The sequence below is a fragment of the Pseudoalteromonas sp. Of11M-6 genome, from assembly GCF_022347905.1.
Classification (GTDB): domain Bacteria; phylum Pseudomonadota; class Gammaproteobacteria; order Enterobacterales; family Alteromonadaceae; genus Pseudoalteromonas.
The window spans coordinates 1-57,671 of sequence record NZ_JAKRFW010000027.1; the positions used below are offsets into that span (position 1 = coordinate 1).

The 57,671-nt window shown below is 44.6% G+C and carries 50 protein-coding genes (1 of these 50 running past the window's edge); 27 read left to right on the forward strand and 23 right to left on the reverse strand.

The window, feature by feature from the left end; translation table 11 throughout:
- Window positions 1-21: 21 nt before the first annotated feature.
- From MHN32_RS23870 to MHN32_RS13900, 6 genes are all read right to left on the reverse strand, one after another.
- Window positions 22-975 carry a tyrosine-type recombinase/integrase gene (locus tag MHN32_RS23870; RefSeq protein WP_138583737.1) on the reverse strand — a complete coding sequence of 318 codons (954 nt, stop codon included), beginning with the start codon at window positions 973-975 and terminating at the stop codon, window positions 22-24.
- Between the two features lie 159 nt (window positions 976-1,134).
- Complete coding sequence (locus MHN32_RS13880; protein ID WP_102056381.1) at window positions 1,135-1,653, reverse strand: ester cyclase; 519 nt, start codon at window positions 1,651-1,653, stop codon at window positions 1,135-1,137.
- A 12-nt stretch (window positions 1,654-1,665) separates the two neighbouring features.
- A complete protein-coding gene (locus MHN32_RS13885; protein ID WP_239422091.1) occupies window positions 1,666-2,604 on the reverse strand; it encodes a polysaccharide deacetylase family protein in 939 nt (312 codons plus the stop codon).
- Window positions 2,605-2,606: 2 nt separating this feature from the next.
- Complete coding sequence (locus MHN32_RS13890) at window positions 2,607-3,158, reverse strand: YbhB/YbcL family Raf kinase inhibitor-like protein (protein WP_239422093.1); 552 nt, start codon at window positions 3,156-3,158, stop codon at window positions 2,607-2,609.
- Window positions 3,155-4,276, reverse strand: a complete 1,122-nt coding sequence (locus tag MHN32_RS13895; protein ID WP_102056384.1) for an alkene reductase — start codon at window positions 4,274-4,276, stop codon at window positions 3,155-3,157. Before MHN32_RS13895 ends, MHN32_RS13890 begins: the two co-directional genes overlap by 4 nt.
- A gap of 13 nt (window positions 4,277-4,289) precedes the next feature.
- On the reverse strand, window positions 4,290-4,709 hold the full coding sequence (locus MHN32_RS13900) for a lactoylglutathione lyase (protein ID WP_227387299.1): 420 nt from the start codon (window positions 4,707-4,709) through the stop codon (window positions 4,290-4,292).
- Window positions 4,710-4,821: 112 nt separating this feature from the next.
- Here MHN32_RS13900 and MHN32_RS13905 point away from each other — a divergent pair, with 112 nt between their 5' ends.
- A complete protein-coding gene (locus MHN32_RS13905) occupies window positions 4,822-5,748 on the forward strand; it encodes a LysR family transcriptional regulator (RefSeq protein ID WP_239422095.1) in 927 nt (308 codons plus the stop codon).
- Window positions 5,749-5,844: 96 nt separating this feature from the next.
- On the forward strand, window positions 5,845-6,462 hold the full coding sequence (locus MHN32_RS13910; RefSeq protein WP_239422096.1) for an HAD family phosphatase: 618 nt from the start codon (window positions 5,845-5,847) through the stop codon (window positions 6,460-6,462).
- A 46-nt stretch (window positions 6,463-6,508) separates the two neighbouring features.
- Here the strand turns inward: MHN32_RS13910 and MHN32_RS13915 are convergent, their stop codons facing one another.
- Entirely contained in the window at window positions 6,509-6,721 is a 213-nt protein-coding gene (locus MHN32_RS13915; protein WP_010604115.1) for a hypothetical protein, read from the reverse strand.
- A gap of 32 nt (window positions 6,722-6,753) precedes the next feature.
- Window positions 6,754-6,936: a hypothetical protein gene (locus MHN32_RS13920; RefSeq protein WP_010604114.1), complete on the reverse strand. Its 183-nt coding sequence runs from the start codon at window positions 6,934-6,936 to the stop codon at window positions 6,754-6,756.
- 311 nt (window positions 6,937-7,247) lie between these two features.
- Between MHN32_RS13920 and ggt the strand changes: the two genes are divergently transcribed.
- The gene (gene ggt / locus MHN32_RS13925) at window positions 7,248-8,990 is read left to right on the forward strand and encodes a gamma-glutamyltransferase (protein ID WP_239422098.1); all 1,743 of its coding nucleotides are present in this window, start codon (window positions 7,248-7,250) and stop codon (window positions 8,988-8,990) included.
- A gap of 161 nt (window positions 8,991-9,151) precedes the next feature.
- Here ggt and MHN32_RS13930 read toward each other — a convergent pair whose 3' ends face one another.
- Window positions 9,152-9,625 (reverse strand): hypothetical protein, encoded by a 474-nt coding sequence (locus MHN32_RS13930; protein ID WP_174168474.1) that lies wholly within the window; start codon window positions 9,623-9,625, stop codon window positions 9,152-9,154.
- A gap of 6 nt (window positions 9,626-9,631) precedes the next feature.
- Complete coding sequence (locus MHN32_RS13935; protein WP_239422100.1) at window positions 9,632-10,786, reverse strand: PepSY-associated TM helix domain-containing protein; 1,155 nt, start codon at window positions 10,784-10,786, stop codon at window positions 9,632-9,634.
- A gap of 327 nt (window positions 10,787-11,113) precedes the next feature.
- On the opposite strand from MHN32_RS13935, the gene MHN32_RS13940 reads away from it, so the two are divergent.
- The 3 genes from MHN32_RS13940 to MHN32_RS13950 all read left to right on the forward strand — a co-directional run bounded on the left by MHN32_RS13940 (window position 11,114) and on the right by MHN32_RS13950 (window position 14,476).
- Window positions 11,114-13,240: a TonB-dependent siderophore receptor gene (locus tag MHN32_RS13940; protein WP_239422102.1), complete on the forward strand. Its 2,127-nt coding sequence runs from the start codon at window positions 11,114-11,116 to the stop codon at window positions 13,238-13,240.
- A gap of 109 nt (window positions 13,241-13,349) precedes the next feature.
- Window positions 13,350-13,931: a hypothetical protein gene (locus tag MHN32_RS13945; RefSeq protein ID WP_239422104.1), complete on the forward strand. Its 582-nt coding sequence runs from the start codon at window positions 13,350-13,352 to the stop codon at window positions 13,929-13,931.
- A 14-nt stretch (window positions 13,932-13,945) separates the two neighbouring features.
- Window positions 13,946-14,476 (forward strand): hypothetical protein, encoded by a 531-nt coding sequence (locus tag MHN32_RS13950; protein WP_239422106.1) that lies wholly within the window; start codon window positions 13,946-13,948, stop codon window positions 14,474-14,476.
- 30 nt (window positions 14,477-14,506) lie between these two features.
- Here the strand turns inward: MHN32_RS13950 and MHN32_RS13955 are convergent, their stop codons facing one another.
- Window positions 14,507-15,085 carry a TetR/AcrR family transcriptional regulator gene (locus tag MHN32_RS13955; protein WP_239422107.1) on the reverse strand — a complete coding sequence of 193 codons (579 nt, stop codon included), beginning with the start codon at window positions 15,083-15,085 and terminating at the stop codon, window positions 14,507-14,509.
- Window positions 15,086-15,192: 107 nt separating this feature from the next.
- Between MHN32_RS13955 and MHN32_RS13960 the strand changes: the two genes are divergently transcribed.
- On the forward strand, window positions 15,193-16,392 hold the full coding sequence (locus tag MHN32_RS13960) for an MFS transporter (RefSeq protein WP_239422109.1): 1,200 nt from the start codon (window positions 15,193-15,195) through the stop codon (window positions 16,390-16,392).
- 17 nt (window positions 16,393-16,409) lie between these two features.
- Here the strand turns inward: MHN32_RS13960 and MHN32_RS13965 are convergent, their stop codons facing one another.
- The 3 genes from MHN32_RS13965 to MHN32_RS13975 form a co-directional block, all read right to left on the reverse strand.
- Window positions 16,410-17,855 carry a metallophosphoesterase gene (locus MHN32_RS13965; protein ID WP_239422110.1) on the reverse strand — a complete coding sequence of 482 codons (1,446 nt, stop codon included), beginning with the start codon at window positions 17,853-17,855 and terminating at the stop codon, window positions 16,410-16,412.
- An 89-nt stretch (window positions 17,856-17,944) separates the two neighbouring features.
- Window positions 17,945-19,933 carry a hypothetical protein gene (locus MHN32_RS13970; protein ID WP_239422112.1) on the reverse strand — a complete coding sequence of 663 codons (1,989 nt, stop codon included), beginning with the start codon at window positions 19,931-19,933 and terminating at the stop codon, window positions 17,945-17,947.
- 50 nt (window positions 19,934-19,983) lie between these two features.
- Complete coding sequence (locus MHN32_RS13975; protein WP_239422114.1) at window positions 19,984-21,585, reverse strand: hypothetical protein; 1,602 nt, start codon at window positions 21,583-21,585, stop codon at window positions 19,984-19,986.
- 368 nt (window positions 21,586-21,953) lie between these two features.
- On the opposite strand from MHN32_RS13975, the gene MHN32_RS13980 reads away from it, so the two are divergent.
- Entirely contained in the window at window positions 21,954-22,427 is a 474-nt protein-coding gene (locus tag MHN32_RS13980; protein WP_237117237.1) for a hypothetical protein, read from the forward strand.
- Between the two features lie 31 nt (window positions 22,428-22,458).
- On the opposite strand, the gene MHN32_RS13985 is transcribed toward MHN32_RS13980, so the two are convergent.
- Window positions 22,459-24,075, reverse strand: a complete 1,617-nt coding sequence (locus MHN32_RS13985) for a tetratricopeptide repeat protein (RefSeq protein WP_239422116.1) — start codon at window positions 24,073-24,075, stop codon at window positions 22,459-22,461.
- 250 nt (window positions 24,076-24,325) lie between these two features.
- On the opposite strand from MHN32_RS13985, the gene MHN32_RS13990 reads away from it, so the two are divergent.
- Window positions 24,326-25,057, forward strand: a complete 732-nt coding sequence (locus MHN32_RS13990) for an Ig-like domain-containing protein (RefSeq protein ID WP_239422118.1) — start codon at window positions 24,326-24,328, stop codon at window positions 25,055-25,057.
- A gap of 46 nt (window positions 25,058-25,103) precedes the next feature.
- Here MHN32_RS13990 and MHN32_RS13995 read toward each other — a convergent pair whose 3' ends face one another.
- Window positions 25,104-25,994, reverse strand: coding sequence for a DMT family transporter (locus MHN32_RS13995; RefSeq protein ID WP_227387285.1), 891 nt, complete (start codon window positions 25,992-25,994; stop codon window positions 25,104-25,106).
- Window positions 25,995-26,171: 177 nt separating this feature from the next.
- On the opposite strand from MHN32_RS13995, the gene metA reads away from it, so the two are divergent.
- The 17 genes from metA (at window position 26,172) to MHN32_RS14080 (ending at window position 49,206) form a co-directional block, all read left to right on the forward strand.
- Entirely contained in the window at window positions 26,172-27,119 is a 948-nt protein-coding gene (gene metA / locus MHN32_RS14000) for a homoserine O-succinyltransferase (RefSeq protein ID WP_102056401.1), read from the forward strand.
- Window positions 27,109-28,188 (forward strand): homocysteine S-methyltransferase family protein, encoded by a 1,080-nt coding sequence (locus tag MHN32_RS14005; protein ID WP_010604097.1) that lies wholly within the window; start codon window positions 27,109-27,111, stop codon window positions 28,186-28,188. The genes metA and MHN32_RS14005 overlap by 11 nt, the downstream gene beginning before the upstream one ends.
- A gap of 9 nt (window positions 28,189-28,197) precedes the next feature.
- Window positions 28,198-30,825 carry a methionine synthase gene (gene metH / locus MHN32_RS14010; RefSeq protein ID WP_239422120.1) on the forward strand — a complete coding sequence of 876 codons (2,628 nt, stop codon included), beginning with the start codon at window positions 28,198-28,200 and terminating at the stop codon, window positions 30,823-30,825.
- Window positions 30,826-31,035: 210 nt separating this feature from the next.
- Complete coding sequence (locus MHN32_RS14015; protein ID WP_102056404.1) at window positions 31,036-31,920, forward strand: hypothetical protein; 885 nt, start codon at window positions 31,036-31,038, stop codon at window positions 31,918-31,920.
- Window positions 31,920-33,788, forward strand: coding sequence for a GGDEF domain-containing protein (locus tag MHN32_RS14020; RefSeq protein WP_239422121.1), 1,869 nt, complete (start codon window positions 31,920-31,922; stop codon window positions 33,786-33,788). Before MHN32_RS14015 ends, MHN32_RS14020 begins: the two co-directional genes overlap by 1 nt.
- A 76-nt stretch (window positions 33,789-33,864) precedes the next feature.
- Window positions 33,865-36,375 carry an ATP-dependent helicase HrpB gene (hrpB, locus tag MHN32_RS14025; RefSeq protein WP_239422123.1) on the forward strand — a complete coding sequence of 837 codons (2,511 nt, stop codon included), beginning with the start codon at window positions 33,865-33,867 and terminating at the stop codon, window positions 36,373-36,375.
- 76 nt (window positions 36,376-36,451) lie between these two features.
- A complete protein-coding gene (locus MHN32_RS14030; protein ID WP_102056407.1) occupies window positions 36,452-37,255 on the forward strand; it encodes an MBL fold metallo-hydrolase in 804 nt (267 codons plus the stop codon).
- 64 nt (window positions 37,256-37,319) lie between these two features.
- Complete coding sequence (locus tag MHN32_RS14035; RefSeq protein WP_239422125.1) at window positions 37,320-38,420, forward strand: hypothetical protein; 1,101 nt, start codon at window positions 37,320-37,322, stop codon at window positions 38,418-38,420.
- 318 nt (window positions 38,421-38,738) lie between these two features.
- Window positions 38,739-38,966 carry a DUF1496 domain-containing protein gene (locus MHN32_RS14040; protein WP_010604090.1) on the forward strand — a complete coding sequence of 76 codons (228 nt, stop codon included), beginning with the start codon at window positions 38,739-38,741 and terminating at the stop codon, window positions 38,964-38,966.
- Between the two features lie 324 nt (window positions 38,967-39,290).
- Window positions 39,291-40,484 carry an HlyD family efflux transporter periplasmic adaptor subunit gene (locus tag MHN32_RS14045; protein WP_239422127.1) on the forward strand — a complete coding sequence of 398 codons (1,194 nt, stop codon included), beginning with the start codon at window positions 39,291-39,293 and terminating at the stop codon, window positions 40,482-40,484.
- An 11-nt stretch (window positions 40,485-40,495) separates the two neighbouring features.
- Window positions 40,496-41,218, forward strand: a complete 723-nt coding sequence (locus tag MHN32_RS14050; RefSeq protein ID WP_102056410.1) for an ABC transporter ATP-binding protein — start codon at window positions 40,496-40,498, stop codon at window positions 41,216-41,218.
- Window positions 41,218-43,644, forward strand: a complete 2,427-nt coding sequence (locus MHN32_RS14055; RefSeq protein ID WP_239422128.1) for an ABC transporter permease — start codon at window positions 41,218-41,220, stop codon at window positions 43,642-43,644. Before MHN32_RS14050 ends, MHN32_RS14055 begins: the two co-directional genes overlap by 1 nt.
- A 40-nt stretch (window positions 43,645-43,684) precedes the next feature.
- Window positions 43,685-45,019 carry a sigma-54 dependent transcriptional regulator gene (locus MHN32_RS14060; RefSeq protein WP_239422129.1) on the forward strand — a complete coding sequence of 445 codons (1,335 nt, stop codon included), beginning with the start codon at window positions 43,685-43,687 and terminating at the stop codon, window positions 45,017-45,019.
- Window positions 45,012-46,280, forward strand: a complete 1,269-nt coding sequence (locus MHN32_RS14065; protein WP_239422131.1) for an ATP-binding protein — start codon at window positions 45,012-45,014, stop codon at window positions 46,278-46,280. Before MHN32_RS14060 ends, MHN32_RS14065 begins: the two co-directional genes overlap by 8 nt.
- Before the next feature lie 111 nt (window positions 46,281-46,391).
- A complete protein-coding gene (locus MHN32_RS14070) occupies window positions 46,392-47,765 on the forward strand; it encodes an MATE family efflux transporter (RefSeq protein ID WP_227387274.1) in 1,374 nt (457 codons plus the stop codon).
- Entirely contained in the window at window positions 47,749-48,723 is a 975-nt protein-coding gene (locus tag MHN32_RS14075) for a helix-turn-helix domain-containing protein (protein ID WP_239422133.1), read from the forward strand. Before MHN32_RS14070 ends, MHN32_RS14075 begins: the two co-directional genes overlap by 17 nt.
- A gap of 66 nt (window positions 48,724-48,789) precedes the next feature.
- Entirely contained in the window at window positions 48,790-49,206 is a 417-nt protein-coding gene (locus MHN32_RS14080) for a GNAT family N-acetyltransferase (RefSeq protein WP_010604082.1), read from the forward strand.
- Between the two features lie 8 nt (window positions 49,207-49,214).
- On the opposite strand, the gene MHN32_RS14085 is transcribed toward MHN32_RS14080, so the two are convergent.
- Window positions 49,215-49,667 carry a pyridoxamine 5'-phosphate oxidase family protein gene (locus tag MHN32_RS14085; RefSeq protein WP_010604081.1) on the reverse strand — a complete coding sequence of 151 codons (453 nt, stop codon included), beginning with the start codon at window positions 49,665-49,667 and terminating at the stop codon, window positions 49,215-49,217.
- Between the two features lie 198 nt (window positions 49,668-49,865).
- On the opposite strand from MHN32_RS14085, the gene MHN32_RS14090 reads away from it, so the two are divergent.
- Window positions 49,866-51,890, forward strand: a complete 2,025-nt coding sequence (locus tag MHN32_RS14090) for a methyl-accepting chemotaxis protein (RefSeq protein WP_010604080.1) — start codon at window positions 49,866-49,868, stop codon at window positions 51,888-51,890.
- 15 nt (window positions 51,891-51,905) lie between these two features.
- Here MHN32_RS14090 and MHN32_RS14095 read toward each other — a convergent pair whose 3' ends face one another.
- From MHN32_RS14095 to MHN32_RS14120, 6 genes are all read right to left on the reverse strand, one after another.
- Window positions 51,906-52,295, reverse strand: a complete 390-nt coding sequence (locus tag MHN32_RS14095) for a YbaN family protein (RefSeq protein ID WP_010604079.1) — start codon at window positions 52,293-52,295, stop codon at window positions 51,906-51,908.
- A complete protein-coding gene (locus MHN32_RS14100) occupies window positions 52,292-52,882 on the reverse strand; it encodes a biliverdin-producing heme oxygenase (protein WP_010604078.1) in 591 nt (196 codons plus the stop codon). Before MHN32_RS14100 ends, MHN32_RS14095 begins: the two co-directional genes overlap by 4 nt.
- Before the next feature lie 67 nt (window positions 52,883-52,949).
- A complete protein-coding gene (locus MHN32_RS14105; protein ID WP_239422135.1) occupies window positions 52,950-55,679 on the reverse strand; it encodes a TonB-dependent receptor in 2,730 nt (909 codons plus the stop codon).
- 84 nt (window positions 55,680-55,763) lie between these two features.
- On the reverse strand, window positions 55,764-56,729 hold the full coding sequence (locus tag MHN32_RS14110) for a FecR domain-containing protein (protein WP_239422137.1): 966 nt from the start codon (window positions 56,727-56,729) through the stop codon (window positions 55,764-55,766).
- Window positions 56,730-56,739: 10 nt separating this feature from the next.
- The gene (locus MHN32_RS14115; RefSeq protein WP_010604075.1) at window positions 56,740-57,210 is read right to left on the reverse strand and encodes a sigma-70 family RNA polymerase sigma factor; all 471 of its coding nucleotides are present in this window, start codon (window positions 57,208-57,210) and stop codon (window positions 56,740-56,742) included.
- Between the two features lie 208 nt (window positions 57,211-57,418).
- On the reverse strand, window positions 57,419-57,671 hold the 3' end of the coding sequence (locus MHN32_RS14120) for an iron-containing alcohol dehydrogenase (RefSeq protein ID WP_239422139.1). 950 nt of this gene lie beyond the right edge of the window; only the last 253 of its 1,203 coding nucleotides appear in the window; the start codon falls outside the window, past its right edge — the gene reads right to left on this strand; its stop codon occupies window positions 57,419-57,421.

Sequence of the window (57,671 nt, forward strand, 5' to 3'; positions counted from 1 at the left end):
CATAATTCCTAGTTATCCTTACTAGCTAGCAATTCGTTTCCTTACATTGGCTTTAGTGATCTTCTTTTGCAGCGCGTTGTCGGTCACATGGGTATAAATTTCCGTGGTTGAGATACTACTGTGTCCGAGTAATCGTTGAACGAAGCGAATGTCGAGGCCAGATTCAAGTAGTTCGCATGCAGCGCTGTGCCTTAGCATGTGTGGAGTGACTTTGAGTTGGGTGTATGCCTGTTGACTAAGTTTTTTGATTAGTTTGCGTAAAAATTGCGTTGAGGCGGGTTCCCCACGGCTATTAATCAGTAAATGATCGCAATGTGGTGCGCAAATAGCGCGGCTTTCAATATAGTTCTTGAGTAATTTGGCTATTTCTTGGTCTGTGAGATACACAAACCTTTCTCTGGCTCCCTTACCTAAGATTTTAATCTTCTTTTCGTTGATATAGATGTCAGTTAAACAAATTCCAGCAAGCTCAGATACTCGGATCCCTGTGCTAATCATAAGTTCTAACGCGATGAGTGAAGTAAATTCATTTAGCATGCGCTTTTGACTGACGCTATATGTGTTTGATGATTCTACCCATAAGTTTTTACAGTTTTTTCTGGCTTGTTTGAGCAAGCGTTTCAAATCTGAGTGTGGTACGTTTCTTGGCAATCTTTTGGGTAGCTTAATGTCTAGCTGAAATTTATGAAAAGGATTAAGCTCGATGAATTCCTCTCGCTCAAGCCACTGGAACATAGCCCTTACACACGCCATTTTGCGCTTTATTGATGTGTTTGATAGCTCGGAATCAACTAGAAATTGATGGAACTGTGATAAGTCTACTTTGCTAATATCTTTAATGCTTTTATTTTCATCAAGTGCCTGCATAAACTGCTTTAGGTCAATTTGATATGCTTTCAAGGTGTGATCTGAGAGTTTACGTTTATCTTTACACAGGGAAATGAACTGTTGAGAAAGTTGGTTTATTGATTGCACTGCGATAAATCTACTTTTGCTAATACCTAATTTAGTGACTGTATTAGAACAGATTGTTGATAAAAACTGTATATAATCAATTGATTTAAAGGAATGTAGAATACAAGCGCGTTGTTAAATAGGCTCCAAGTCGGAGCCTCGGTATATGTCAATAATTGTTTATTCGTTAATCTGCATTTGTTCAAAGAGCGTATGGTAGTCTTCTAGATGCCAATTTTTAGTGATTTTCTCGCCATCAACGTAGTAAACATCGACGGCTCGAAAATCAATCGCTTGACCTGCTCCTTGGTGCACACCAAACTGGCCGCTGAAGTGTCCAAAGAAACGTAATCGTACTGTAACAAATGAACCACTGACTAATAAGTGCTCGACTTCTGCTTTCAGGTCTGGCACTGCGCGACGAAATCCTGATGAGGCTTCTAGCACGCCTTTCAAGCCTTGTTTTCTACCTCTTGGTAATGTCATATCAGTAAATGTGTTACTCAGTGCCTGTCTCGCAAACTTAGTGTCTCCACTGTCCCAAAAAGCAGCGTATTGCAAAGCGGCATTCGCGGCCGTTTGACATTGTCCTGAGTCACAAATTTGCGTAACTTTCGCCACGGGTAACTCTTCGTTAGATGCTGCTAATGCTGTAGTCACACTGACACTTAGCGCTAAAATTAAAGCATGCTTAATCATTACCTTGCACCTCTAAAACACGCGTTCTGGGTTGGTTGGTACGTCTTGCTGTTTTAGGGTCCATTTCGCTATGTCTATTTTGCGCATAAACTTAACCTTTGGGTGCGATTTAGCGTAACGAATAAAGTCGTCAAGTGCTTTTACGCGTGCAGGGCTGCCTGCGAGTCTGTCGTGTGCACTAATAGACATCATGCGGCGCTGGGATTTTCCTTCTTCATAAAGCACGTCAAACTCGTCCTTTAACTCTTGCAAATAGGCTTTTGCTGTCATTGCGGAGCTGCCGCCATAGCGCACGATATCGTTATTTCTAAAGGTATAAGGTACCACCACGAAGGGCTTGCCATTGACCGGGGTAAACGAAGGCTCATCCCGAGATAAGTCATCAATATGATAGACAAAACCAAGGGACTGCAAAATAGTTAGAGTTTGCTGTGAATGGCGCATCCAAAATGCGTTAAAGCCTTTTGGCCTTTGCCCGGTGATCTTTTCAAGCACATCTGCACTGTGAATATAAGATGCACGTTCTTCTTCGGGTGTCATCGAGTATTGTGGTGTCCAGTTTTGTCCATGACCTGAAATTTCATGCCCTTTTTCTGCCACCATTTTGGCAAGTTTAGGATTAAGCTCTGCAGCTTTTCCTACCATGTGGGACGTCACTTTGACGTTGTGCTTATCCCAAAGCTTAAGCAATCGTGGGATCCCTTCATTCATGCCATACTGATACCAAGTAGGAGCTACGGTGTCGGGGTAGCCCGCTTCTTGCTGAGGAAATGGCCCAGGATCCCTTGGGTCTTGCGCGGTTGCTTCAAACTGCATGGAGATAGAGATCACCAATTGAGCATCATCAGGCCAGTAATGGCCAGACTCTATTTCAGCGCCGTGGGCTGTGCCTGCAAGCAAGGCGGTTGCTGTTAGTAGCGCTCGAATACTTGTGGTCAACGTGGTACGCATGGTTATTCTCCTGCGGCTCTTGGGCCTGCATACACAGAAAGTGTTGCCTGCGCTAAGCTATGCTGTTGGATAAAAAATCCAGTAAGTGGTGCCGTTGCACCAGCTGGCACGGGGAGTGTATCTACATCTAGCGCATGCACGGTAAAGGTGTATTTATGTTTGCGACCAATAGGCGGGCACGGGCCAAAGTACCCAGGCTTTCCTAAATCCGTATTACCTTCAATGGCTTGGCTTGGTAAAGTTTCTGCAAGCCGAGTCGTGTCTTTGGGCAAGTTATACACTTGCCAGTGCCAAAATCCGCTGCCGGTTGGCGCGTCTTGATCGTAAAATGTCACCGCAAAGCTCTTGGTTTGTTTAGGTGCATTTGACCAAACTAAGGTTGGCCGTGTGCTGTTTCCCTCGCAGCCAAATTGATCCCAGTATTGAAATGGTCGAATAGATTTTTCGGCAACAAGATCTGGGCTTTCTAGTGTAAACTCAGGTGCTGAAATTGCATTGGTTGCACCGAGTAATGCCATGGAGGCTAGGGATAAGTTCAGTAATAATGGCTTCATATTGCACCTTTTGCTCTTAATTGTTGAAAATCTGCATAGTCGGTGTAGCCCTGCTCGCTACCACCAAACAAAGGCGCATCAGGGTTGATTGGACTCAAAGGTAATTGATGAGTCAGACGGTATACGAGGTCTGGGTTGGAGATAAATTTGCGACCAAAAGCCACAAAGTCGACTAGGCCTTGTTCAATAAGGGCTTCGGCTTGCTCTGGCTCGTAATTTCCCGCCACAATAATGGCGCCGTGAAATTTTCTTCTTAGTGCTTGCCTAAAACTCTCCGTCACGACCGGCGCATCATCCCAGTCCGCTTCAGCTAAGTGCACATAGGCAATGCCTAAGCGGTTAAAGTGCTCCGCGGCGAGCAAAATAGTATCAATGGCTTCTTCGTCTTGCATGCCACGTTGGGTAATAAAAGGCGCTAATCGGATCCCTACTTTTTCAGGTCCAATCGCTTGGCTAATCGCGGTGATAACTTCAACCGCAAAGCGAATTCGGTTTTCCTTCGAGCCACCATATTGATCATGACGTTGATTAGAGCTGCGGCGTAAAAACTGGTCGATTAAGTAGCCATTACCAGCGTGGATCTCGACGCCATTAAACCCTGCCATCATGGCATTCTCAGCCGCATGGACATAATCTTCGACTATGCTCTGTATTTCTTGGGTTGCCAGTGCGCGTGGTGTTGGGCAATCGACCATTTCACCCACTCCTTTTTCGTTGACCACCCACACTTGTGCGTCGGGCGCCAGTGCTGAGGGGGCGACGGGTTGGCCATCTTCATGAAAAGTGGAGTGAGACATACGACCGACATGCCAAAGCTGACAGAAAATACGGCCACCTTTTTGCTGGACTGCATGGGTGATTTCTTTCCATCCAGCAACCTGCGAAGCAGTATAAATTCCGGGAGTAAATGAATATCCTTTACCCTGACAAGAGATTTGTGTGGCTTCACTAATGATAAGCCCTGCCGAAGCGCGTTGGGCGTAGTACTTGGCCATCAACTGGTTTGGAATATCTCCCGGTTGTGTTGTTCTAGAGCGGGTCATTGGCGCCATCAAAATGCGGTTTGGTAAGATTAAATTACCGAGTTTTTTCTGCGTAAATAACAATGGATCAGACATAGTATTCTCCTAATTATTGGACAAGTGAGTTGATGTGGCGTGGGAACAGCACTTCAATTTTTAGAGATTCAGGTGCAAAGATAAAAACTTGATGCTCATTGCTAATAGGGACATCTCGTTCCACGTAGCGAACGCCAAAATGCTCTAGTCGGGCGATTAACCCGGGGTAATCGTCACCACGAAATGCAATATGATCTATGTTGCTAGTACTCATGCTTGCGGTTTGCGCAGAACCAAGGTATTCAGCCTGTGCTTGGGTATGTGGTGATTGTTCAACCAGATGAATGAAAGGTTGCTGTTGGTCGCCATAAAACCACTTTCCTGGAAATGGAAAAGGTGGACGTAAGCCTTCTTTAAGCCTAAGAACTTGCTCAAAAAAGGTTGCCATTTTTGCCATGTCATGTGCTCTAAACAAAAAGTGATCTAACTGCATGGTGTGTTACCTCCATTGGTGTTAGCGATTTATGTGTTGAGAACAGTCTATTTGTTTATTAATATTTGATAATTGGCTTTTATATAAAATTACTTTTCACAAAAGGTGAATAATGAAAAGCAAAGCAGACGATATGGCGCTTTTTGTTCAAGTGGTGCGCTCTGATGGCCTGGCTGCGGCAGGGCGAGTATTAGGGCTTTCTCCAGCGAGCATGACCGCACGGATCAATGCACTTGAAGCGCACTATAAAACCCGTTTACTTACTCGAAACACCAGAAGTATCAAACTGACCGAAGCGGGAGAGCGGTTTTATCAGGGCTGTGTGCGAGTCATTGAGGAGGTTGCGGCGGCGGAGGCGCTACTGCAAGATGCCGATCCCGATTTGAGAGGCACACTCAAAATTGCAGCAAGCTCAGACTTTGGTCGTCAGTACGTGGTTCCCGCCGTTGCGGAGTTTGCCACGCAGCATCCACAGGTGGTGGTTAACTTGAGCTTGGGGGAGGGCTTGGTCAAATTAGTTGAGTCTGGCACTGATATCGCCATTCGTTATGGTAATTTAAATGATAGCAGTTTGATATCTCGGCCTCTGTTAAACAACCGCAGAATGCTGGTGGCTGCCCCAAACTATCTCGAACAGTATGGTACACCAGATTGCTATCAAGCATTACAGCGCCATCGCTGTTTAGTACTGGAAAGAGCAGGACAGGCGCTAAACGATTGGTATTTTATCGACAAAGACACGCAAGCAACCATCATTGAAACCGTGCCTACCTGTTTAGTGAGTTCAGATGGAGAAGTATTGCGAAACTGGGCCATTCAAGGGCTTGGGATCACCATCAAGTCGTGGTTAGATGTTCACAAAGATATTAAAGCGGGGCGATTGGTGGAGTTGTTGCCAACTCAAACATTGGGATTTAGTCCAACGGACTCAGATAAAGTCGCGCTGCAAGCGATTTATCCATCTAGGCAGTTTCAACCTCGCCAAGTCAAAGCGTTTCTCACCTTTTTTAGCGAGTATTTACAACAAATACATGATTGATTTTATTTCATTGGAGTCTGACGAATTAGCCGTGCGTAAGTGATAAAGATATGCATAATAAACGCTCATATTTAAACTAACTAAAGAGGTTCAAGGATGGCAATTGGCAATATTAAACACGTAATTTTTGACGTCGGTAACGTATTTGTGAGGTGGTCACCAGAGGAGATAGTTCGGCTTACCTTTGGCAACCAATGCGACGTTGAGAGTCTAGCTAAGCAGCTGTTCCACAGTGAGATTTGGTTTGCGATTAATCGAGGCGAACTGACTGAAGCAGACACCAAGCACGCTTTTATGCAAACCAGTCACTTAACCTCTGAGCAAGCTGACGAACTGTTCTTTTATATCAAAGAATCGCTGATCCCACTTTATGGCACGCTTTCACTGATGCAGCGCCTTAAGACGGCTGGATATAGTGCTTATGCCCTAACCGATAATGTGCACGAGATTGTGAACCACCTAAAAGCGCGTCATACTTTCTGGCAACACTTTGACGGAGAAATTATTTCTGCTGAGCTTGGCTGCATGAAGCCCGGCAAAGCTATTTTTACTCACTTACTGGAGCGCTACCAACTAGCGGCAGATGACAGTGTTTTTCTTGATGATGTCTTAGCGAATGTTGAAGGTGCAAAGCAGGTCGGATTACATGGCATTCAGTTCTTTAATGCGTCTCAAGCTGAGCGCGAGTTGCGTGAGCTAGGATTAGTGTTTTAAGCAGGTCGAGACTCCAAAATAGGCCCAAGTACGGGCCTAAAAAGAATTAATCGCACATATACTGTCTATTTGTGAAAGCACAGTCGTGATCACCGTAACAAGAGATAGCACCTGTACGACAATCGTGGCGGTTAGTCGGTACACAGTCCAAATCAGTCAAACGGTTTACACCACCACCAATTTGGGGGGTTGCTTGTGGTGCAATAGCTTGAGCATTGTTTAAGTTTTTAAGCGGCTTTTTATTCAGTTTAATTTTCATTTTTCATTTCCTTTGGGTGGTAAGAAAGCGTATTAACAGCGAAGAGAGCCACAGTTATAGCAAGAACCAAATGCTTTCGTGTTGCATAACTCGGTTATTTCTCTGTCACAACCCGCGGTTAAATAACCTCCCGCGATGTTTGGTGTTTGGGCTTTTTCCAAGCCTGCAGTATGGTTCAGTTGTTTTATCTTTCTTTTTGTTAGAGTTAATTTCATCTTATTTTCCTTATTGTGAAAGCTTGAATTGTCGTACAAAGTCGTACAAAAAATAAACTGCATTATTGACTGTACCCAATATAAATTATTTGTCAAATATGTTTTTTAAATGTTAAATTTATGTTTTTCTTAATTGCCTTATTTCAACCCTGTGTAACTTCAACGCTCGATGACAAGCTGCTTTTTAGCCTGGTTCAGCAACTGTGGTGTAACGTAAATTTGCACTGTCAGTCGCCCAACGCATCGATATTGTTTGGTCTTTTTAATCATGCAACACTGCAACATGAGAATAATTAAAAAACGGGATGAAGATGCGTAAATTAACAGCCTTGGTGTGGACTTGCTCTGTTTCCTTGTGCGCGGGTGTTGTGTTTGGTAACACGGCGCTAGCTGACGAGTCACCAATATTTAGTTCTAAAGCCACAGCACAGCCAATATGGGCTGAGCATGGCATGGTATCTAGCCAAGAGGCACTTGCCAGTCAGGTTGGGGTGGAGATTTTAAAGCAAGGTGGTAATGCCGTTGATGCGGCTGTCGCAGTAGGTTTTAGTCTGGCCGTGACTTTGCCAAGGGCCGGAAATATCGGCGGTGGTGGCTTTATGCTAGTGCATCTGGCAAAAGAGAATAAAACCATTGCGATTGATTATCGCGAAATGGCGCCGAGCCGTGCGCACAAAGACATCTTTATTGATGAAAACGGCGAGGTAAACCCAAAGCTAAGCCTTCAGCACGGCCTTGCCGTGGGCGTTCCCGGAACTGTTATGGGGATGGAGTTAGCACTCGAAAAATACGGCACCATGACACTTAGCCAAGTTATTCAGCCTGCAATAAAATTGGCGCGTGATGGCATTAAAGTGACCTCTGATTTAGCTAACTCGCTTTCTCATTATTATATTAAAGAACGAATGCTCGATGTACCGGCGTCTAAGGCCGTGTTTTATAAAAAAGATGGTAGCAGCTATAAGCCAAATGAATGGCTGGTGCAGGCTGACTTGGCTCACTCTTTGGAACTTGTTGCCGAAAAAGGCAGTGCAGGCTTTTATCAGGGCGAGACAGCAAAGAAAATTGTTGCTGCGGTAGAAGCAGCAGGTGGCATTATGTCGCTGGATGATTTAAAAGGCTACAAAGCGGTAGAGCGTGAACCAGTAAAAGGTACATATCGCGGCTACGACATCGTTTCTATGCCGCCTCCTTCATCTGGTGGTGTGCATATCATAGAGATGCTTAACATGCTGGAGCAATACCCTATTGGTGAGCTTGGGCATAATAGCGCAGCTACCGTCCATTTAATGGCTGAGGTCATGAAGCGTGCGTATGCTGACCGCAGCGAATATTTGGGCGACCCCGATTTCTACGACGTACCCGTTAAAGCATTGGTGGATAAGCAATATGCAAAGCAGCGTAGTAAACAAATTAATGCAGACAAAGCGACGCCAAGCCGCGAGATTAAGCCCGGTAAATTATTACCTTATGAGAGTAACCAAACCACGCATTATTCTGTGGTAGATAAGTGGGGCAATGCGGTGAGTAACACTTACACGCTCAATTTTAGCTATGGCTCAGGTATTGTCGCGGCTGGCACTGGCATTCTACTTAACAACGAAATGGATGATTTCTCGGCAAAGCCCGGCACACCAAACGGTTTTGGCTTGGTTGGTGGAGAAGCTAACGCCGTTGAAGGCAAGAAGCGCCCGCTGAGCTCAATGACACCTACGATTGTAATGAAAGAAGGTAAACCCTTTTTGGTAACGGGTAGCCCTGGTGGCTCGCGTATTATCACCACCACGCTACAAATCATTATGAATGTTATTGATCATGGTTTGAACATCGCTGAAGCAACCGTGGCTCCGCGTATTCACCACCAATGGTTACCAGATGAAATTCGTATTGAACGTAGCTTAAATGTGGATACTCGACGTCTACTAGAAAACAAAGGACACAAACTTTCAGAGCAGAATGCGATGGGCTCAACCCAGTCAATCATGCTTACCGATAAAGGTCTATTTGGCTCCTCAGATCCAAGGCGCGCAGATAGCGCTGCGGTGGGGTACTAATACCAATTGAATTAATTCTCTAATCAATTTGAAGGGTGAAATAGCATATTAGCTTCGTTAAAAATTTCTCATTTAGAACAACTAAATAGCAAAATTAATATCCTGATTTCCATTGAGTCTTAAGTGTAATTCAAATCGAGTAGGGGCGAGATGCCCCTTTTCTATGCGCTTTCTTTGATTAAATACTCTGGCAGTGGCCAATTCATGACGATGACTTCGCCTTGCCAAGTTTCAATCGTCAGCCAAACCTTGTCGTCTTTTGATAATGTTTTCTTTGCTAAAGCATGTACGTGTTGACCGTGTTTTGTGCCGTGAAGGATCCCGAGCTCATGCTTCATAAGCTGTGCAAGTGGCATCGCGTTGGGGCCGATATTGAGATAGCCTTGGCGCACAGATTCAACGTCACCTTTATTGAACAGTAGTAAGAAGTCTTTGACGTATAAGTTATCGTGGATGTATGGCGGCTTGTCGTCAAAAGGCATTGGTGTAATGCTGTACTCTCCAAGTGTTTGCTCCGCCAATGGAGCGGGAAACTCTGGATGTAATGATTGATAATAAAACCAAGCTGGCAACACCAGCAATAGGGCATTTAACCAATATTTATTGTGTTGTATAAAGCGTTTGACTGCATTCATGGCGATTTACCCTTGCTGTGCTTTTAGTTGTCTTGCATTGCTCCGTTCTTGGCTACGCGCGCGTTTGGTCCGAAGCTGATACATGATAAATCCAGTGACCGACATCCCGGATAAAATACAGCCAAAAATAAACCAAATGACTTTGGTCCAGATCCCTCCTATGGTGCCGTAGTGCAGTGGATCTGTGATGTGCATAACCGTTTGTAAGCCTGTCATTGAATCAGGGTTTGCATGATGAACGACAGTATCATTCCAAGTGTTGTAGGCAATATTTATGCTGTAATCGTCATAGAGTACGTAGTCGTTTGCGCCACTGATTTTGAGCGTATCGCGGTTATGCTCAGGTAGCATGATGTAACTTGGGCGAAAGTCAGTGTACTGCTGTTGGATTTCACCGAGCGCTAGGTCAACACTGGTTTCCACTGCATTCGCGTTTATTGTTGAGTTGGGTATATCCGCTGCATTTAATGTTTCATGATGTTCTAGTTCAACACCAGCATGCCACAGCACCGCTTGCGTTAAATACCACAGTCCGGTGAGGCTCATTACGGTCATAAACCAAAGCGACCATACTCCACTGAGTTTATGGATGTCAGCGGCAAGGGTACGACCTCCTTGTGATTTACGCAGCTTAAACTGAAAAAACGCTAACCAAAACTTTTTGTATACCACCAGGCCTGTGATCAACGCGCCCAGTAGGATCAGTGACATAAACGCCACTAAATAGTAACCAACACTGTAGCCGTTTTGCCATGGAAATAGCAGCCAGCCATGTAATGAACGCATAAAGTTAATAAACGTATTGCCGTCATTTATTTCCTGAACAGCCCCTGTGTACTGGTTTACGTATGCAAGCGCATAGGGCTTGTCGACGTCGGTAAACATCACCACATAGGTCAAATAGGGCTCTCTCACATTGAGCCCCATGACATCTGCACTTGGGTGCTCATCCTTAAACGCGCGTAACACTGAGCCCGCTGACATCTCACTTACCTGACTGGGGTTATATGCCCGAGAATCAGGGTTGGTAAGCCATGTAAGTTCATGGCTGAAAACGGAAATGGTGCCTGTGATACAAATAAAGCAAAACAGTAGCCATATTGGCAGTGAAAACCAACCATGCAACTGAAACCAAAACTTGTTGCTTATTTTCTTTGCCATTGTGTGTTCCTAGTTCTTTGAATGACGGCGACAAATTAAAGCTGAGGGAGTATTTGCGCAAAAATGTAAATAAAGTATATCTTTTTAAAAGTGTAAATGGCAATTATATTCATTTGGATGTGCGTTAAATGGCATGTTTTATTCGTTTAGCGGTTTATCTTTCTTGTTTCTTTTATAGGAAAGTTGTTTTAAATTAGTTGGTTACTTATTTTGGGAACGTTCCTTAAATCGGGTTCGAAACTGGTTGTAATTTACCTTAATGTTATTGCTAATGGTTATCATCTGCATTATGATCATTTCGATTTTTACAATATTAGGATGAACCCAGTGAACACTCTGCCTCTCAAAACGCTCTCATTTGCTGTTATGGCAGCGCTCGGCACGTCAGCATTACAGGTGCAAGCAGCACAGCAAGATAAAGAAGAAATTGAAAAAATAGTTGTGACGGGAAAATACACCGTCAATGAAGTGATAGACACCGCAACTGGCTTAGGGTTATCACTTCTTGAGACGCCGCAATCTGTTAGTGTTATTACCGCTGCACGGATCAAAGAGCAAAAACTCGATACATTAACCGATACTGTGTTAAATGCGATTGGGGTGTCAGCGAAAGAAGTTGATAATGTTCGTAATTCGTTGCAGTCACGTGGCTTTGACATTACCAATTATCAAATTGACGGCGTTCCTTTGTCATGGAGTTTGGCAGGTGATTCAGGTGAAACCATCGCGGATGTTGCGATATATGAGCGCGTGGAGTTTGTGCGTGGTGCGACGGGGTTATTAACCGGCGCGGGCGATCCTTCAGCTTCTATTAACCTAGTACGCAAACATGCAAATAGCACCGACCTCACAGGTTTTGCCAGTGTCTCTTTGGGAAGCTGGAACAATAAAGAAGTGATGGTGGACGTTGCCAATGGATTAACTAACGATGGCAGTGTGCGTGGACGAGTGGTCGCGAAGTATGAAGAAGGTGACTCGTATCTAGATCTCTTCTCTGACGAAAGTACCGTGCTTTATGGGGTACTGGAAGCGGATTTAAGCACGCATTCGACGATCCGCGTTGGTGCAAGCTATCAGCGTAACGACCCTACCAGTCCAACTTGGGGGGCATTACCTACTTTCTTTACCGATGGAAGTAAGACAGACTGGGAAGTCGAAAAAACCACAGCTGCAAATTGGACTGAGTGGCAAACTACTGGCACCAATGCTTTTGTGAACTTTAGCCACAACTTTGCAAATGGTTGGGAACTGGTCGCCAATTACAACAAGCTGAAATACGAGCAAGATACAGAGCTGCTGTATTTATTCGGCACGTTGGATAAAACAACAGGTGAGGGCTTAGCGTCTTGGCCCTATAAAAGTACAGGTGAAAGTAACCAAGACAGCTTTGATATCCAGCTTAAAGGTTTTTATCAACTCGCTGGTCGTGAGCATGATTTCGTAACTGGCGCGCTTTACAGTGAGCAAAGCGCCGATACCCTCACTTTTGCTGCGCTCGATAATGCCTTTTTGCCAGTCGGCAATTTTTACGAGTGGGATGGTAATTTTCCTGAGCCGACGTGGGGCACAGAAACCTCAGTTGCTCAAGATATGGATACCGAGCAAAAAGGGTTCTACGCCGCAACAAGGCTAAATCTTAGCGATGAACTTAAAGTAATAGCGGGTGGTCGTTTGTCGAGCTGGCAGCGCGAAGGCGAAAGCTATGGCGTCATCACTGATTTTGGCGACAATGGCGTATTTATACCATACGCTGGTGCCTTGTACGACTTGTCGACAACGCAGCGAGTGTATGCAAGTTACACTGAAATATTCCAGCCGCAAAATGCCCAAGACCGTAATGGTGATTTCCTTGATCCAATCAAAGGAAAATCATACGAAGTGGGGCTAAAAAGTACCTATCTAGACGACACGCTGCAAACAACATTGGCGATTTTCCAAATCGAACAAGATAACCTAGCTCAAGATGATGTTGGATACATAGTTCCTGGTTCGGTAAATACAGTCGCGCAATATGCTGCTGAAGGCACAACCAGTAAAGGCTTCGAATTTGAAGTGGTGGGTCAGTTAACTGACGGTTTTGATGTGCATTTGGGTTATTCACAATACAAAGCTGAGGATGCCAACGGCGTTGAAGTGAATACGGATAACCCAAGAAAGCAATTTAAGTTGTATACGACTTACCAATTTGTGAATGCTTTACCTGAGTTGACGATTGGTGGTGGCGTGAACTGGCAGGATGACACTTATTCAGTAACGGGCAACGATAGGCTAGAGCAAGATGCTTATGCACTGGTTAGCTTGATGGCAAACTACGCACTGGCAGACAATATGGCGCTACAGCTCAACGTAGAAAACCTCTTCGATGAAAAGTACTACAGCCAAATTGGCTTCTTTGATCAGTATCGCTATGGTGCGCCGAGAAATTACAGCTTAAGTTTTAGCTATGATTTTTAGCAGACTGTAAACTAACTAAGCGTGGCTAGTGAGCCACGCTTTTGTTCATTGTTTATTTATTGCAAGAACTGTACGCTTGGAGGCAATACAGTCAAAAAGGAATTTTGCAATGAATTTACCCCCTGCTTTTTTGGTCGCTGGCTTTATAGTAAATATGAGTACAGCGTCCGCCACACCGGACTATCAAAATGTGCTTAACCAGCTACCGCTGCCACCTAATGAACTTACCACTTTACTGCATGACCTAGCACTACATGGCCTTGAGCAGCACGCTATGGCTGAATTAATTAAGGGCTATAACCGATTACACAACAAACGGATAGAATGTGCCAACGTTGCGACTGTGTTGAAAAGGTCGCAATTGGACTCACTCAAAATGGATGTAGAGTACTACACCACTGTGCTTTTTTATGTTGATGGTTTGAACAAAAATCAGTGTGAATCTGCGGAGTTTGGCGCTTTTACAAGGACAGTCGCTATAAATTATGTGATGCATAAGAGCCCGAGGGAGCTTAAGCTGGTGAAAGCAATGAACGTGCTATCTTCTGGGCGTTACGCAAATTTTATTGAGTTTGAGGCTGAGTTTAACGCTTTACCTGAGACCGTTAAAACGGCCGCGCTAAAAGCGGATTTTCTTCGAGATAACTTTAATTTGTTTCAAAGCTTGGAGCAAGTTCACGGACACGAGTGATAAAAGGAATATTTGTGAAACCCCTGCTATTAGTTTTGATATTGTTTGCGCCGCAAACTAACGCTGAAACAATGTCAGTAGATCTTACGCCGACTATTGAGTATCCAGTTGAACAACTTGAACCTGTTCAAAAGACGCTGCTTAGTGAGCTGTTAAATAGCGTAACACAACTGGGTGATAGAAAAGCGGCTTGCGAAAGTGAGCGTGCTATTACAGAAGAGCAATTGCGCAGTCTTAATATTACCTCGCAGCAGCGAGGTATTGTTTTATCTTATTCTTATATTCACCAAAAAAGGGAATGTGAAGCCGAAGAATATGGCGAATTCGCCAGACTTGTTGCTGCGAATTTAGCGGTGCAAAAGCAGTCAGAAGTCTTAAGGTTCGTGAATACGCTAAACACGGTAAGCTCCAGCGTTTATTTCGATTATGTTGAAACGGAGCTGGAGTTTAACCAGCTACCAGAAAGTGTTCGCAATAAAACCTACCAAGCCGAGTTTTTACAGCATCCGTTTAGTCTTATGCATACGCTAGAACAGCTCGAATGATTCGGCGCGTTGTTACTGATTAAGTAAAACCTAAGCTAACATAATACGGTTTAATAATTCGTATGCGGTATGTTTTGCATCATCTACGGCTTGATCGGGTACTTGATGATTGGCAATCCAAAGTGCGAGACTCGTTAATCCACCATTGATAAATTGAGCGCTGGTTTTATGCGCTTGAGGACTCTGTTGCGGTGCGATTGCACTTAGTAACTGCGTGATTGATGCCACACACCCTGACGCTGCCTTTTCGAGTTGTTCAGGCTCTAATACCGACTGCGCATCACGTAATATAATACGTTGTATCTCGGGCTCCGTAGCCATATCCAAGTAAGTTTCTGCACGTTTCAAAAGCACTTGCTGAGGTGAGGTTTCACTACGTTCAATATCACGGAGCCGGAGATCCATTTCACTATCTAGTTGCTGTACGACTGCGTAAAACAACCCTTTTTTGTTGCCAAAGTGATGATACAGCGCTCCTCGAGTGAGTCCTACGTCTGCTGTCAGCTCTTCTAATGCTGTCCCGGCAAATCCTTTGCTTGCAAAAAGCACTCTGGCTTGGGCCAATAGCTCGCTGCGAGTTTTCTCCATCATGCTGCTTCTTGTTGTCATTTTGCGATCCTTATTAAAAACTACGCAATTTATAATTGACATACAGTGTGTATGTCAATTATTTTTACATACACACTGTATGTGAAAATAATCTCAAGGAGAGATCAATGAATAATCCTTACTCCGAAATTTTTAAGACAAAAGGAACTAAGCATTTTAGCTGTGCTGGTTTTATTGCTCGTATGCCGCTCTCTATGATGGCGATTGGGTTAATCACCATGCTTTCGCAACTCTATGACTCATATTGGATTGCAGGTTCCATTGCTGCGCTATTTACCTTTACCATGGCATTTGCTGCGCCGCAGTTGTCGCGACTGATTGATAGGGTAGGGCAACGCAAGGTTGTGATCCCTGCGGCCTTGTTTAGTGCAGTATCTGCGCTGGCATTGTTGCTATTAAGTCACTTGCAAGCGCCACTTTGGAGCCTCTATGTTTTAGCCATGTGTGCGGGCATTATGCCAAGTGTTCCGGCTTTAGTTCGGGCCAGGTGGAGCGCGATACAATCAGATCAAGGCTTACTTAATACGGCATATTCTTTTGAGTCGGTACTGGATGAAATTACCTTTGTGATAGGACCTCCACTTGCGATTGCACTGAGCAGCTTGCTCTTTCCTCAAGCCGGTCCGTTGCTAGCGGTTATTTTGTTTGTGATAGGCAGTATCTGGTTAGTGTCGCAAAAGGACACCGAACCAAAAATAGAACAAAGTGAAAATCAGACCCGAACTTCCGCACTGGCTAATTCCACGGTTAAGTTGCTTAGTTTAGTGTTATTGGCACTCGGTGTAATTGTTGGTGCAATCGATGTATTAAGTATCGCTTTTGCTCAGCAGCAAGGGATGCCAATTGCGGCCAGCTTAGTATTGTCGATGTACGCGCTTGGTTCTTGTATCGCTGGGTTTGGATTTGGAGCCGTTAAGTGGCGTGTGTCTATGCCAGTACTGCTTGTACGTTTTGCGATGTTCACATTGATCGCGAGCGTGCTATTACTCAGTGTTAACCACGTTTATGGTTTGGCGGTAGTGATGTTTATTTCGGGACTCGCGTTTGCTCCAACGATGATCATTGCCATGGGTCTGGTTGAGCAAAGCGTACCAAAACACTTACTCACTGAAGCCTTAACTTGGCTAATTACCGGACTCGGTGTAGGGATCGCAGGTGGGGCTGCGTTGACCGGATGGGTCGTTGAACACTTTACCGTGGATCTTGGATTTGGGGTTGCAGTGGTCGCTGCTGCTACCGTGGTGCTACTCGCTTGGTATCAAAAACAGGGCGGTACAAGGCGAGTAACTCAAGTTGTCAGTGATTAGGATGTATAAAGTCGCGCTTACTTCGCGCGACATACCGCTTGTTTATCTGTAGTTTCGCTGCTGCAGGTTAGAAAAGCGGCACCACTTTCATCCAAAAACTCTCCTTGCCACGCGCCATCTTTGCCAAGCTTAATGGATAAAAAGCCGAACTTACCTTGTTCGTTAACGAGTGCGTTTTGGCTATCAAGTGCATAATCAAATTCGCTAAAGGCATTGGTATCACTGAGGCTGACGCCGCTATTGCCGACAACGATTTGCGCAGGACGCGCGGTACTGGCAGCAAAGGTGGAAGACTGATAAATATGCATATGTCCAGCGAGTGATAAAGTGACGTGTTCAGGCAACTTACCTTGTCTGGTGTTCTTCAGCGCGGTTTGCAACATCACGTTTAGTGTGTCTTTGGTTGTCGGGTCTTCAACGCCCCAAATAGGTCTGTGGCTCATAATCCACATGGGTTTGGCTTTGAGTAGTTCGCTTCTGACATTAAGTCGTTGATATTGCTGTTGGTAGACTTTTGTTAGGCCATTGTCTGCACTGGCATCACAGGCATTGGCGCTATCCATTACCCAAACACTGAGCGGTTTTAAGTTGATGGTATAGGAGTTTTGCACAATGATATGGGCACTTGCAGATTGTGGCGGTTGATTATAATCCCCCTGTGCAGGACATTGCTGTTGCTCAATGGCATCAGGAAGGTTGGCTCCCGGGCCAAAAAAGTAAAACCAGCCAATTCCTGCGCGGCTACAAAGTTCATGATTGCCTCGTGCAAAAATCCATGGTGCGGTTGCTGAAAGATCCGTTGTTGCGGCAAAAAAGTCTGCTTGCCAGTTACTCCATGTATCTGGTCTTGGGCTATTTAACGCGTTTTGACTGTAGTAGGTATCGTTAAGACCGCAGCTAGTACCGCCATATCCACCATCGCCTGCGTCATAAGCATAGGTATCACCGGAAATCGCACCACCGGTGCCTCGATAGTTGAAATCCCCCATATGGAGCAACAATTGCGGTTGTTGCTTTGTCCCTTGCTCTGCGAGGGTTTTAAACGGCTCTGCTGCAGTGTTGTTTTCGCAAACGGATGACTTACAGCCAGTGTCGCCAAAAACCGCAATTTTATTCGGATCGAATGTCACGGGCGCTAACGAGAACTGGCTACCACTGATGGTATAAGCCGTGTTTGGGGAGATTTTTGCCTCGCATACAGTGACCGGAAAGTGTGTTTGGTTCGGACGCATTGCTCGCAACTGCATCGGCATGGATTTTTTACCAAAGAGCAAGCTTGGGCATTGATTGGCGTCGCTGAGCACGCCGTCAACAACGGCGCGCGCGTAGATATTCGGAGCTTCAGTAGTGGAAGGCGCGAACATTGAGTAAGCGCCTAATACTTTGGTATTCGCTTGTTGGACTGCAAACGTGCTGCTACAAGCAATTAAATTGAGCGTCGCAATGGCGATGATGATACGCATGACTTCATTCCTTTTTGAACAGTTGAATGAAGTTTAATGCATTGTTAACAATTTGCGAGTTTCGAATACGAATATCTTGCTTCTGCTGGTTATTGGTGGCTGCAGCGGTAGAAGCCGGTGACTGTGTCTTGGCTAAAGCGTGTGCCGTTAACATAGGTGTCTTGGTTGATTTTACCAAACTGCGCTAGGTTAAATTGCAATCGTGCAAGCATTTCAGCACTCGAGGCCTGCTCAAAGATTTCTGTTACCGGTGGATCGCCAACAAAGTTGGTATACCAAGGAAACCAAGAATTATCCTGCCCACTGACTGTTTGGTTCGGATAATAATTCCCTCCTTGCCAACGGTCGAAGGTAAGATCTTCGAGGCTAAATAGGCCAAAACCTGGCTGTGTCATACAAGCATCAGCCGCCTGATACTCAGGGTAACCTGAGCTGGCAGCAAAATGATTACAAACATTATGTGGCAAATTACTGCTATTCGCCGCTTGATACTCCGCCTTTCTAAACATCACAGGATGTGCGGGGCTTCCTGATGGGTAGACGATATTTGCCGCGACAGGTGATCCCCAGCGATAATGGTACATGGCCACAGCCAATCCTAAACCTTCCTTACTGGTGGCAACATTATCTGGATGAGTCCACACTCCACCCGGATCGGTTGGCGTTGCCCCATTTTTAAAAATAATCCCATATTGATTGTTTTCTAATTGATTCATTAGATTTGGCGTTGTGTTGTCAACTACCGTCGTTGGGATCATTGTGCTTGCGGCATTGGGAGTATAGGTGAGTGTTGGGTTATTTAATGCCTTCCAGCATAGCAAGCCATACCCATAGCCACTGGCTATCATCGGGCAGCCAGACATTGCAGATGCCGATTGGTTGCTTTCATACGCATGTGTTGTTGAACGTGCCGAAACTTCGCCGGAGCTAACCAATATTCCCCAAGCATTGCGAGTAATGCGAATATCAGCAAACTCGGTGTCAGGAATAAATATTGTTGTGGCCGAAATAACCTGTAGCCCTAAATCTAGTTCTAGTAGAGAGGTGGCAACGAGGGCGTCTTCATGAAGCTTTGGATACTGCGTCATAATCGTTTGCTGCGACGGTTTAATCACAGCGTCTCTTGGTGATAATCCCAATAGATATAAGCGATCGTTATCAAGATAGCTTGCCAGTGGGCGTGATAGCTCAAGTTGTGCGATTGGACGCTTGGCTTGTATATTTGAGCGGGTATCCGTGAGGGTGAGGTCGGTATTTTGAAGCAGCAACCAATGCTTATCACTTAGGCCAACAACCTGAGTTTGATTAAGGGTGTGGCGAGATACGCTATCAGCTTGGCGAGTAACAATTAAACTATCGTCATTCAATGAATAGCTAGACTGTGTGGTGTCATTGTGGTGATGGCGCAGCGCCGGCGGCTGATATTGTCCGATTAAGGTGGTAAGTTCAATGCGAATGGCGTCGTGAGTACTTTGAATAAGCCAATTTCCGGTTTCATCTCGAACAAAAATAGCCGGACTATATTGGCCAGATTTATCCACGCTAAATGCTTGCCAAGTGGTATTACAGGCTTTGGCGCAGGAGGGGGAACTTCGAGTAAGGGATGACTTGTCTTTTGTCAGAGATTCGTCATAGTTATCATTAAACACAAAGGGTAACTCAGCTTTACCCGACGCGAGTTGTAACGTGAACAGTAAGCGCCGTTGATTGCCGCTGGCATAGAGTCTGTTTTCTTTTAGATAACCGAGCTGGAGTTGAGAGTAACTCTCTAACTTTTTCATGTTTCCAGCTTCACCTTGATAGCTGGGCTCATACGTCTCGCTATTGAATGGTGCGGTTTGCTCTAATTGGGGAAATTGCAACGTTTGTTTGCAGGCATCTTCTGCGCATGTTTGTAAGGTGATCCTTTGGTCCTGATATTGAAAAGAATACCAAGGTGAAAGGGCTTGATAACCTTGTTGACCAGCGTGAAATAATAGCGGTAGGGTTGATGTGTCGTAGTGCTCTGACTCTGCTGAGGCGTTAACGCTTAAAGACAAAGCCCAGCAGGTAAGCGTGGTGGCGATGAACTTATTCATAATCTTTCCTTATTGGAGTAGGGCAGCGCATAGCCACCCTTAACAAAAACCTAGTGAATGATGCCTTGGCGTTGGCCTGCATTAACGGGTTTGTTGAGCTGCACAGAGAGCCAGTTTTCAACGTCACTACGTAATGATGCGTCGCTATCAGGACCTGATTGTGACGAATAGAACCATAACCCTGTTGGTGCTGGAGCATTGACATTGCTGCCACAGGTAAAGTGATTTGCCGCATACATCACCGCGCCTGAGCTACCATATTCGTAATGACTGTCCGAATAACCACCGTAGCCTCTGGCTTGCACCCGACCTTTCGAATCAAGGGTAAAGTGATACACCTCATTGGGTTGCAACAAGAAAGGGCTGACGTCGGACGAATCAAAGCGCGCGCGCATTGTGGTGGTAACACTGGCTTGATTACCCGAACGCGTGATCATGCCTGCCAAGTTGGTGATGAGCGCATCGGCCAATTGACCATCAAGCAAGCTGCCAGGGTTGCCATTGACGATTGCAGAAGTAATGCCAAGTGCGGCTTTAACGACTCCAATGGTGGAGTTTAAATTCCATGTGGTGTTATATCCCATGGCTGCGCCACCGGCTTTATTAAACAAGATGACTTCAGGTGCAGCTCCTGGCAAATCGACCGCAAATTTTGCGCCGTCGGTTGCGTGTGAGTTGGTACCTTTTGACCAGATTTTTTTAGCTTGCCCAGTTACATGGTAGCGAGCTGAATAAGTGCCTCTGACTTCTAAATTGCCCGAACAGGCATTACTTTGATTACATGCAAATCCCCCTGTGTCTGCACACAACATTTTGACGTGGAACTCTGTCGAGTGATGGGCTGAGGTGTTGTCGAAACTGAGCGCTTTATTTTTTGACCAACGTTTCCCCTTAGCTGAGTGAAAGGCGCCGTAGGCTGAGGTATTGACATAAGCATGGTGCTTAGAAAAACCACTACCATCGCTGGTGGATGTGCTCCAAGGCGTCTGGGTTGATGGGTAGTTAGTGACCACTTGGCCTGTGCTGGTTGAAGGGGTCACCATCTGACACGAGCATTGTGACTTAGGTCCGAAGATGGGTTTTTTAGTCAGCAATTCTTTTAATTCGGCAAGAATACCTGACGGTAGCGTCCTATCGTATTCAAGTACCGAGAGCCCTTTACGTTTAGGAGCTGCGTATTCCTTATGCCAAGTGCTGTAAAGCTGCGGTGCATTTCGCTCTAAATGTTGGCTGAGCGTTGGCACTTTTTGCTGTTGCGTCCATTTTTCGAATACCGTCGGTTTAAATTGAATAAGATATCGAGTAAAGAAAAAGTTATCTTCAGGCGTTTGCTCGGTAAAAGCATTTTCCCATGCTGATAACACGTTTTGATCTAAAGCTTTTGCTTGGCTTAGTATCTCTCCATCTCGATAGTCGCGGATCAAGCTATCGACATAGCGGTCTAATTCATATTCTTCGTCGTTGTCGGAGATATATTCAAGCAAGGAAACACGGTCTTGAGACCAGTTTGAAATGGCTTGCCACACTTCTGGGCTTACTTGAGAGGGGGCCATTTCTCCATATTCTTCTGCGGCTTGTAGTGAAATACTACCCAGTAACAACGTGCTGGTAACTAGGCTGACTAACTTTGGGGTGAAATTTCTCTGTTTCATTTTTCTATTCCTTCATCGTTGTGCTGAGTCAACATGCCTCATGCATTGTTAACTTGCCTTGTGATGTTGGAAACTTTTTCAGCGATTGAATAGGAGGTTGTAGGGCCAGTTAGGGTCAACTTGGGTAAAACCTTTGATATTAAACGGACGCATTGGGTTAGGTAAGTTTTGATATCAAGCTGTGGTAAATAAAAACTTAAATATCAAAGGTCTGCTTATATTTTTACCCGAATTTACCCAATTGCCCCGTAACTTTTGCTGCAATCAATATTCGCTTGAGGCAGGATTTTGCTATCGCCGTTATTGGAGTCTCAGCGTGAGTACATTCGCAATCGAGTAACGGTGTCATAACCAATAAGGAGACAGTTATGAGACGAGTAATAGTAGTATTGGGAGCAACTTTGATTGCGAGCTTTGTACAAGCCCATAGCCCAGAAATGATAGCGCAGCTCGAAGTTGCTGATGGGGCGAAATGTCCAAAGCGGCAAACGATTTTGCTAGGTAAAATGACATTAACTGCTGGCACCTTTAAATATTTACATAGTGAAGGAAGTAACGTTTGTACCAGTCCTAAGCAGAGTATTCCTGGTCGTATTACACCACGACTAGATTGTGGCCAGTTTGATGATTGGCGACTTGCTTATGATATGGGTAATAAAATGTGTCAATCTCTACATCATAATATGAAAGGCTTTAGTAATAGCCTAAAACCTGATATGACAGTGTATCCACGCTTTGAAGGACCTTTTGAATTCAAAGGAGACCGTCATCACCAAGAGTATGATGCCGGTATGGGCGTGACTTTAGCATGCTATTTATGTGAGACCGCGACGGATAACTAGAGAAGGGGCAAAAGCCCCTTTGTTGTATACATCAAGTAGCGTTGGAGCACGCTATGATTTGCTCCAGTTGTGCAACTTTTTGAGAAAGGGGCGCAGTATCGAAATTAGCGTCTTGGCATTGAGTGAGTACATATTGTGCCGTGGTAACAATATTTCGAATACGCGGCTTTTTGGGCAGCGTTTTGATATTAAGATAGCGTTCAAGAGTGCGCACTCGTAAGCGACCATCATCGATATTCACTTTCCACACTTTGCTTTCTTCCGCTAATTCGACACGAGTTTTGCCACTACTTTGCTCCCAAAGCGTCAAAGTGAGTGTCATTACCTCAACCATTAATTGTCTAGCGGCCTGTTCATCAATGCTCGTATGTTTACTGTGCACGCCATGAGTATCGGCGCGGGCGGTATTGCGAATAAAGCAGTAAGTAACCAAAACACCTGCTAAAAATGTGATAAACCCGACGAGTACATGAGACAACATGCTTGTCTCTGTTTGGCGCTTAGGCGCGGTCAAGACGTTAGCGCTTTGAAGGCGAAATTGATAAAGGTTTTCACTTTGTACACGACTAGTTTTAAGCATGTCATTATAACGCTGTGCGGTCTCTACCGCTTCTTTATAAGCGTGTGTTTGTAGTTGGGACTGCAATAAGGCAATGTAAAATAACTCCGTAAGCTGACTATTTTGCTGATTATGTGCTTCAAGCCCCTGTTTAAGTATCGTTTGTGCTGTTAGGTTATCGCCCTCAAGCTGCTTGAGTTTGGCTTCAATAAGCAGTGCTCGCTGATCCACTTTACCGTGTTGAATTAGTTGCCGAGTACGTTTAAATGAAGCAAGTTGCTGTTGTGCCTGAGCGATATGATTTTGAGCAATGGCAATTTCGGCCAATAATAAATAGGCTCGAGACAATTGGGTATAGGCGCCACTTTGTGTCAAAGGTTGAAGTAAATCTTCAATGATTTCAGTTGCTTTGTTGTAGTCGCGCTTTTTGTAGAAGACTTCCGCTATGCTTAGCAAGGTGTGGTTCGCTTTGACCTGGTCGCCGGCTTGTTGGTGGAGCGCATGGGCTTGACGAAATGAGAGAATGGCATCATCCAACTGATTAATATCCCTCGACACATTCCCTAAATTATTAAGTGTGATCGCTTGTCTCTGCAGGTCATTTGTTGCTTTCGCTATTTGGTAGCTTTCTAAAAATAAAGTAAGGGCGGTATCTAGATCTCCGAGTGCCTGATAAGCATTAGCTAAATCGTTTGCCGATTTACCCAGGAGTTCGTTTTGTTGCAACTTAGCCGCAAGCGTTTGCGCTTCGTGGAAGCTCTCCAGCGCTTGAATATAATTGCGCTGGCGGTAACGATTAATACCACTTTGTCTTAACACCTGAAAGCGCTGAAGTGTGGTTAACTTCCATGCCATCAACTCATCCAGTATTTGATTGCTGAGCTTTATGTCACCCGCTCGACGATACAAGCTCACAAGCTCAAGATGTGCATCAAAAGCTTGAGCACCGTTGGGTTCAAGCGTTTCAAGATGTTGCTTACAAGACAAAATTTGGCTTGTGAGGTTAGCATTATTAGCACTTGGGCATTCTGAACCATGCGCCGGTAACACAACGAGCAGTAATGCGAAAAACAAAGCAAGCAAAGGCATAAATATTAGTCTAGATACATTGTTTTTACATATTAATATAGTGATAACAAAAAGTCGTGTCTGCCTTTAATAAATCTTAGGTAGACTACTTTTTGTATTTTGTCGCTGCCTAGCTGCTGTCGCTTAACCTTGCCAGTACGACCAAGTCTCGACTTGTTAATATTGTTAGTTTAATGTGTTTTTGGTATGGTCTTGTTGCTAATTAAGGCCCAGCTGAAGAAGCTGGAAATCAATCCATAAGGAAATAAAAATGAAGTTAAATACAATGTGGCTAAAGTCACTTAGCGTCGGTGTCGCGTTATTTGCACCATTAGTGAGTGCCGCTCCTCAGCTTGATAAAGCCATATTTGAGTACAATGCTGGATTAAACATCCAAGAGGAATTTAATATCTTTGCCGAGGGCAACGTGACTGATCCAAATTATCCAAATAGTGAGCTACGTATTCAATTGGATAGTAGCAAAAGCTACGATCAAATTGGCTTTTATGACAAAGTTTACACTACATACGGTCAGGCGGTTGCATACAACACATTAGACAGACGTTGGGTTAAATTTAAGGGTAAGGTGCTTTATTTCTCAGGCGAAGACAACGGTAACCAAAAGATAGATACGATTTCTTTTCGCGTTGTTAATCCTGCTGGAGAAACATCGGAGTGGGGAGAGATCAGAGTTAGCTTAGACCAAGCGTTTGGTGGTAATTACGATGTGTATCCGAGTGATGACTTGGCACAAACCTTTGCTGGTCAACCTGTTGATGTGTACGTTAAAGATAACGATAGTGGCGTACCCTATTATTATGGTGTTGAGATTTTTAGCTCACCAGCTAACGGTACAGTATCTGTTAACAGTGACTACTCCATTACTTACACACCAAAAGCTGGGTTCATTGGCCTGGATTCGTTCCAATATCGCATTAAGGGTAACAACCTTTATGATATTACAAGCTCGCCAGCGACAGTTTCTATTTCGGTAGCAAATTAACCCCAAACTCAGGCCAATATGCACACATATTAAGTGTGTATATTGGCTATCCTTTTAGCAATAAAAATACGCCAGCCAAAGCAATTAGGCCTCCAAACATCATAGACTTAGTAATAGCTTCTCTGCGCAGTAGTCCAATTGTCATCACCATGAGCGGTGCCGTTGCAAAGATGGTTTGTGCGATAGCGGGATCAGTATGATTAACGGAAATCAACTGTAGCCACAGTCCAATAAAGGTGCCAAAAAACACTGCAACGAATAACCAGTTTTTACCGTCGATTTGTTTAAGTGTGAGTGCTTTAAACAGGCTTTGTGATTTCAAATAAACAACAATAAAGGCCACAAATAGGGTGCCGGATCCCAAGCGGATAAGTGCCGCCCACAAACTACTAATGCTTTCGTTATTTAGCGCACCTTTGGAAAGCACCATACCCGCAGCTTGGCAAATGGCAGCCGTGAGTGCAAAGCAGACTCCCAAGAGATAATGTTTTTTGTCTAATACCGGCTGGCTTCTACTTGGCTTAATCGCCAGCATCACACCAACGGTCGTCACTGCAATGCCGAGCCAAGCGGATGCGCTGAGATAAACACCAAGAAGTACAATGTTTAAGATCCCCGCGATGGCAGGTGCAAGACTTTCAATAACCAAAGTGCGAGCAGGACCTATATTTCTAAGTGCGGCAAAGTAGGCACTGTCACCAATCGCTATGCCCAGTACCCCACTTGCTATCAGCCAGCCCCAGCTCGAGGGTAAGGTCGGGTACATTGCATCACCTGCGATGAGCAAACACAAGATCATCAAAGCTGAAGCGATGACGCCTTTGCTGACGTTCAACTCAAATGGACTAAGGTGATGGCTAAATCGTTTGTACAGTATGGTTGAGCCAGCCCATACCCCAGCCGCTGCAATCGCTGCTGCTTCGCCAATACCAATCATAAATCTCAAGTTTCTTGTGTTTATTAATATGGTGGCAAGTATACATAAATTGAAATAATCAGTGAGAGGTAAGGAATCAAATTATTACCACTAATGTTTAGACGTCCATACATCTAGAGGTTGAAATTTTCTAGTTTTTGTCCATAATAATGCCATTCGATTAGTCTGGAGCAGCGCATGCCAATCACCGTCACCGACGAACTCCCAGCCATTGCCCAATTGCGTCATGAAAATGTGTTCGTGATGCCACAAAGTCGTGCATCAACTCAAGAGATCCGCCCAATGCGGCTCGCGATATTAAACTTGATGCCGAATAAGGTGGAGACTGAGGTGCAATTTATCCGATTACTGGCAAATACCCCTTTGCAGGTGAATGTTGATTTGTTGCGACTAGACACCCACCGCAGCTCTGAAAACTCAGAACAACATCTAGATATGTTTTATCGCTATTTTTCGGATGTGAAAGATCAAAACTATGATGCTTTGATCGTCACCGGCGCGCCGCTGGCGCATCTTGAATATGACGATGTGGTGTATTGGCAGGAATTGCAAGCATTTTTTGATTGGGCTGAGCACCATGTTACTTCAACCCTGTTTTCCTGTTGGGCCGCACATGCTGGCTTGTATCACCATTATGGGTTAAAGCGAGCACTCAAAAATGACAAACTTTGCGGCGTATTTAAGCACCACTGTTATTTTGATCACGGGGCGCTCACTCGTGGTTTTGATGATGAGTTCTTGGTGCCACACTCACGCTACGGCCACATCGACATCGATAAAATTAATGCGTGTAAAGACCTAGTGGTATTAGCAGGCTCTGAAAAAGTGGGCGCTTACTTAATTAAAAATCACTCAGGCAGCCAAGTCTATATTACCGGCCACCCTGAATACGACGCCGATACGCTACAAAAAGAATACCATCGTGATTGTGAAAAAATGGCCAACGCACCGCAGCCTGAGAACTATTTTCCTGAGAATGACACCAGCAAACGTCCATCTAAGACATGGCAAAGCCATGCATTCTTGTTATTCTCAAATTGGTTAAACTACTATGTTTACCAAACCACACCTTATGATATTAACTTAGTTAGCCAAGATGTAAGGACTAACAATTATGCCGAATAATGTAGCCGTAAACGGTGAGCAAATAGCAGAGCAGCTTAAGCAAGCAATGCAGCAACGTATTCTGATCTTAGATGGTGCAATGGGAACCATGATCCAAAAGCACAAATTAGAAGAACAAGACTATCGTGGTGAGCGCTTTAAAGATTGGCATGTCCTTATCAAAGGCAACAACGATCTGCTAAGTTTGACGCAGCCTGAGATAATCAAACAGATCCATCGCGATTATCTAGCTGCTGGCGCAGATATCATTGAAACCAATACTTTTAACGCCACCACCATCTCGATGGAAGATTATGACATGGCAAGCCTAAGCCGCGAGATTAATCTTGAATCGGCGAAGCTTGCACGTGCGGTATGTGATGAATTTACCGCCAAAGATCCCAGCAAGCCTCGCTATGTGGCAGGTGTACTTGGCCCAACGTCAAAAACCTGTTCGATTTCTCCAGATGTAAACGACCCTGGTTTTCGCAATATCACTTTTGACAAGTTGGTTGCAGCCTATGTCGAATCAACGCTTGCCCTTATTGAAGGCGGTGCGCACCTTATTTTGATTGAAACGATTTTTGATACGCTCAACGCCAAAGCCGCGTCTTACGGTGTAGAAGAAGCGTTCGAGCAAGCGGGCGTCACTCTGCCTGTTATGATCTCGGGCACAATTACCGACGCTTCCGGTCGCACGCTATCAGGGCAAACCACCGAGGCGTTTTATAACTCCATTCGTCATATTAAGCCAATCTCTATTGGCCTCAACTGCGCGCTAGGCCCAGATTTATTAAGACAGTATGTAGAAGAGCTGTCACGGGTTTGTGAGACTTTTACCTCTGTACATCCAAACGCAGGGCTTCCTAACGAGTTTGGTGAATACGACCTAGAAGCCGATGACATGGCAAAAGAGATTATCGATTGGGGCAATGAAGGGTTTATCAATATTGTTGGCGGCTGCTGTGGCACCACGCCCGAACATATTCGCGCCTTCGCGAGAGGCCTTGAGCAAACCCAGCCGCGTAGCTTGCCTAACATCGAAGTGCGGATGCGTTTGGCAGGTCTTGAAGCCTGTAATTTAAATTAGGAATTCACCATGACACAAACAGCAGTATTTACCAATGTCGGTGAACGTACCAATGTAACGGGATCGGCAAAATTTAAGCGCTTAATTTTAGAAGAAGATTACGAAACCGCGCTGGATGTTGCCAGAGAGCAGGTTGAAAGCGGCGCGCAAGTGATCGATATCAACATGGATGAAGCCATGTTGGACTCAAAAGCTGCGATGGTGAAATTTCTTAATCTGATAGCGTCAGAGCCGGATATTTCTAAAGTCCCCATCATGGTTGACTCGTCTAAATGGGAAGTCATTGAAGCGGGCCTGAAATGTATTCAAGGTAAAGCCATTGTAAACTCAATCTCCTTAAAAGAGGGTGAGGCACCATTTATCCACCAAGCCAAAATCATCAAGCGTTTTGGTGCTGCTGTGGTGGTGATGGCATTTGATGAAGTTGGTCAAGCGGAAACCGCAGAACGAAAGTTTGAGATCTGTCAGCGCTCTTACAAAATCTTGGTTGACGAGCTTGGGTTTCCACCTGAAGACATTATTTTTGACCCTAATATTTTCGCGGTCGCTACGGGTATCGAAGAACACGATAACTACGCCGTAGAATTTATCGAGGGCACGCGCAGAATTAAGCAAAACCTGCCACACTGTAAAGTGTCAGGGGGTGTATCTAACGTATCCTTCTCATTCCGTGGTAACAACCCGGTGCGTGAAGCGATCCACTCTGTGTTTCTTTACCATGCGATTAAAGCAGGCATGGATATGGGGATCGTCAATGCCGGTCAGTTAGCCGTGTATGACGATATTCCAAAAGAGCTCCGTGATGCCGTTGAGGATGTGATCCTCAATACCGACGCCGGTGCTGGCGAACGATTGGTTGAGATCGCGCCTAAATACTCGGGCATGGCGCAAGCCGAAAAACAGGAAGATTTAGAGTGGCGTTCTTGGCCAGTTGAAAAACGCTTGGAGCACGCCTTAGTTAAAGGGATCACCGAGTTTATCGACGAGGATACCGAGGCCTGTCGCCAACAGTTTGATAAGCCAATTCAAGTGATTGAAGGGCCACTGATGGATGGTATGAACGTGGTTGGCGACTTGTTTGGCGCGGGCAAAATGTTCCTGCCTCAAGTGGTGAAATCTGCTCGAGTGATGAAGCGCGCGGTTGCCTATCTTGACCCTTACATTGAGGCCGAAAAAGAAGAAGGCTCTAGTAACGGTAAAGTGATCATGGCCACGGTTAAGGGCGATGTACACGACATTGGCAAAAACATTGTGGGCGTGGTACTGCAATGTAACAACTACGAAGTCGTGGACTTGGGTGTGATGGTGCCAGCAGAGAAAATTCTGCAAACGGCCATTGACGAAAACGCTGATGTCATTGGTCTGTCTGGCCTTATTACGCCATCCCTTGATGAAATGGTGCATGTTGCGAAAGAAATGACGCGTCGCGGCTTTGATATTCCTCTACTCATTGGTGGTGCAACCACATCGAAAGCGCATACGGCGGTTAAAATTGAACCTCAGTACGACAAAGGTGTGATTTACGTCAATAACGCCAGTCGTGCGGTTGGTGTGGTATCTAGCCTGCTAAGTAAAACCCAAAAGCCAGAGTTTTTAGCAAAAACCGCGGATGAATACGTCAAAGTACGGGAGCAGCAGGCGCGTAAAAAGCCACGTTCAAAACCGGTTACCTTGGCGCGTGCGCGCGATAATGCGGTAAAAATTGATTGGCAAAGCTACACGCCACCGGTGCCGAGCAAGTTGGGGATCACCGAATTTAAAGACGTAAGCATCAAAACACTACGTGATTATATTGACTGGACACCTTTTTTTATGACTTGGTCGCTGGCCGGTAAATACCCACGTATTTTGCAAGACGAGGTGGTTGGTGAAGAGGCGCAAAAGCTGTTTCACGATGCCAATGCCATGTTAGATCAATTGCAACAAGATGGTAGTTTGCAACCACTAGGTGTGATCGGGTTGTTCCCTGCGAATCGTGTGGGTGACGATATTGAGATTTACAAAGATGAGTCGCGTAGCGAAGTATTGGTAACCTCATGTCAGTTACGTCAACAAACCGAAAAAACCGATTTTCCTAACTATTGTTTGTCGGATTATATCGCGCCTAAAGGCACACCTGATTATTTCGGTGCATTTGCCGTCACTGGCGGTCTTGAAGAAGATGACTTAGCAGATGCATTTGATGCCAAGCAAGATGACTACAACAAGATCATGATTAAAGCGGTCGCAGATCGCTTAGCCGAGGCATTTGCTGAATATTTACATGAGCAAGTGCGTAAAGTGTACTGGGGATTTGCAGCGGATGAAGCGCTAAGTAACGAAGAACTTATCCGTGAAAACTATCAAGGGATCCGTCCTGCGCCAGGGTATCCAGCGTGCCCTGAACACACCGAGAAACAAAAAATTTGGCAGTTGTTAGATGTCGAAAACCGTATCGGTATGAAGCTGACTAGCTCATACGCCATGTGGCCGGGAGCAGCGGTGTCGGGTTGGTATTTCTCACATCCAGATTCTAAGTACTTTGCCGTTGCCAGTATTCAAAGAGATCAAGTAGAAGACTATGCTGCGCGTCAAGCGATGTCGCTAGAAGAAGCGGAGCGTTGGCTTGGTCCTAACTTAGGATATGAAACGGCATAATAGCTGAATTGAAGCCTAGCTTAACTTAATCTAAGACTAAGGTAAGCTGGGCTTTTTATTGCTTTCACTTTGTGAGTTTTAACGTTTATTGGCGGGCTGATAAATTTCAAATCCAAATTCATTAGAATATGTTGTTTAGTAGTTAACAGAGCACGCTAAATTCAAGTATACTGAGTTGAATAACTGTTAATAACAAGGCTTTACTCAACAATGAAGATGAAGTGGCTGTTTTCACTCCTTTTTATTTCCAATCTCTGTTGGGGGAGCAATCAGCTGGTTGTTGACATTATCAGTAGCGAAAATTTCAGTCAGCGTTATGAGCACTTTCTTGCTGGTCGTGACGTTTTAGACGTTGATTCTTTTTTTCCAACCACCAAAGGTTCGCATATTGAAATCATCGAAATGGTGTTACTACAGCAGGCCTTGTTTCTTGGTGGTGAGACGCGCAAAGTTGTATTTAATCCAAAACCTTCGGTGAATATTTTAGAGTTTTCCGATCTGATCGCTGGGGAAAGTTTAATCCTTGCTCGCAGTGTTTGGCATGAAAATATCGTGGACTATCGCGGCTCATTATTTATCTCAGATCCGCTTGTTGAAGTAGGAGATTACGAAGCTGGGCTTTACGTCACCAAGCGTAATGTCGCACTGCAGCAAACGCCGCTTTCACAGCTTCGGCAGCTGAATGTGGTATCTAACCCGCAATGGGAAGTGGATTGGCGTGCTTTGATGAATACAGATTTACACATGGTGAGCTTTATTGGCCCGTGGGAAACCATGTTGGCAATGGTAGAAAGTGATGTCGTCGACACTATGTTGATTAATTTTAGCGTGAGTGATTCTTTAACTTTAAATTTTGAAGGTAAAGAATATGTCCCAATCGAAAATATTAAGGTTGTCTTGCCAGACTCTCGGCATTTTGTCGTCAGTAAAAATCATCCTGAAGGCGTGCAAATATTTGCGGCACTCAATCGTGGGTTAAAAATACTTAAACGACGAGGCGTGATCAAACGGGCGTTGACAGAATCTGGTTTTATCAACAAAAAAGTGGCGAATTGGCAGGTGGCTAACGCTGAAATGCTGGTGGGAGGAGACTAATGCAGCCAGCTGTGGTATCGCTTTGCATATTGGTAAGTGCGCTAATTACATTTTGTGGTTTTGCTTACGAATCATCAGAACAAATACAGCGCAACTTAAATGCGCTACAAATGTCGGCTGAACAAGATTATGACTTGTCTTTATTACCGGACATCAGAGCTCTTCGAGAGCAAGCGCGTGCGCAAGGTAATAAGCCGTTGCAAATCAAAGCATTACTGTTAGAGGGTAGTATAGTTCAACACTTTGGTGAGTTTGAGGATGGTCTCGACTTGCACCAACAAGCGTTGCAGTTGGCCGAAGCCGATAACAATACATTTTTAAAGGCAAACACCTATCTCGCCATTGCTCACCTTGATATTGACTTAGAGAGCTATGAGTTAGCGCAGCGCTATTTAGATAAAGCGTCAGTACTGGCTGAGCAAATTGATGATAATGCCCAGATAAAAGCCGATATCAGTTTATGGCAGTCGCGCTTGAATATGGATAAGGGCGCTTATCGTTTAGCGCTTAAGTCTTCTTTCGTTCCAGAGATTTCAGGCATTCGGCAGGAGACGCTTGCGCAGTTAAAGCTGACGCGTTCTTGGGCTCATTTACAGCTCGGTGAATATTTACCAGCCAAGCAAATTCTAGATGAATTAGACAATGCGGGTTATTTGGTTCAAAACCAAAGAATGCGGATTATGTCGGCAGTGCAGCGTGCCAGAGTGGCTTTACAAAGTGGCGATTTTGCAACTTCAATTGATTTAGCTCAGGCTGGGCTGAGAGATACACTCGGCACACGTTTTTTACTTTTTCAATCTCAGTTGCAGTGGATACTGGCCTCAGCCTATGCTCAGCTTGGAGACTATCAGCAAGCGCATCGTTATTTAAAACGCTATGCCGTTACCGAGCAGTCACTGAATTTGCAAAAGCGTAATAACAAACTACTTAAGCTAGAAGCGCAATATTCTCTTGCCCAACAAAAGCAGGCACTTAATGAGCTTGAGCGAGACAATGCCCAGCAGGCAAAGCAGATTATGGCGCATCAGCAACAGATAGAAAATGCAAGATTAAGCCAGCAGCGTTGGTTATTGATAGTCCTGCTTGTATTTACCTTAGCGCTGGTCTTTTATTGGCGTTGGCAAAATCGCCGTTACACCAAGCTGTTAGAAAGTCAGGTTGCGCAGCGTACTGAGGAACTCGCAGAGCGAAATAAGCGGTTACAAACCCTTAGTTTCACCGATAGCTTGACCGGTCTGAGTAATCGGCATCATTTTTTTAGCGTGATCGATGGCACCATTGAAGTGTACAGGCAAAAGTGGCAAATTCCGCAAACACAACAGAATGCCGATCTAATTTTTGTGATTATTGATATCGACCACTTTAAAAATATCAATGATAGTTTTGGCCATGCCGCAGGAGATATCGTGTTGCAAGACTTTGCTGAAATCCTCAAGCAATGCACACGAGAGTCAGATATATTAGTGCGCTGGGGTGGGGAAGAGTTTTTGTTGGTGATGCCGGATATGGACAGAGCGGCTGCGCACGAAGTGACAGAACGGATCCGTCGCCAAGTGGAGAGCTATCCATTTGTGGTGAACGATCAAACTATCAACTGTACTTGTTCAATTGGCTTTGCTCCATTCCCGTTTGACCCAACACAACCAGACAAGCTTAACTGGGAACATGTGTTAGAGTTAGCCGACGGTGGCTTATATCTTGCGAAAGAATCTCATCGTAATGCCTGGGTTGGCGTGCACACTGGAGACGAGGAAGTACAGAGTCCGGCAGAGCACATGGTGCAAAATCTACGCTCATATTTACAAGCAGGCAAACTAAAAACGTGGTCAAATCTATCCGATCTTATTTATGCTTGTAATACTCGTTAAGCGAATTCTGCTGTTTGGAGACATCCAGTTTAGGTGTATCATATTGAACAAGATAGAATAATAAAGCGCTATAGTTTTGCTGCCGATTGAAGCCTTCATCCCCGAGATTATTTCCACCTTAAACAATGATAACCGTCTGGTATTACAAGCCGAGCCCGGCGCAGGTAAATCGACCTTAGTGCCGCTGCGTTTACTGCAAGCTGATATTTTTTCCGGTAAAAAAATTATTATGCTTGAGCCACGTCGTGTGGCTGCAAAATCTATCGCGACCTATTTGGCCAAACAGCTGGGGGAATCGGTCGGTGAGCGAGTCGGTTATCAAATCCGAAACGAGCAACGTGTTTCATCCAACACCCGCTTGGAAATCGTCACCGAAGGCGTATTGACTCGCCGTCTTCAAGCGGATCCCGAACTCAGTGATGTTGCACTTATTATCTTCGATGAATTCCATGAGCGTTCTATTCATGCGGATCTAGCTTTAATGCTCGCGTTTGAAGTGCAACAAGCGTATCGCGACGACCTCAAATTACTGGTGATGTCTGCAACGATAGACTCCGAGCTTTTATCGAATTATCTGGATGGTGCACCAAGGTTATCTTGCCCTAGTAAAACCTATCCTGTTGAAATTGAATATGTCGGTAAAGCGAGTCGTTACTTGGCAGATCATGTGTTAAGTGTGCTGCGTCACGCTTTCACTCTACAAAGCGATGGTGATGTATTGGTTTTTCTTCCCGGACAGGCTGATATTCAGCGCTGCATTGAGGCGTGCCAAGTGCTTGACCAAAGTAATATTGAGCTTCTGCCTTTGTACGGCGGGTTACCCTTATCTGAGCAAGAGAAAGTACTCAGTAAAAGCGCCAGCGCATCAAGACGTATTATTTTTTCGACCAATATTGCTGAAACCAGTTTGACTATAACCGGGATCACTATGGTTATAGATTCTGGCCTTGAAAAACGCTTAACCTATGACGTTAGAAGCGGTCTCTCGCGGCTCGATACGGTGATGATCTCAAAGGCATCAGCAACACAACGTGCAGGGCGTGCGGGTCGTCTACAAGCGGGCCATTGTTTACGTCTTTGGCGCGAAAGCGAGCATCATAATTTAAGTGACTTTCAGCCAGAAGAAATAACCACCACTGACCTTTCTGACTTAGCGTTAGAGCTCAGCGCGTGGGGCGTGACACAATACAAGGACGCGAATTGGCTAACATCGCCACCGGTGCAACATTTTTCGGTGGCCTGTCAATTGAATCAGTCGCTTGGCTTGGTCGATGCGCATAATAAAGTGTTAACTGCTGGGCAGCGTGCACTACAACTGGGGGTTTCGCCTCGTCTTGCCAGCATGCTACTGCGATGTGAGACGCTAATTTCGCAACAACTTGCTTGTTTTTTGGCGGCAATATTGAGCGAGCGAGATATTTTAGTACAAGCTAACACAAGCGATATATGTGAACGAGTATTGGCATTGGTAGAGTTTGTGCAAGACCGTACCCGTGCCGCCAAAGCATATCGTTTGCACAGAGCTGCCGCAGAGCAGGCCGTAAAATTGGCCAAATCATTTGCACACAAACTGGGAATTAGTCTCAAGAGTGAAGCAATCAACCTTGTAGATATTCAAACCTTAGTGCCCACTTTATTGCTCCATGCCTTTCCTGACAGAGCTGCACAAAAACGTCCTTTAGGGGACAACCGCTACTTACTTGCGAATGGCCGGGGAGTAACATTACGTGACGGCGATCCGCTGCAAGGTCAGGCCTATTTGATTGTTTGTGATGTGGATGGCAAAAATAAAGATGGCTTGGTATTTCTAAGCTGCGCAATCGAAAAGAGCACATTACTTGAGCAGCTAGCGCCATATTTGAGTGAGGTGGTGCAGTATCAACTGGATAGTAAAAAAGAGGCGATTCAGGGCCGGCAACAAGTTAAATATCATGCTCTGGTATTAAAAGAGCAAAACCTGAGTCAGATCCCCAAAGAAGCGTTTGCCCAATGTGTGAAGGATATTCTCACATCGGAAGGACTTGGTTTGCTCAATTGGTCGGTAAAAAGTCACGCTTGGCTCGCTCGAGCTAAATGGTTAAGTGAGCACTTGAATACCTTCCCACAGATATCTGAGTCAAGTTTGATAGCGCAGCTTGATACTTGGTTATTGCCCTATTTGACGGGCGTAAACACTATCAAACAACTGAAGCAACTGGATATTTTTAACCTGCTTCAAGCGACACTCACTTGGGAGCAGCAACAGCAACTCGAAGCGCAAGCACCTGAGTTTTATGTTACGCCAAGCGATAAGCGAGTCGCGATCCGTTACGATGAGCACCAAGGGCCAACCGTTTCTGTGGTGTTACAAGAAATGTTTGGTCAATTGACGTCGCCAACGCTCGCCAATGGTCAAGTCGCAGTGCGATTTGAGCTGTTATCTCCAGCGAAAAGGCCAATCCAAACCACCAGTGATTTAAGCAACTTTTGGCAAACTTCTTATTTTGAGGTGGCCAAAGAAATGCGTGGTCGATATCCAAAACACCGATGGCCAGATAAACCGCTTGAGGAAAAGCCCGGCCGCTCCATAAAAGCGAGAGGAAAGTAGGCTGGTGGAGCAATAGGCTTGTAAAGAAGTCATAATGGCTATAACGTGAACAGTCTAATGTAGAAAGGAGTGTGAAATGCGGTCTATTACGGGGTTCATCTTATTGGGCTTAATTGTTGCTCAGCCAACTTATAGCGGTGAGTTTGAAGTGCTTTATCAATCTGACACAGCAAAAGTCGTTAGAGATAAAAGTTATGGCACAAACATTGGGATCTTTGCAACGAAAAGGGGAGTGGTGATCATTGACCCCACAGCTGAAGATGCGGATTTGCCAAAGCTCAATGATTTGATACAGAATAGCTTTCAGACCGAGAAAAAATACCTGCTAAATACGCATAGTCATTCGGATCACACTGGTGGTAATGCTTTTTTTCAACAACAGGGTTTTACACTTATTGACAGCCCACAAGGGTTAAAGGAGCTTGGGGTGATAAAGCATACTCAAGCCGTTTCACATACCGCCAATGACAACATTCTCTATCACCCCACGAGCAATATTTTATTCACCGGGGACATTTACACCACAAACTGGCATCCAACATTTTATGCTGGGGGCTTAACGGGTTTTAATAAAGCGGTAGACTTACTTTTATCGATTGGCGATCAAAATACGTTGATTGTGCCAGGTCATGGCAAACCTACATCGAAAAGAGAACTCGAAGAACATAGAATTCAAACATTCGCTTTGGTTGAGCGGGTGAAGATTTTGAATCAGGCGGGTAAGTCGGTTGAGCAAATAAAGAACGATGAGGAGATTAAGCGCTTATTATCACAGTTTAATCTTGAAGGGCGACAACCCTTTCTTCCAGAGCGGGCGCTGAATACATTTGTAAAGCGGACATTATCTGTGGTAGCCAATTATCCAGAAAATCACAAGTAAGATCAGTTTTAGTTAAGCTTTGTTCATCAATACTAAACCTTTAGCATTCTAGGTGTGTATGTAGATGGTCTGGGCTAAAATAGGTAAATTTGTATTACTTACTATCTTGGTGGTATTAAGTTGGTCATCAGCTTTCAATCTCACCATGACGGAGTTCATTGATGGAGCGCTGCTACAATCCTCGCTCGTCTATGCTTCAGCACGTACAGTAAATGGCGCTATTTCTTTGTTGCAATCTGCCGAAGTTGGGATTGGTGTTGCAAGCATTCAACCTGCGCAGCTACTCGATCCTATCAATGATTTAGCTGAATACATTTCTGATGTGATGCAACTAGCCATTGGCTCTTTGTTTATACAACGAATTCTCTACACCATTTCTACTCATGTATTGTTTAGTGTCGCTTTTACTGTCACGGTAATTGGATATTTCGTGTGCTGCTATCTAGGGTTTTGGCAAACGGTTAGAACTAAAATATTAGCCACGATGCTATTGATCCGTTTTGTGGTTCCCTTTGTAATTCTATCGACAGGTCTCACTAGCCAACTCTTACTGGACCAAGAAATAAATAAACAAAGTGAAGTTGTGTCGAGCAGTGTTGATCTCTTCCAATCTCAAGCAACAAAGACCAGTGCGCAAAGTGCAAAAATAAAGGCCCAAATCACCGGTCAAAAGCAAAGCCATAGTGAACAAATAGCGTTATTGACAAAACAACAGATCCGTCTTCATGGTGAAGCTACCGAGCTACATGCTGAAATTACCGCGTTGGAAGGTGATATTGAAGCGGCTCAAGCGAACCGAAGTTTATCCGAGTGGTTAACATTTACCAAAAGTGAAGAGGCAAAGCCACTGATTGAAAAGCAACAACGATTGGCTAGTGATAAGGCTAAAATTGATACTCAAATTGCACTTATTAATAGAGAGAAAGATCAACATCAACAACAAATAGAAAGGCTCAATGAGCAGCTACACGTTAGTAATGAGGGGACGTTAAGTCGAGCAATTAAAGCCGTTTCTAGTGGTATTAACGATATGCTCGACGCTGCTGAGTCACTCTTTATCGACTTCTTAAACGTGGTATCGCTTTTGCTACTGAAGTTAGTATTGATGCCGCTGTTATTTTTCTATTTGGCGAGCAAAACTTTTAAAGCGATTTGGCGATTATAGTATTAGAGTCTAAGAATACCCCCACGTATATAGACATAAAATATAGTTCAATAGGGCCAGTGATAATATGATTAGCATCATTCTTAAAGACTTCTATAGAGTTTTAGAATTCGGTGGTCGGTGTTAAATAATTGACATTGGAATTGAAATAGGTACGATTTAAAATTAGTCAGTTTTTATTGCTTTTAAGTTGTTTTAGGTAATTTCTGAGCAGGTTGAAATGTAATAAGAGCTTGGCTGTTGCGGTTGATATACCCGTCTTAACATGTAAATGAAACACCCCATAGGCTTTGTGGGCTGAATAAAAAGGAAATTAAAATGATAAAATATATTTTTTCAGTTTTGCTATTAGCACCTGTTTTTTCAATTGCTGCTGAAGCGAATAATGTTGAAGTAAATAACAAACAAGCAAAAACTTACGACTCAACAAAGTTTTGCTACTACGCAGATAAACAATTCTCTGAAGGCGCAAAACACTATATCGGCGATGTCGTGCAGCGTTGTGTTAGACGTGGGGACAATATCTTGGTCTGGAAGACACTCTAGTTTGCTGTAAACTTCGCGACCTATCATAGGTGTGTAGCTTACATCGGTTATACACCTCTAACTATGACCAAGTTAAAGCGTAACTAAGAGTTACTTTCTAGACTTCCAATTCATTATTTACTTCAAAAATTCCCAGAAAAGCTCTGCCACAGTCCCACTGTTGGGAAAGAAACACAAACAAAAAATAAAAAAGCACAATAATTCAATGGCTTAATTTTGGCATGGATGTCGCTTTTACGTATAAAAAATTAATACAGTGAAGCGATGGATATTAAAACGACTCTGACAAAACCACCTGTCAAGGCTTTTAGGTGGCGATTAATTGTGACTGTCACCCTAATTATACTCTTTGGTATGTTGTTCTTACCGGACAAGCACCAGCTAGATGTAGAAACACTCAAGTTTGCCTCTATTCAATCCGGGCCAATAGAATTTAGTGTTAAAGGCTATGGAAGGTTACGCTCAAAGATCAGTAGAGAGATCACGACCGCATTTGCAGCTCAAGTTGAAACCATACTGCATCTTCCAGGCAGTAGGGTAGAGCCAGACACCGTTATTTTACAGTTAACCAATCCTGAGTTAACTCAGCAACTCCACCGAGAAAGACTAGTACTCGCTAGGCAAAAAGCCAATGTTGAAGCGTTAAGGCTAAGCCAAGAAAGTGAGCGACTAGTATTGAAAGGACAAAATACCCTACTCAGCAGTGAGCTTGAAAATGCCAAATTGCGAGAGCAGGCTGAGCGCCAATTAGTTACTCAAGGCATAGTTTCAAGCTTAGACCATCAGCGCTCAATCTTAACTGTCGCTCAGTTAAGCGAGCGAGTAAAGCTCGCTCAGCAGCAACTTAGCCAAACCAGTGCATTACACAAGCAAAGAATTGAGATTGAGCTAGAACTATTAAAAGAATATGAGCTGAGCTATCAGGTCGCGCTTCAGGCGGTGGAGCAATTACAAGTCACTTCGGGGATCAGCGGCATGTTGCAGCAAGTACATGTCAGTCAAGGTCAAGCAATTACACGCGGGCAGGCGCTAGCTGTGGTAGGCAGTGAGCGAACTTTGGTAGCCGACTTACTGGTGCCAGAGCGAGAAGCAAGCGAGATTATCTTAGGTCAACGAGCAGTAGTAGACACCTTTGTTGGTCAGGTTGAGGCAAAGGTTAGCCGCGTTGTGCCCATCGTACAAGACGGGCGTATTGCGATAGAGCTGGCATTGCTTGGGGAGCTGCCAAGCAATGCTCGCCCACTTTTGACTGTTGAAGGGCAAATTTTTACAGCAAAAAAGACCGCCGCACTTTCACTTATTAAGCCACCGCGTGCAACTCCACAATCTCAGAGTCAATTATTTGTTTTAGATAAACAAAACAACATGCTTATCAAAAAAAGTTTCAAGTTTGGTAAACTAGCCGGCAATGCCATTGAAGTACTCGAAGGCGGTGTATCCGGTGAGCGAGTGGTGGTGTCAGAAATGTCTGACTACCAGCACCTAGAAAAAATAACAATTAAATCACTCAATCGGTAAAGGAAGAACAAATGGACAAGACAATTTTGGCATTACATCAAGTGAGCAAAGTGTTCTTTGGCGAGGATGTTGAAACTCACGCCATTAGCAACATTAACCTTGAAATTGAAATGGGCGATTATGTTGCGATAACTGGCCCGTCAGGATCGGGAAAATCCACTCTATTGAGCATTCTTGGACTATTAGATGACATCACGTCGGGCAGCTATCGCATCCAAGATATAGAAACCAGTACGCTAGACGCAGACACGCAAGCAGAGCTGCGTAATTTGCATATCGGTTTTGTCTTTCAGTCATTTAATCTACTGGATGGGTTAACGGTATTTGATAATGTGGCTTTACCGCTTCAGTATCGAGAGCCTGCGCTTGCGACTGACGAAATTGAGCGCCGTGTGATGGGCGCGCTTAAGCAAGTTGAAATGTCTCACCGAGCAAAACATAAACCAAACCAACTATCTGGTGGACAGCAGCAGCGAGTGGCTATTGCGCGTGCGCTTGCAGGCGAGCCAAGTATCTTATTAGTTGATGAACCAACTGGAAACCTCGATTCTAAAAATGGGGATGCGGTAATGGCCTTGCTGGGAGAGTTGAATAGGCAAGGCACAACCATTTGCATGGTGACGCACGATATTCGCTATGCAGGTTATGCCAAGCGGCAAATTCAGCTTTTAGATGGTGTACAGGTTTCATCAAGCGTTGCAAAACGCGATATTTGTACTGCGGAGGTGGTGTAATGGGGTTTTTGCAACTTCGGCGTCAATTAGGGCTGGCAATCAAAAGTTTGCTTCAAGTACCGAATTTTTGTATCACGCTAGTACTGACGTTGGCACTCGCGTTAAGCTGCTTTTTTGTCGCATTGAGTCTGTTTAGTGGCTTTTTTATTAAGCCGCTTGAGATTGAAAATGAATCGCGATTTGTGGTGGTAGAACAAAAAAACGTATACCAAGACAGGGCGTCTGAAGGGCTGCAAAGCTTCCAAAATATGCTGAACTGGTATCAGATCCCCTCCATATTTGAAAAACGAGCTTTGATCAGTAGCTTTTCCGATGTGGTTGAAAATCTAGCTGGCAAGCCAAAGCTTACGCTGACTTTTGCAAGTTCGGATTATTTTAGTATGGTGAAAATGCCGCTAGCACTGGGGCGATACCTAACGCCGACGAAAAGCATTAGCCAGAAAAATCCAGAGGTCATTATTTCCTATAAACTTTGGCAACAATACTTCAATGGTGATGACAATGTGCTTGGGGAGAGTTTGCGGATTGTTGGCAGACTGTACACCATCGTCGGTGTTGCTGCGCGTACGCATATTGATCCTTACTTTTTAAGTGAAGGAAATGGGGCGCTGTGGCTTAGTTTTTCTGAAGATGAGCGATTTTTTGGTGATCAGCGCGGCGAGTATCATCCGTGGAGTAGCAGACTAAACAACTTGAAGTTACTGGCGATATTACCAGTCAATAGTGGTCAGGATATCCTCGTAGAGCAGCTATATCAAAATGCTCAACTGCACCAAAGCGAATGGAAATCGGCTGACGAAGCGTTACTTGATATTGAACCTATAGTACGTTCGTACCGTGACGTAGAACTGGCGGGACATGACAAGCTTGCCATTATCGTGTTGTTGAGTGTGTCATGCTTGGTACTCATTGCAATTTTTAATGTGAGTAATTTGTTTATCTCTCGAGCTCACACCATCCAGCAGCAACTGGCCTTACAAGCTATGCTCGGTGCGAAGCGTAAGCTGTTGTTTCGTGGAATTTTGCTAGAAGCGCTGTTATTGGTGTCAGGCGCTGTGCTGGTGGGGTTATTTATTGCGGCGTGGGAGCTGAGGTTGGTTAAATCGCTCACCAGTGGTTATTTGCCGCTGATTGATACCTTAACCTTAGATACCACTGTACTGCTCAGTGCTATCCTAACCGTACTGTTATTGGCTTTATTGTTTGCGTTTGTAACTTCACGCATGATTGATTTTAGCCAGCTTAAGCAAAGCATGCAGTCGTCAGGTAAAGGCAGCGTAAAAGCGGTACGCATAGCGACGACAAAAACACTGGTTGCGGTACAGCTGTTTTTTACCACAGTGTTGGTGCTTGGGGCGACCTTAGTGTTGTGTAAAAGCGCCGATACCTTGCTTAGACCGCTCGGAACAAAGTTGGACAATATGTATAGCGTGATGCTACATATTCCCGCAGATCCCACTCCATTTCCCGCGCGTTACGCCAATATTGAAAGATTCAAACTCGCGCTGACTAACATTCCGGGCGTGTTAGGCGTAGCCCATGGAGAAAGTCCATTACAAAGCGATGTCCCTGTGGTTGCTATGCAAGATATGGCGGGTGAATGGACACCGAACATGGTTAGAGGTAACGTTGGGCCGGATTATTTTGCATTAACTGGGCTTGAGCTCGTTGCCGGGCGCACTTTTAGCGAAGCTGCAATTCGAGGCGAAAAGGAAGAGGCTATTGTTTCTTGGGCTGCGGCACAGGCGTTAAAACCAGATGGGGATGTGATTGGTGAAACGTATTTTATTTTTAACCCAGATGTACCTGCTGAAATCGTAGGTATTTCAAAAAACTTCAATTACCCTAAACGTCATCATGAACTTCAAGGTAAAACCGTTTGGCTACCCGCGCTGCCTTTGGGTTATCCATTTATGATAGAAATGGAACCGGGAGCATCACTTACTCGCGCTCAGATCCAAAATGCCATCAGCGCCGTGAATGGTCAGGCGGGAATATGGCGTTTTTTAAACTTAACAAAGACATATCAGAGCATTACCTATTTGGAGCGCCTGACTTTACTGCTAAGCTTTGCGCTTTGTGGTTTTTGTTTGTTGTTATCTGGGGTGGGCATTTACGGTGTGCTTAACTATAGCTTTCAACAAAGACGCTACGAGTTTGGGATGCGAATGGCACTTGGTGCCAAACGACACCGCTTATATCGGTTGTTATTGTCAGATACCATCGCGCCGATGCTAGTGGCGATGTTGGCTGCCATTATGGTTGTTGCGGGATTTTATATAAGTGTTTCGTCAGATTGGTTGTTGGCAAAATCCAGCTGGTTGTTTGTAGTGATTGTTACCATGTTGGCTTTTGCGTTAGTCACGGCGATTTACCCAATGAGACAGTTAATAAACTCGACACCAATGCGAGCATTAAAACATTAAAGTTTGGGCGTAAGCCCAAACAGAATATAAGTAGGAAGTGATGACGCCAGTTTTAATCATCGACGACAACCCTGACGTGCGAATGTCAGCCACCATAGTGCTACAAAGTCATGGTTTTATGAGCCTTGAAGCCGCACACCCTGATGAAGCTAAAGCTATTTTATCGCAGCAGCCCGTTGCGCTTATTTTGCTTGATATGAACTTCAATAGAGATACAACCTCAGGAAAAGAAGGGCTGCAATTTCTTAGTTGGCTGAGACAAGCGCAAATAAGTGTGCCTGTGGTTGTTATTACTGCGTGGGCCAAGGTTGAACTTGCGGTCCAAGCAATGCAGTTGGGCGCATGTGACCTCATTGAAAAACCTTGGCAAAACCAGCGACTGCTGAACACCATCAGACGCTACACCAAAAGTGATGAAGCGCTATCGTCATTACATGAACCACACACAGACAATAACGCAACCACTCAGTTGTTTCAGCAAGCTCAGCGCGTTGCAAAAACCAATGCTAACGTACTTATTTTGGGAGAAAATGGCTGCGGAAAAAGTCAGTTGGCTAAATATATTCATGATAATAGCGGTCGCTCTGAGCACGCTTTTGTGAGCGTGAATATGGCCGCTATTCCAACGGAATTATTTGAAAGTGAGTTATTTGGCCATCGCAAAGGCGCATTTACCGATGCAAAAGCAAACCGCACTGGACGGTTTGAAATGGCTGAAAATGGCACTTTGTTTTTAGATGAAATCGGCAGTTTGCCGTTGTCACTTCAGGGCAAGCTATTACGCGTGCTCGAAACGGGTGAATATGAAGTCGTGGGAGATTCTGAAACGCGCCGCAGTAACGCGCGGATTGTTTCTGCCACTAATACGGATTTGTCAGAAGCGATTAACGCCGGGCAGTTTCGTCAGGACTTACTCTATCGCTTAAATACGGTGGTGCTAAGGGTGCCACCACTCAGAGCGAGATTAGCAGAGCTTCCAAGCTTAGCAGCCCATTTTTTAACAAAGCACACCCAGCGCCATGGTAATGATACTGGACGGGAGCGCTCGCTAACTGCTGCGGCGCTAGACAAATTATTGAGTTACAGTTGGCCTGGGAATATTCGTGAGCTATCTCATGTCATTGAACGGGCCGTGATCTTAGGACTTCAGCCTGAGGTAACCGCGGATGATATCGAGCTTGAGGAAGGTGTACTAGAGCAAGAGCTCCCACTGTTGAGCCTGGAAGAAGCCGAAAAACGCATGATTGCAAGAGCGATCCGCCATTTCGATGGCAATGTAGTGGCCGCTGGAGAATTTTTAGGTTTGAGTAAATCTGCAATTTATCGACGCCTAGAAAAGTACGATATTAGCCCAAAGGCAGAGCTTGATGGCTAAGCTGGCATCACTTGAGCACAAGTTACTTGTTGGCATTGCGATACCTATAATCACACTTGCTATGCTCGCGCTTGGGTTGATCTGCTATTTTGAGCTTACGTTGTTAAGTGCAATCACTTTGTTGCTCGGTGTGATGATCCCCTCTGTATTAGCACTGAGTTACGGCTATCAATCAGTAATGCAGGTGCTTGAAAGTTTGGCGGTCCAGTTGGACGGTGTAACCAATGAAGAGTTTGGTGTATGGCAGTTAGCGCAATACCGCAAGGGTCGGGTTGAATTGCTCAAGGCTGAGCTCAAAGAAGCTGCCAAGCGATTACAGCAAAAGCGTCAAGAATATGGTCAGAATGAAGCTTTTGTATTTAATTTTATGAGCGAACTCACCCTGCCAATTGTGGTACTTGATGCGCATCATCATGTGTATTTTGCCAATCATGCCATGAATACAGTGTATCCAGAACAGGTGTTACATGGTGCACATGCTAAAGCTCTGGCGCTTCAGTATGTGGATGAACAATGGCAGCATACGCAGCACATCTCTCGATTTAGCATTGCGGCTCATAAACTATATCGGGGGCAGCGAGCCTATCAATTATTGGTGTTTTTCTCGGTGGAGCAAGCGCTGCGAGATAATGAAAAGCAGGTATGGCAAAAGCTACTATCGGTACTCAATCATGAAGTGCGAAACGCCTTAACTCCAGTGTACTCAATGGCGCAATCTCTACAACAAGATGGCAATATCATTTCACCTGAGATGCAGCAAACTATGCTCGGTGTAATAGAAAGTCGTGCAGCTCATTTACAGCAATTTGTTGCAAACTACGCACAAGTAGCGCAGCTTCCACCCGTTGATATGCAAAACATTGAGGTAGAGTTGCTGGTATCGCGCTGGCAAGCTTTATTTCCCAGTGTTGAGATAAAGGCGCTTAATAAGGGCTTGGTTTATTGTGATGAAGCTCAGCTAACGCAGGCTATGATCAACCTTGTCAATAATGCTGAGCAAGCAAATCAATCTGCGGGGAATGATGGCATAACACTAACCATAGATAGACCAAAAAATTGGCGCTTTACCCTAGAAGATAACGGCGCTGGTATCGCCAATCCTGATAACCTTTTTGTACCATTTTATTCTACTAAACCAAAGGGATCGGGTATCGGCTTGGTATTGAGCAGGGAGCTTATTCGTAATCAGCAAGGGGAGTTGCATTTAGCGAATTTACCGGACAATAAAGGGGCTCAAGCTGTGGTTACTTTGCATTTCTAGTAAATTTTGAACAACTTCGCAATATTTGAATATTTATCTTTCTTTGGAATTTGTAACCTCAGGTTAAGTAGTTTTACCTTGCCATATTATGGCAACTGAGGAGTAGTTTACATGAAAGATAAAAATCAATTAGGGCTCGTGCAGCTCGCCGAGATGCCCATATTAGTGCTGTTTATTCGAACCAGTATTCCCATTTGTATCGGTTTACTCGTTGTGGGTTTATATGCCTTGGTTGACGGCTGGTTTATTAGTCGCTACGTGTCAGAGATGGCATTTGGTGCCGTGGCTATGGTTTACCCGCTGCAGGTGTTAATGATAGCGCTAACCGCTATGGTATCTGCAGGTATGGCGGCCACAATGACAAGATTAATCGGAGCAAAGCAAGTAGGTAAAGCCGCAGAGGTTATCGGTCATGGACTGATAATTGGCGGTATAGTTAGCGTGGTATTCTTGGTACTTGGTTGGCTTTATCCACTTGAGCTCTTATCACTTTTGCAAGTGGAAGCGGTTTTTGTAAAGGATGCGCTTAGCTACATACAGCCGTTATATCTTTGTGCCATTACCGGAGTTTTATTACCTATCGTGGCTGATATGTTCCGTGGTCAGGGTAAACCGCAGTTGATGATGCTGTTGTTATTAGTCTCGGCTGTGCTCAATATACTGCTTGATTATCTATTTATCGCGCAATTTGGTTTGGGGGTTGCAGGTGCGGCATATGCGACAATCGCAGCGCAATTGGGGGCATTGATTATTGCGCTTCAGCTAAAAAGAAAGCGTACTGACTTGCTTGCGGTTAAGGTGTGTTGGAAACCTCGTGCTTGGCTACCGATCCTCGCAATCGGGATGCCTATCTTGATCACGCAATTTTGCCTTGGCGTGCAAACTGCGGTGGTTAACTGGCAGCTGTTGTCTTTTGCAAACGAAAATTGGGTAGTCGCCCACGGCATGCTGGGACGTATCATTAATTTTGCAATTCTACCCGCGATTGCAATGTTGATCGCATTTCAAACTATCGTCGGCTATAACTTAGCGGCAGGACATAGTGGGCGAGTAAGAGCGTGTACGCGAGTTGCTTTTTTGGGTATGACAGGATTTGCACTGCTATTGACGCTAGGGTTGATGGGATTGCCGAGGCTATGGCTGAGCCTGTTTACCGAAGCGAGTGAATTTCTCGAAATAGGAGAGCGCGTTTTTCGCTCAGCCCTTTGGGGGATGCCGCTATTTGGCGTGGTAATTTTAGCATCTGGATTTTATCAAGCAAAAGGTGATGCCAAACGCGCTTGTTTTTACAGCGCCTTGAAGGTGATGTTTATTCTAGTTCCATTAATCGTTATTGCACCGCACTACTTTGGCTTAAATGGTGTATTTATGGCACTTGTAGGGGCTGATTTTATAGCCGCAGGGTTAACATTTATACTGTGTTGGCGGCACTATCAACAGGCTAAGAGCCAATCGGGAGAGATACAGCTTGCATCAATCAACTGAGCAAAAGTTAAGCGCTGAAGAGATATATTTAGGGCGGTTACAACCTGTCATTGAGTGGGTGCATAGTAATCCAGAGTCGCCGCTTTCGTTACAGCAAGCGGCGAGCCTGAGCCATTTTTCTAAGTTTCATTTCCAGCGCATTTTTGCAGCTGTGATTGGTGAATCTTTGAGCCAGTACACTAATCGCGTGAGGTTGGAGCGCGCGGCCAATATGTTGTTGCTAGCCGAAGAGTACAATGTGACAGATATTGCGCTACAGTTTGGTTTTTCTGGTAGCGCAAACTTTTCGCGAGCGTTTAAAGAGCACTTTGGTGTGACTCCTTCAAGTGTGCGAAAAACAGAACAACTACGTAAATTGGTGACAAAAAATAACATTGAGCCGGCCCTTAACACGACACAACTTACCCGAATACACGCATTAAGAGCTGAGCGACACAGTGTTATCCAGCCGGTTAAACTACACTCCATTTCACAGCTACCCTTATGTACATTACGCGCGTCACAAGGCTACCAATTGCAAGGAATTAGCGCCTGTTGGCAGCAGCTTGCAGCGTGGGCTAGTGCACATGGACTGGATTATAGCCAAGTACAAAAGTTTGGTTTTGGTCATGATAACCCCGTTTTTACGCCACTAGATAAAGCGCGTTACGATGGTGCAATTGTGATTAACGACGAGTTAAAATCTGCGGTGACTCGGCCATATCAACTCAATGTGCTCAGCGCGGGAATATACGCAATTTTTGATTACCGTGGAGCAATTAAAGACTTGTTGAGTTTCCAATTAGATATTTTCGCAAAGTGGCTGCCACAAAGCGGATACGAGCCAGAAGATGCGCCCTTAATTGAACATTATCCTGAAGTAATTTCACAAGAAAATGGAGGCTCGCCAAGTGATAAGGTGATTGCGCTGGAAATTTGGTTAAAGGTCAAGCCGCTAAAATTTACTAAATCAATCTAAAAACTTCACAATTCGCCCACAAACTTTAAGCATGATCAACCGTACACCAAGCGGGAGATTAAAAAAGTGGTTGAACTAGAGTTAATTCGAGTTGATAAATACAGCGAGCAGACTTTTACACATTTGCTAGAAGCGAGCCATTATCAAAAGCAAGTGGGCTCGTTTGAACTGTGTAGCGCAACCAATATCGCTTATCTTTTTTATGCAGATGGTAAGTTGGTTGGCTTTACCGTAATAGGTATTTCAAACCGCCGAGAGTTTGAAGTCTGTGCGCTTTATATTACTCCTGCCGAGCGCAGAAAGCGTTACGCCACCGAGTTTATGGCACACATTTGGTCAGTATACAAAGGTCGTTGGAAAGTGCGTATGCAAGATAAGCTTGAAAGCTCGTGCGGTTTTTGGCGCAAAACCTTGGCTGAGATGACCAATCAACCGCAATCGCATAGACGAGAAAGCGAGTTTGAACACGCTTTTGCAGTGTAGCACCTACGTTAGTACCATTCCTGTTTTTCTAGCCAAAATGCACGGCCAAAACCGCCTACATATCGAACCCTCGCCACTTCAATTCGCCATAGGTGAAAGTCACCGAGCATGGCATATTGCTGAGCTTTTTCGTGCTTTATTACGAATTGTGCAATCAGGCTTTCGCTATCCGCTCTTGGTAGTTTGTGTGCATGCCCAAGAATAGTAACTCGCGCATTTTCAACGTCTTCAACCGCACCATCACCGAGCACCATAAACGAAAGTGCCGGGTGCTTGGCTAAATTCTTGGTGTGCTGGGCGATATCACTAATAAAGAAGTAAAAGTGATTATCTTCAAGAAAAACATATTGAGCGATAGAAGAAAAAGGAAAGCCCTTTTGGTTGTTAGAGAAGGTAGATAAAAATGCGCTCTTATGGTTTTGGCATAAGGCCTTTGCTTCGTTGATTGCGGTTTCTCTCATCTTGTTATGCTCTTAAATAATAAAAGACCTAACCGCAATGATCGCTAAAACTAAAAATAAAATCAAAAACTAAGTAAGCAAAACCGCAAATTTGAAGCTACCTTTTTAAAAGGTATGTTGGTAATTTTTAGAGTATTTACTTGGTTTTTTATCCCATTTGTAACATAGTTTGTTTACTCAAAATAGAGCAATGACATTATGCTAAGTAAACTAACAATAAAACAAAAAATTACTTTAGGCTTTAGTGCATTAGGTGTGCTGCTGTTACTTGCGTGCGTGCTTGCCTATTTAGCATTGGCGCAAATAAAGTCCGCTAATCAAAATATGGGGCAAATTACTTTGCCTATTCAGCGCAGTGCCGACGCCTTGCAACTTGAGCAGCTTAAGCTCAGCAAGTTGGTTTCTCAAGCTTATACCCTCGAAAGCGAGCAAGATATCAATCGGGCTCGACAGCAATTTACCACACAGCAGCAACTGTATGTTGAGCGCCAGCGGCACTTAACGTCATTGACGCAAGCCATGCCTGAATTTGTCACACCATTAAAGCAAACTCTGGCGCTGGGTGAGCAGCTCAGTCGTGCCGCAGAACAAATGTTGCAGGCTAAGGCAGATGTTGTACAAGCGCAGCAACGGATCCAATCACAATATCAAGCACTTAAACAGGATAAAGAACAGGCCAGCAATGCCATGCTGGATCTTGAGTTAATCGAGACAGACAAAACACGGCAGTTGGAAGAAATGGTTGGGACTGGCGTTCGTATTGATGACATGTTGTTTACACTGGAAAACAACAGTCAGCGGATCAGCGGTTTAACGCTAGAGCAAGTAGATCAGCACCAGCAAGATATGTTGTTTTTGTTAGATAATATTGAAAATAACCTAACGTTTTTGAAGCGCCAAGCCTATGGCATGGATGCAGATGATTTGTTAAATCAGTTTAGTGAGGGCATGACTAAGCTCAGGGAAAAGCTGGGTGAGCCCGGTCATCTTTATGTCGCGGTACAAGAGAAACTGCGTCAGCAACAGCAAGCTGCAATGTTATATAAGCAATCAGAGCAGCATGCGTTTGCCATTTTAACCGAGCTTGAGAAAATGCAGCAAAGCGCTAATGCGGCGTTTAATCGTTCTCAAAATAATGCTGAAACCCTTATCGAGCGAGCGCAAAATACCGCCATTTTATTGGTGATTGTCTTTATTGCTTTAGGTGCGTTTATCTCGGTTTCAACTAGCCGGGCAATGCTTGGGCCGTTGGCTGCGGTGAATAAAATGCTCAAATACCTTGCTGCTGGAGACTTTTCGAAGCAAATGAGTAAGCGCAGTGATGATGAATTTGGTCAGTTAATTGATAATATTAATCAGGTGAAAGACAATCTCCGTGCTTTGCTAGAGTCAATCAATAATCAGGTTCATGAGTTAGAAGGACTATCGGAATCATCATTAAGCGAAAGTAAACAAATAGCCAATAATGCGACTGAGCAAATGCGCCGCATGGATAATGCCAATCGCTTAGCACAAAGTATTTCAGCTAGTGCTTTGGCGGTTTCCGAACGCTCGTCAGATAGCCTCGCGAGCATCCATACCGCTAACCAGCATAAAACCGAGGTCAGTAAATACACACAAGACAATAAAGAACATATTCTATCGCTCAGCACGCGCATGAGTGAAGCGGTAGAGAGCATGACCAAATTGACCACACATAGCGAGAATATCGGCAGTATCTTGGATACCATTGTTTCTATTGCTGAGCAAACCAATCTGTTGGCGCTAAACGCAGCAATAGAGGCGGCTCGAGCTGGTGAGCAGGGAAGAGGGTTTGCGGTGGTCGCCGATGAGGTTAGAACGCTTGCGTCTAGGACGCAAGAGTCGACTAATGAAATTAACCAAATGATCGCAGCTCTGAGACAGGATACACATAGCGCCTCTGAGGCCATTAACTCCGGCCAACGTGATGTTGCCTCATGTGTTAAACAAAGTGAGGCGCTTGCCAGTGCCATGGATGAAATTGCCAACGCTATTTTACAGGTTACGCAGTTGAGTGAAGAAGTCAGCCAAGCCGCTGATCACCAAGCGACGGATTGTCAGCAAATTGAGCAGGTGATGCTAGATGCACAAAGTACCGCAAATGAGAATGCTCAGGCGATGCAAAGCTTGGCTAAAGGCAGCGAGTCGCTCAGTAGCTTCTCGCATCGTCTAGCAACACTGGTTGAGCGTTTTAAATTATAAGAATGTAAACTGGTATTACACACGCTTTGATGGTCTGGAATAAATATAAGACATTACTGCGATCTTTATACTGCCAACTACACAGGCCAACCAGGCTGCTGGTGAGAGCAAAATAAGTAAAGCATAGCTCGCTGTCATGCCCACTGTTGCCATGACTTTAGCCTTGAGTGGAATAACCCTGTATTGCTTCCATTGCGTTAATGAAGCGCCAAACCTTGGGTGATTTAGCAGCCACAAGGCAAGCCTAGGAGAGGCTTTTGAAAAGCACGCCAAAGCCAGAATAAAAAACACAGTGGTTGGCATGACGGGCAAAACAATACCAATAACACCGAGGGCTACAAATAGATATCCGCATAGCAGTAGGGCTATTTTCTTATAGTTGGCTAAGGCGGCTTTAAACATCATGAATAAACGTGTGCCTGGAATGCTTGGAAACGGGTGAATGCCTGACGAGCACCTTCAATTAGCGCCTGTTCTTGCTGTTCGCTCAATTCAATTGCGTCTATGATTTGCACAAGCTCTCGCCAAGCGCTGCCGCGACCGGCTCCTGGGCCTGCTAAATATCGAGCGCCGTGCTGCGCATCAAAATTGAGCTTGGCCCCAACTTGTTTACCCAGCATGGCTGCACCGACCTTTGAGCCCTCAACCACATATAGCCAGCCGAGCGCTCTGGCGACGTCGGTATTATTGGTTACTTCTGGCATTAAGTAGGGAGTAGGGATGGTGGTTTCAAGGTCGATAAAGTCTTGCTCAAGCAAACCTAAGCGGCGGCGCGCGGCCAAATCAGGAATAAGCGCTAATAATTCTGGGTGTTCATAAAGAGCGCTCACATCTTTTAAAAAATAAAACTGTAGTCGTAAGAAATCGAGATAGCTTTGTGTATTGGCGAATGGGTCTTGCGCCATAATGGATTTGTCTACATTGTCGTGGGTATCTGCAGTTGCATGTTTTAAGTTTTGCGCTCGAGAAAGTGCAGAGGTAACGGTAGTCATTGATGCTCCAAGGTGATGTAAAAATATAGCGCTGTCTTTAAGCAAAAGTACAGCGCCTAAGTGTTGATTAAAGTTTGAGTTCTAAGCCAATCGAAATGGTTTGGCCAGGTTCTGGCATCGCGACGATTGAGCCGCTTGAAACTTTATACTGATCGGTCAAGTTGGTGATCGCTAGGTTGCCTTTGATGCTGTCGCTAAAGATATAATCAAGATAAAAGTCGAGCTGATAGCCTGCTGGAATATACTCAAGCGCAGTTACTCCAGTCCCTGCCAAAAAGCCGCCCGGGTGATGTTTCTCAGCGTGTTTTTTGTAAGTAAAACCCGTATCAATTGTGTCGTTAAAGAGTGTCATACCAAGCGTTGCGATATAGCTTTTTTCAGGAGGCACACGAAGTGGTGTTAAACTCCCCGCAAAGCCGGTCGTATTACAAGTATCGACACCTGCAGCCTCGGCCATTAAGCGTGAGCACATTTTGACGTCGGTGTACTTTGTGTAAGATAACCTGCTGTAAAATAAGTCGCTTTGGTAATGAAGGCCAAATTCCGTGCCGGGGAGTTCAAACTTATCATAGTTGGTAAAGGTGAACTTTTGATCCCATGAAGGTGCGTCGGGTTTAGGCAAGAAGCCTGTTGCCAACATACTTTCAATATTGGTGTAGAAGTACTCCGCCGAGATAATTAGCTTATCCCCGTGGCTGAGTAAGTTGCTAAAGTCACTCTCAAAGCCAATATCATACGATTTCGTTTTTTCAGGGGTGATCGGGTAGTCACTAGAGTAGGAAAACACCTCATTAGAAACTGTTGTTTCGTACAGGTTTGGCATTCGATATGCGTTGCTATATTTGGCTTTAATAACTGTATTATCAAGCAGTTGATAATTTGCTTGTACAGTCACATCCGCTTTGGCATCAAATGTAAGTTTTTCGCCTGTTTGATAGTCCTCGTTGACCGAGTCATGAAGGTTTACGTTCAGTGCAAACTCTACAGGCGCAAGATCGATATTGGCATTGGCGAATAATGCACGTTTTGTTTGTTTGCCATGTCGTGAAGTGGCTTTTAAATTGAAGTCAGCAGGGTACCAGTCTCGATTAAAATTGTCTTTCCAGTCTTTATGAGGGCTTAATTTCTCAACCTGCCAAGATAGACCATAAGTCAAAGTAATCGGTGTACTTGCCAGCGATAATGCAGAGGTATTGAATGCACTTATCCCATGACGCTTATTATTATAACGGTGAAAATATTGCCCCGCATTTGCTCCCAGGTTACTGCCAAGCGCATTATATTGCTGTAACCTTGCGCTGGTACGCCAAACGTTAACACTAAGGTCGACTAATGAGTTATTACTCGGTAAAAAACGGTATAACGTACTAGCACTGTTTACCAGAGCAGAGCCTGGAGCCCACTGCGGCATGGTTTCTACGCCTTCTGGAATTTCTTCGGACATCCATTGTTCTTGGCCATTTTCATCGATCACCTTCCAAAACTTGGTGTCACCGGCTCGTTGTTTGTACCAGTAGGTGGCCAGCATTTCTCCCGCTTCTTGCTTATGGTAGCGTGTATTCACCTCTAATGATTGTTCGTCCGTAAACGCATAAGTTAGTTTGGCAAGATATGAGTCGCTTTCAAAGCTTGTATTGACGACTTCGCCATTTTGGTTAACTGGAGGTGGGATCTGGTCGACTACTGTTACTTCGTCATATTGCCCCTCATGATCAGTTGAAGGCACCCAACGTACATACTCCACGGTTTCAACAAAGTCGTCAAAGCTATTTTTACCAGCAAAGTAGTTACCAACCTTTTTCTTACTATAAGCGAGTACCGCTTGTAAGTTATCCTGTTGATAAGCGGTTGCTAGCGTAAACCCGCCGCCTGCAAAGTCGAGTGTGTCATTGTGGTTGCTGATTTCATAATAACTTTGCAGGCCAAAGCTCTCTGGTACTTCAGGTGTTTTATTGTTGTTATGCGTATTTACCTTAACTAAAGCGCCAAAACGCTTACCGTCTTGGAGAATATCTTGCGTGCCCAATGTTCGGATATTGACTGTTCCGCCGATTGCACCTGAGCCGAAAGGTGATGCTTTGGCCGATGCGCCTTTTTCGACATTAACCGAGCTTATCAAGTTTGAATCGATATAGGTTCTGTCAGACGAGCCCATATAGCCGCGGTTTGTGTGCGTTGATTGCAAACTACCGTCGATGAAAATCGGCACTCGACCTTCGCCTTGCACGCCGCGAATACCAATATCAAGTGCGCCAGCTTCGTTTCGAATATTGTTTGCCTCTATACCAGAAAACGTTGAGAAAATATCCGAGTTAGATAAACCCTTGGTTCGAGAAATCTGTTCACGATTAAGATTGAGTTTATCGCCTTTGACCGTGATAACTTCAATATTATCTTGCGGATTTGGTGTTTGGCTGTGCTTTGCCTTTTCCTGAGTATTATTGGTTTTGCTTTTTACAGGCGCTGACCCGTTAATCGCCGCTTTAATAACGATGTTGTTGTCGATAATGCTCGCTGTTAGCTGGCTACCTTTTAGTGTTCGTTCTAGTGCCTCGGTTAAACTTACCTCTCCTTTAAGTGCTGGGGCTTGCAGGCCATTTAATAGTTTCGCATCGGCAATTAGATTCATACTCGCAGCTTCAGCTACCTGCGTTAAGGTATGGCTAATAGGTTGCTGCGTAAGATTAAATTGATATAAAGCAACATGACTCTGCGCGGTTGCAGGCAGGCTCAGGCTAAGCCCGAGTGCAAATGCTAAGGGAGTGAGTCTTGTGTTTAAAACAGAGCGAGTTCTCATTGTTATGCGTCCAAATAAATTACCTAAGATGAAAACGAATGAGAATGAGAACTCCTCAATAAAAATTTGAATATTTTTATCTCATCATCGAGAATTAACTATAACTATATGATTGTTATACTCTTTAACTTCTACAGGGAGAACATGTGGAAGTAAGTTTAAAAAGCTTTCGAGCTCTGATGCTACAAAAGTACCCGAAATAACCAATTGCTCAGTTGATTGAGCGCTTAAGGTGTAACTTATCGCATGATGTCGTTTAAATTCCTCAAGTGCTTCGTTAAGTGGTGTATTGTCGAACACGAGTCGTCCTTGCTTAAACGCATCAACGAGATTGAGGTTTGGATCAAACTCAGCCTTGACAATGCCGTCACTGTCCACGACCGCCATTTGACCTTTTGTCAGCGTTATTTGCTGATTTTGGCTTTGCACGTTTACACGGCCATGATCCACCACAATGCGAACGCTATTGGGTTTTTTATCAACAGAAAAGCGGGTACCTAATACGGTAATTTTTGTGCTACCGGCGCTGATAACAAATGGACGGCTTTTGTCACTGGCAACGTCAAACAATACGCGTCCACTGAGTAGTTTATTACTACGCCGATTGCCATCAAAATCAATAGCGAGGGAAGTTTTGGCATCTAAGGTCAGTCGAGATTGGTCGGGCAGTGAGATATTGCGTAATTCGCCTCGTGCTGACTGATAGCTGGCGTGAAAGGTGTCTTTGTTTACTTGAAAGAACCACGTTCGATAGCCAAAGAAACTCAACGCAAAAAGTGCAAAGCATGCAGCAATGGCGAAGTACCGCTGAGTTGTCTTTGATTTAAGCTTCGAGTGTGTAAGTGGATTCTCTAATTGTGCAATGTCTTGATCTGAAAATTGCGATAACAGTCGCTCAATCTGTTTACTTTCTTGATAGGCTGTTTGGTGCGCACGGTTCTCACCAAGCCAACGATTGAGCGCTTGCTGCTGCGTTTTACTGAGCCCTTGCCTTTCGAGTTCCAGCCAGTGGTTTACTTGCTGCTGTATTGATACATTATGACGGTCCATTGCGATTCTCTTATTGTTTTTGTAATGCGTTACGGCAAGCGAGCATGGCAGTTGCCAAGTGTTTTTCGACCATGCTGACAGATATCCCCATTTGCTCTGCTATTTGTGGCTGGCTTAAGTTTTTAAATTTATAGAGCACAAATGCTTGCTTAGTTTTTAGGGGTAAGGAGTCGATACTTCGATTAAGTAATGCCAGTTGTTGTTGACTTGCAAGCTTAGCCTCAGGCTCATAATAACTTGGCGCGACTAATTCGAAGTCGTCGGGCTCAGCAACGGTTTGATTTTTGCGATACTGATCAATCACAATGTTTTTTGCGGCTTTAAAAAACAGCGCGCGCTCTTGCGTGTTATCCTGCTTTGGATTGCTGCTTTTATAACTTAGTATTCGGGTATACGCCTCTTGGACTATATTTTGAGCCTTATCTTTGCACCCCACTGAACGAGCGATATAACTTAATACTTCTGAGTAATAACGTTCCAAAATACACCAGTTTGCTTTTCAAAAGTCGCGCATACTAGCATTGATTTTTGTTATTGAGAATTGTTTTTGTTTGTGTTTGTTGGCTTTTAACTGTTCGTTAATAGATTTTATGTTTTTAGTGCTTTCACTTGGTGTTTGAATTTAAGGTTTTGAAAATATTAACTTTATTTTAAATTTCTTTGGTGCCAAACATTAAGCGCAGTGCTTATTAAGGCGTAGGAGCGATACCTTTTATAATGCGTTGGCAGGCGCAGGGATCCATAAAATGGGGCACCGGATAATCTGGATGTGCTTCTTTTAGCGCCAGCTCTGCGAGTAGCGCGGCATCATCAGGAAGTACTTCGGCGAGCGTGGTTTGGATCTGTAAATCAAGCAATAAGCGCTTGATGTGCTCCAACAGGTCATCCGCTTGGCGTTCGACGGGATAGTCTAACGAGGTTAATCCACAGTATCTGGCGATG

Excerpts from the sequence above, each read along its gene's own strand:
- MHN32_RS13985 (WP_239422116.1), bottom strand. The coding sequence starts at position 24,075 with ATGCCTTTGCTTGCTTTGTTTTTCGCATTACTGCTCGTTGTGTTACCG.
- MHN32_RS13930 (WP_174168474.1), bottom strand. The coding sequence starts at position 9,625 with ATGAATGCAGTCAAACGCTTTATACAACACAATAAATATTGGTTAAAT.
- metA (WP_102056401.1), top strand. The coding sequence starts at position 26,172 with ATGCCAATCACCGTCACCGACGAACTCCCAGCCATTGCCCAATTGCGT.
- MHN32_RS14050 (WP_102056410.1), top strand. The coding sequence starts at position 40,496 with ATGGACAAGACAATTTTGGCATTACATCAAGTGAGCAAAGTGTTCTTT.
- MHN32_RS14040 (WP_010604090.1), top strand. The coding sequence starts at position 38,739 with ATGATAAAATATATTTTTTCAGTTTTGCTATTAGCACCTGTTTTTTCA.
- MHN32_RS13990 (WP_239422118.1), top strand. The coding sequence starts at position 24,326 with ATGAAGTTAAATACAATGTGGCTAAAGTCACTTAGCGTCGGTGTCGCG.
- MHN32_RS14060 (WP_239422129.1), top strand. The coding sequence starts at position 43,685 with ATGACGCCAGTTTTAATCATCGACGACAACCCTGACGTGCGAATGTCA.
- MHN32_RS14005 (WP_010604097.1), top strand. The coding sequence starts at position 27,109 with ATGCCGAATAATGTAGCCGTAAACGGTGAGCAAATAGCAGAGCAGCTT.
- MHN32_RS13920 (WP_010604114.1), bottom strand. The coding sequence starts at position 6,936 with ATGAAATTAACTCTAACAAAAAGAAAGATAAAACAACTGAACCATACT.
- MHN32_RS13945 (WP_239422104.1), top strand. The coding sequence starts at position 13,350 with ATGAATTTACCCCCTGCTTTTTTGGTCGCTGGCTTTATAGTAAATATG.
- MHN32_RS13965 (WP_239422110.1), bottom strand. The coding sequence starts at position 17,855 with ATGCGTATCATCATCGCCATTGCGACGCTCAATTTAATTGCTTGTAGC.
- MHN32_RS13995 (WP_227387285.1), bottom strand. The coding sequence starts at position 25,994 with ATGATTGGTATTGGCGAAGCAGCAGCGATTGCAGCGGCTGGGGTATGG.
- MHN32_RS13905 (WP_239422095.1), top strand. The coding sequence starts at position 4,822 with ATGAAAAGCAAAGCAGACGATATGGCGCTTTTTGTTCAAGTGGTGCGC.
- MHN32_RS14085 (WP_010604081.1), bottom strand. The coding sequence starts at position 49,667 with ATGAGAGAAACCGCAATCAACGAAGCAAAGGCCTTATGCCAAAACCAT.
- MHN32_RS14035 (WP_239422125.1), top strand. The coding sequence starts at position 37,320 with ATGGTCTGGGCTAAAATAGGTAAATTTGTATTACTTACTATCTTGGTG.
- MHN32_RS13890 (WP_239422093.1), bottom strand. The coding sequence starts at position 3,158 with ATGAAGCCATTATTACTGAACTTATCCCTAGCCTCCATGGCATTACTC.
- metH (WP_239422120.1), top strand. The coding sequence starts at position 28,198 with ATGACACAAACAGCAGTATTTACCAATGTCGGTGAACGTACCAATGTA.
- MHN32_RS14110 (WP_239422137.1), bottom strand. The coding sequence starts at position 56,729 with ATGGACCGTCATAATGTATCAATACAGCAGCAAGTAAACCACTGGCTG.
- MHN32_RS14030 (WP_102056407.1), top strand. The coding sequence starts at position 36,452 with ATGCGGTCTATTACGGGGTTCATCTTATTGGGCTTAATTGTTGCTCAG.
- MHN32_RS13970 (WP_239422112.1), bottom strand. The coding sequence starts at position 19,933 with ATGAATAAGTTCATCGCCACCACGCTTACCTGCTGGGCTTTGTCTTTA.
- MHN32_RS13935 (WP_239422100.1), bottom strand. The coding sequence starts at position 10,786 with ATGGCAAAGAAAATAAGCAACAAGTTTTGGTTTCAGTTGCATGGTTGG.
- MHN32_RS14055 (WP_239422128.1), top strand. The coding sequence starts at position 41,218 with ATGGGGTTTTTGCAACTTCGGCGTCAATTAGGGCTGGCAATCAAAAGT.
- MHN32_RS14100 (WP_010604078.1), bottom strand. The coding sequence starts at position 52,882 with ATGACTACCGTTACCTCTGCACTTTCTCGAGCGCAAAACTTAAAACAT.
- MHN32_RS14015 (WP_102056404.1), top strand. The coding sequence starts at position 31,036 with ATGAAGATGAAGTGGCTGTTTTCACTCCTTTTTATTTCCAATCTCTGT.
- MHN32_RS13910 (WP_239422096.1), top strand. The coding sequence starts at position 5,845 with ATGGCAATTGGCAATATTAAACACGTAATTTTTGACGTCGGTAACGTA.
- MHN32_RS13880 (WP_102056381.1), bottom strand. The coding sequence starts at position 1,653 with ATGATTAAGCATGCTTTAATTTTAGCGCTAAGTGTCAGTGTGACTACA.
- MHN32_RS14105 (WP_239422135.1), bottom strand. The coding sequence starts at position 55,679 with ATGAGAACTCGCTCTGTTTTAAACACAAGACTCACTCCCTTAGCATTT.
- MHN32_RS13960 (WP_239422109.1), top strand. The coding sequence starts at position 15,193 with ATGAATAATCCTTACTCCGAAATTTTTAAGACAAAAGGAACTAAGCAT.
- MHN32_RS13955 (WP_239422107.1), bottom strand. The coding sequence starts at position 15,085 with ATGACAACAAGAAGCAGCATGATGGAGAAAACTCGCAGCGAGCTATTG.
- MHN32_RS14095 (WP_010604079.1), bottom strand. The coding sequence starts at position 52,295 with ATGATGTTTAAAGCCGCCTTAGCCAACTATAAGAAAATAGCCCTACTG.
- MHN32_RS14070 (WP_227387274.1), top strand. The coding sequence starts at position 46,392 with ATGAAAGATAAAAATCAATTAGGGCTCGTGCAGCTCGCCGAGATGCCC.
- MHN32_RS13895 (WP_102056384.1), bottom strand. The coding sequence starts at position 4,276 with ATGTCTGATCCATTGTTATTTACGCAGAAAAAACTCGGTAATTTAATC.
- MHN32_RS14020 (WP_239422121.1), top strand. The coding sequence starts at position 31,920 with ATGCAGCCAGCTGTGGTATCGCTTTGCATATTGGTAAGTGCGCTAATT.
- MHN32_RS13980 (WP_237117237.1), top strand. The coding sequence starts at position 21,954 with ATGAGACGAGTAATAGTAGTATTGGGAGCAACTTTGATTGCGAGCTTT.
- MHN32_RS13885 (WP_239422091.1), bottom strand. The coding sequence starts at position 2,604 with ATGCGTACCACGTTGACCACAAGTATTCGAGCGCTACTAACAGCAACC.
- MHN32_RS13900 (WP_227387299.1), bottom strand. The coding sequence starts at position 4,709 with ATGCAGTTAGATCACTTTTTGTTTAGAGCACATGACATGGCAAAAATG.
- MHN32_RS14090 (WP_010604080.1), top strand. The coding sequence starts at position 49,866 with ATGCTAAGTAAACTAACAATAAAACAAAAAATTACTTTAGGCTTTAGT.
- MHN32_RS13975 (WP_239422114.1), bottom strand. The coding sequence starts at position 21,585 with ATGAAACAGAGAAATTTCACCCCAAAGTTAGTCAGCCTAGTTACCAGC.
- ggt (WP_239422098.1), top strand. The coding sequence starts at position 7,248 with ATGCGTAAATTAACAGCCTTGGTGTGGACTTGCTCTGTTTCCTTGTGC.
- MHN32_RS14065 (WP_239422131.1), top strand. The coding sequence starts at position 45,012 with ATGGCTAAGCTGGCATCACTTGAGCACAAGTTACTTGTTGGCATTGCG.
- MHN32_RS13915 (WP_010604115.1), bottom strand. The coding sequence starts at position 6,721 with ATGAAAATTAAACTGAATAAAAAGCCGCTTAAAAACTTAAACAATGCT.